Source organism: Janthinobacterium sp. OK676, assembly GCF_900103595.1.
Taxonomy (GTDB): Bacteria; Pseudomonadota; Gammaproteobacteria; order Burkholderiales; family Burkholderiaceae_D; genus Janthinobacterium.
Window position 1 is genome coordinate 54,868 of the sequence record NZ_FNHA01000005.1, and the last position, 55,873, is coordinate 110,740.

The following is a 55,873-nucleotide window of genomic DNA, read 5'->3' on the forward strand; positions in this document are numbered from 1 at the left end:
GGCTGCGCCAGCCAGGAAGGTTTGGGCAAGCTGCCGGCAGTGGAAGTAGGCAATAATTTTTTCATGATGAATGCTTTCGTTTATTTTTTAATCAGCGCGCGTAGTTCGCAGACCATTGTTCAAGAATATTCTTGTAGGGCTTGATGAAGTGCTCTTCCGTATATTTGCCCTGCTTGACCGCCAGCTGGCTGCGCTCTTCCCGGTCATAGACAATTTGCGTCAACGAGTAATCCTGATTCTTCAGGCTGGGCTGATACAACTTCCCTGCCGCGGAATTGGCGTTGTAAATTTCGGGCCGGTATATCTTTTGGAACGTTTCCATCGTGCTGATGGTGCCGATCAGCTCAAGATTGCTGTAGTCGGCCAGCAGGTCGCCGATAAAGTAGAAAGCCAGCGGCGCGGAGCTGTTCGGCGGCATGAAATAGCGCACCTGCATCCCCATTTTTTCGAAATATTCATCCGTCGACGAGAACTCATTTTGCTGGTACTCGACACCCAGGATGGGATGCTGGTTTTCCGTGCGTTGATAGGTCTTGCTGCTTGAGGCGCTGATGCAGATCACCGGCGGCTTGCAGAAGTGCGCTTTATAGGTGTCTGACCTGACAAAGTGCTTGAACAGCTTGCCATGGAAATCGCCGAAATTGTCCGGCGTGCCAAACGTGGATTTATTATTGTTGTGCTCTGGCAGCAGCACGCTGAAGTCGTAATCGCGCACGTAGGATGAGAAGTTATTCCCGGCGATGCCATCGATGCGCGCATTGGTTTTTTTATCCAGGATATTCGGCTTCAATATCTCGATCAACGGAATATTGTCGCCTTCGGCATCGATATTCAACGCGACGGAAATGATTTCAAGCTCGACGGAATAGCGGTCTGCCTTCGGGTTGTCCCAATGCGCCAGGCTGTTGAAGCGGCTGTCGATCATCTTCAAGGTATTGCGCAAATTCTCCTGGCGACGCTCTCCCCGGGCCAGATTGGCAAAGTTGGTCGTCAAGCGCGTGTTGTCCGATGGGTGATAGTTTTCATCGAAGATAATGCTCTTGATGCTGAATACAAAATCTTTGCTCATGGTGATCTGTCCTGGTTTCTGCGAAAAGATGAATGTGTTGATTGCGTGGCTTAGGTGACCGTCGTGATATCAGGCCGCGACCAGCTCTTCAGCGACGGCGGATCGCGCATGGCGCGTCAAGCCGATCAAGGGCAAGGCCCGCTGGACCGCCAAGGTGGCGCGCTGGAGCAGGGCCTCATCCTGCAGGCGGTAGTCGGTAAAGTCCTTGTCGGTCGCGTAGACGCCCAGCGGCAATGTGCGTGCCTGGAAAAAGCTGAAGAGCGGGCGCAACTGGTGGTCGATCATCAGGGCATGGCGCTCGCTGCCGCCGGTGGCCGCCAGCAAGACGGGCTTGTCGATCAAGGCGTCCTGGTCAATGAAGTCGAAGAAGTGCTTGAACAGGCCCGTGTACGAGCCGCGAAAAACCGGCGTTGTCACCACCAGGATGTCCGCTTGCTCGACCGCCGCCAGTTCCCGCTCCACCGTCTCGGGCAGGTGGGAGCGCCAGGTCGCGCCGGCCAGCTGCGGGGCGACCTGGCCCAGTTCGACCAGCCGTTGTTCGCACAGCACTTCCTCGGCGATCAGGTCCATCAGGTGCTCGGCCAGGGCTGCTGCCTTGGAAGGGCGTTGCAGCCCGCCGGAAACGGCGACTAAGCGAAGTGGACGTGTCATGTTTGCTTTCATAGGGAGTGATGCGCGAGGGCGAAGAATGCCAACAGCAAGAGGATGGATGATAGCGGGGGGAATCGATGAAGTATAATGGTCTTATTTCATACATCCATGAATATGGCTCATTTCAATGCTTGAACGCATTCACCTCAGCATCGTCCAGCAAGTCGAGAAACAAGGGTCATTGACGGCCGCCGCAGGCGTGCTGAACCTGACCCAGTCGGCCTTGAGCCACAGCATGAAGAAGCTGGAGCAGCAGCTGGGCACCGACGTCTGGCTGCGCGAAGGGCGCAACCTGCGCCTGACGCAGGCCGGCCAGTATCTGCTGGCGGTGGCGAACCGGGTGCTGCCGCAACTGGACTTGGCCGAAGAGCGCCTGGGCCAGTTCGCTCAGGGCGAGCGCGGCGCGTTGCGCATCGGCATGGAATGCCACCCTTGCTACCAGTGGCTGCTCAAGGTGGTATCGCCCTATCTGGCCGCATGGCCCGACGTGGATGTGGACGTCAAGCAGAAGTTCCAGTTCGGCGGCATCGGCGCGCTCTTCGGCTACGAGATCGACCTGCTGGTCACGCCCGACCCGCTGTACAAGCCGGGGCTGGCATTCGAACCCGTGTTCGACTACGAGCAGGTGCTGGTCGTGGCCAAGGGCCATGCCCTGGCGTCGGCTGCCTATGTGAAGCCGCAGCAACTGACGCAGGAAGTGCTGATCAGCTACCCCGTGGACATCGAGCGCCTGGACATCTACAACCAGTTCCTGTTGCCGGCCGGTGTCACGCCCAAGCGCCACAAAGCCATCGAAACGACCGACATCATGCTGCAGATGGTGGCCAGCGGCCGCGGCGTGGCCGCCCTGCCGCGCTGGCTGGTCGAGGAATACGCGGCCAAGATGGACGTGGTGCCCGTACGGCTGGGTCAGCGCGGCATCGCCAAGCAGATCTTCCTGGGGGCACGCGAGACGGACACCGCCATCGACTACGTGCGCGCCTTCATCGCACTGGCGCGCCAGCCTGCCATCGCTCATGCGCAGTGAAGCTATGGTCAATCCCGCTCAGCCCTGGCCCGCCAGCGACATCACGCGCGGCTATTCCCTGGAAGCCAGTACGAAGGACATTGCTGCTTTGGGCGCAGCGGCGCCGCGGATATTACCCGGGTCCACCATTTCCATTCCCTACCTGGCACGCGAGGACGACGACGCGCGGCTGGCCGCGGCGCGGGCCGTGCGCAGGCTGGGCTTTGAACCCATGCCGCACTTGTCCGCACGCCGTATCGCTTCGCTCGCCGGATTCGAGTCCTTCGTGCAGCGCGCGGCCGCTGAAGCGGGCGTCGAACGCTGCTTCGTCATCGCCGGAGATCCATCGACCCCGGTGGGGCCATTTTCCGACAGTGCCGCGCTGATCGACACCGGCGTTTTCGAGCGCGCGGGCATGAAAGTAATCGGCGTGGGTGGCCACCCGGAAGGCCATCCGGTGATGAGCAAGGCTGAACAGTGGGAGGTGCTTGAACGCAAGTGTCACAGCATCGAGAAGCGCGGCATGACGCCCTTGATCGTCACACAATTCGCCTTTGATGCCGACATCGTGTTGACGTGGCTGCAAGCGCTACGCGCGCGCGGCATCCACCATCGCGTGCGCGTGGGCGTACCAGGCCCCGCGAGCATCGCCGTGCTGACGCGCTATGCCGCAGTATGCGGCGTGGGCGCCTGCGCATCGATGTGGTCCAAGTATGGCGTCTCGATCGGCAAGCTGTTCGGCACGGCGGGACCGGATCTGTTTGTAGATCGCCTGGCCACAGGACTGACAGCAGCGCATGGCAAGGTCAGCCTGCATTTCTTTCCATTTGGCGGCATCGCGCAGTCGGTGAAGTGGGTGGAGCAGTACCGTACACGCACCGACCCGGGCCCTTGAGCATCCTGTGCGACGACCGCCTCTCTGGTGACATTGCGCCACCAGAGAAAAGCACAATCCGCCCTGCTTATTCCACCGTCACCGACTTGGCCAGATTGCGTGGCTTGTCCACATCCGTGCCGCGAGCCAGCGCCGTGTGATACGCCAGCAATTGCAGCGCGACCACGTGCAGGATCGGTGACAAATCGCCATAGTGCTCGGGCAGGCGGATGACGTGCAGGCCTTCGCCGGAGTTGATGCGCGAATCGACGTCGGCGAAAACGTACAGCTGGCCGCCGCGGGCGCGCACTTCCTGCATGTTCGATTTGAGCTTTTCGATCAGGGCGTCGTTTGGCGCGATGGTGACGACCGGCATTTCATTCGTCACCAGGGCCAGCGGGCCGTGCTTCAGCTCGCCGGCTGGATACGCTTCCGCGTGGATGTACGAGATTTCCTTCAGCTTCAACGCGCCTTCCAGGGCGATCGGATAGTGCATGCCGCGGCCGAGGAAGAGGGCGTTTTCCTTGCGCGCGAATTCTTCGGACCAGGCGATGATTTGCGGTTCCAGCGCCAGCACGGAAGCAATCGCGACAGGCAGGTGGCGCATGGCTTTCAGGTGCGCCGCTTCCTGCTCTTCGGACAGGTGGCCATTGACTTGCGCCAGGCACAAGGTCAGCAGGAACAGACCGGCCAGCTGCGTCGTGAACGCTTTGGTGGATGCCACGCCCACTTCCACGCCGGCGCGCGTGATGTAGGCCAGCGCGCATTCGCGCACCATGGCGCTGGTGGCCACGTTGCAGATAGTCAAGGTGTGCTGCATGCCCAGGCTGCGCGCATGTTTCAGGGCGGCCAGGGTGTCGGCCGTTTCGCCGCTTTGCGAAATGGTCACCACCAGCGTGTTCGGGTGCGGCACGCTGTCGCGGTAGCGGTATTCGCTGGCCACTTCCACGCTGACGGGTACCTTGGCGATCGACTCGATCCAGTACTTGGCCGTCATGCCCGCGTACGAGCTGGTGCCGCAGGCCAGGATCAGCACGCGGTCGATCTGCTTGAAGATTTTATAGGCGTCGTCGCCGAACAATTCCGGCATGATGCCCGTCACGCCTTCCAAGGTGTCGCCGATGGCGCGCGGCTGTTCGAAGATTTCCTTCTGCATGTAGTGGCGGTACGGGCCCAGCTCGGCCGCGCCCGTGTGCGCATGCACGGTTTTCACTTCGCGTTCGACGGGCTTGCCATCGACGTCGACGATCCAGCAGCGCGACAGTTGCAGGTCGACCACGTCGCCTTCTTCCAGGTAGATGATCTGGTCCGTCGTGCCGGCCAGCGCCATGGCGTCGGATGCGACAAAGTTTTCACCATTGCCCAGGCCGACGATCAGGGGCGAACCCTGGCGCGCGGCGACCACGCGATGCGGCTCGTCGCGGCAGAACACGGCGATCGCATACGCGCCGTCCAGGCGTTTGACGGCTTGCTGCACGGTCTCGAACAGGTCGCCGTTATACATGTGCTCGACCAGATGGGCGATAACTTCCGTGTCCGTCTGGCTCTGGAAGACGTAACCCAAGGCCGTCAGTTCGGCGCGCAGTTCGTCATGGTTTTCGATGATGCCGTTATGCACCAGCGCCACGCGGGCGTTCTCTTCCGTTGGAGAAAAGTGCGGGTGGGCATTGAAGGAAACAGGGGCGCCATGCGTGGCCCAGCGCGTGTGGGCGATGCCCGTAAAACCGCTCAAGCCTTCTTCGCCGATCTGCTTTTCCAACTCGGCCACACGCGAGGTGGAGCGCGAACGCTGCAAGCGCCCGTCCGCATGCAGGGCGATGCCGCAGGAATCGTAGCCGCGGTATTCCAGGCGCTTCAAACCTTCGACCAGGATGGGAGTGATATTACGTTGCGCTACTGCGCCGACGATGCCGCACATGGAAACCTCTGTCTAAAATTTAATCAATGCACGCATGCTAATGCAGAGTGCGTGAAATATGCTTTCTAAATCCGTGTATATTTGACTGAATATTTCACCTCTATTTTATGATGAAATATTATTTCATTTAAACTCAATATATTCTCCAATTCATCAATACCATGAGCGAAGACAACATTACCCTCGACGAAATCGATCGTCGCATCCTGAACGCCTTGCAAATTGATGCATCGCAAACCAACAGTGAACTGGCGCAAGCGGTGCACGTCTCGGCGCCCACCTGTTTGCGGCGGGTCAAGCATTTGCGGGAAAGCGGCGTCATCGAACGCCAAGTGGCCATCGTCGCGCCGCAGCTGGTGGGCGCGCGCCTGACTGCCATCGTGGAAATCACGCTCGACGTACAGGCGACGGAGCGCATGGCGGAGTTCGAACAACTCGTGGCGGACGAACCCGCCGTGCTGCAATGCTACCGCGTCTCGCCCGGACCCGATTTCGTGCTGATGGTGCAGGTGGCCGACATGCCCGCCTACCATGCACTGGCGCATCGCCTGTTCGCCGCGCACGCGAATGTGCGCAACGTGAAAAGCTATTTTTCCACGTTCCGCAGCAAATTCGAGACGCGCATCGCGGTGTGAAGCAAGCGGACAGAACAGTTATCCCTGCTTATCCTCACTTTTCTGCATGCTTATACACAAGTTTATCCACAGTATAAAAATCACGGATTTTCACGGCTGCCACATCTGGTCTCGCAGGAGGCCTCTGAATAAATGCACATCGGCTGCCGGGCAAAACTTATCCCGGCTTATCCATCGCTTGCCCACGCTTTAATCACAGGCTTTTGCACAGCTTTACCCACAGCCAGCATTGAAGAATAACTCTTGAATATCCTTACAATACAATGACTTATAAGTTATTCATCACTTATCCGCAGATTGCACACAAGCTTATCCACAGTCCAGGCAAGCAAAAAACCAGCGATACTTTTTCAGCCTGCCCAGACTGGCTTGTACGCTGGAGCGGCAAGCTGGACCAGAAACTTATCCCGTCTTTTCCACAGGTTCTTTACCGTTTATACGCAGCTTATACCGGCCTTATCCATCACTTGTCCGCATGCTTGTTCACATGTTTATCCACACACGACAATACGGAGAAAATACGGGATGGAAAAAATGGTCGGACTTATCCCGGGTTGCCAGCCAATGCTCCACAGGATTATTCACAGGCGTAAAAAAACGCCGCCAGCCCGGACAGGCTGACGGCGTCATACGTACCGAGGGCGGTGCGCTTACTTCTTGATTTTCACGGGACGCGTCCAGCCGTCAATCGTCACTTGCCGCGCGCGGGAGACGGTCAGCTTGCCCGCCGGCGCATCTTTCGACAAGGTCGTGCCGGCGCCCAAGGTGGCGCCCTTGCCGACGGTGACGGGCGCGATCAGCTGGCTGTCGCTGCCAATGAAAGCATCGTCCTCAATCACCGTGCGGAACTTGTTCACGCCATCGTAGTTGCAGGTAATCGTGCCGGCGCCGATGTTGACCTTGGAGCCGATGGTGGCATCGCCGATGTAGGCCAGGTGATTGGCCTTGCTGTGCGCGGCGATCTGGCTGTTTTTCACTTCGACGAAGTTACCGATGTGCACGTCTTCCGCCAAGACCGTGCCCGGGCGCAGGCGCGCATACGGGCCGATGATGGAGGCGGCGCCGACGATGGCGTCCTCGATATGGCAGAAGGGCTTGATGTGCGCGCCGGCCGCCACCGTGGCGTTGATGAAGACGTTGTTGGCGCCCACGCGCACGCCGTCGCCCAGTTCGACTCTGCCTTCGAACACGCAGCCGACGTCGATGGTGACATCGCGGCCGCAAATGAGTTCGCCGCGCACGTCGATGCGGGCCGGGTCAAACAGGGTCACGCCCCGCTCGAGCAGCGCTTGCGCGATATTGTTCTGGTGAATGCGTTCCAGCTGGGCCAGCTGCACCTTGCTGTTGACGCCCGCCACTTCCCACACGGCGCTTGGATGCGCCGAGGTGACGGCCACGCCATCGGTGACGGCCTGGGCGACGATATCGGTCAGATAGTATTCCCCTTGCGCATTGTCATTCGACAAGGCCGACAGCCACTGCTTCAGGGCCACAGTGGGCGCGACCATGATGCCGCTGTTGATTTCCTTGATGGCGCGCTCTGCTGGCGTGGCATCCTTTTCCTCGACGATGCGCACGATGGCGCCGTGCTCGCGCACGATGCGGCCCAGGCCGAAGGGATCGTCCTGTTCCACGGTCAGGATGGCCAGTTTATCGTTGCCGGCCGCCTGCACCAGCTGCTGCAGGGAAGCGGCGCTGGTCAGCGGCACGTCGCCATACAGGATCAGGGTCGGCACATTGTCGTCCAGCAAAGGCAGCGCTTGTTGCACGGCGTGGCCAGTGCCCAGCTGCCGCGCCTGCTCAGCGGCGTCGATCTGCACGGCATGGTTCACTTTATAGCCGTCGAGCAACTTCAGCACCGCTGCGCCCCCATGCCCGTAAATCACGCATAATCGGGACGGCGCCAGGCTACGCGCCGTGTCGATGACGTGCGACAACAGCGGCTTGCCCGCCAACGGGTGCAATACCTTGGGCAGTGCCGACTGCATGCGTTTGCCCATACCGGCAGCGAGAATGACAACGTTCATAGACTGTAGTTTTTATAAGTTAAGAATATGAAAAATTTTAACACGCAGGCCCCGTTCTCCAGTCGCTTTCGTTACGCCGTGCTGGCCATGCTTTTCATTATCGTGGCCGGCTGCAGCGGCTTGCGCCTGGCCTACAACAATGGCGATACCGTGCTGTACTGGTGGCTGAACGCGTATGTCGACCTGGACCGCGACCAGAAGGGCTGGGTGCGCGAAGATATCGACAAGCTGTTCGACTGGCACCGCAAGACGCAATTGAAGGATTACGTGGAAATCCTGCGCACGGGCCAGAAGCAGTTGCAAGGCAATATCACGCAGGCGGACCTGATGATGGATTACGCCGAGATCAAGCAGCGCACCCAGGCGCTGCTGCTGAAGGCGGCGCCCGAGCTGGCCGATCTGGCGCGCTCGCTCAAGCCCGAGCAGATCGCGCAGATGGAAAAGAAGTTCAAGTCGAACAATGATGATTACCGCAAGAAATACCTGAGCGGCGATCAGGAGAAGCGCCAGAAACTGCGCTACAAGAAAGCCATGGAACAATTCGAATTGTGGTTCGGCAGCTTCAGCAGCGAGCAGGAAGCCATCATCCGCAAGGCGTCGGACGCGCGTCCGCTGAACAATGAGATCTGGCTCGATGAGCGCATGCGGCGCCAGCAGAATGTGTTGAACCTGGTCAAGAAGGTCCACCAGGAAAAACTCGGCAAGGACGCCACCATAAGCTTGATCACGACCCTGATCAAGGACAGTTTCGAGCGCCTCGAACATTCGGAGCGCAAGGCTTTCTTCGATGCCTACGAAAGCAGCACGGCACAGATGGTCTTGACGGTGATCAAGATCGCCACGCCGGCGCAAAAGGCCCACGCCGTCAAGCGCATGCAGGGCTGGATCGACGATTTCAATTCCCTGGCCACGCAAGCCAAATAGCGGGGCAGCGCCAGCAGGGGGGAGGGGGCCATATGCTATAGTGGCCGCCACCGAATTGAAGAAATCCCCATGCAAAAGAAGATTAAAAAACCCGCCAAAGTCCCCGTCCACCACGCGCCGCCACCGAACCAGGTGCGCATCATCGGCGGCCAGTGGAAGCGCTCCGTGCTGCCTGTTTTGCAGGCACTGGGCTTGCGCCCGACACCGGACCGCGTGCGCGAAACCGTATTTAACTGGATCAATCACTTGCGCGACGGCGACTGGGCCAACGCCCAGGTGCTGGACCTGTTCGCCGGCAGCGGCGCACTGGGTTTTGAAGCGGCCAGCCGCGGCGCCGCGTCCGTCACCATGGTCGACACGCACACGCCCGTGATCCGCCAGCTGGAAGAGAACAAGACGAAATTGCGTGCTGATAACGTGCAACTGCTGCGCGGCGACGCCCTGCTGACGGCGCAAGGCCTGGCGGCGCGCGGCCAGCGTTTCGACCTGATCTTCCTCGATCCACCCTACCAGCAGGATTTCCTGGCGAAAGTGTTGCCGCTGTGCGCCAACCTGCTCAAGGAAGGCGGCATCGTGTACGCGGAATCAGGCTTGCCGCTGGTCTTCGATGACACGAGCGCACCGGAAAAGCCGGAATGGATGGCGCCGTGGGAAGTCATCCGCGCCGACAAGGCGGGCACCGTTTATTATCATTTGCTAACTTACAACAAAGTGCCGGCAACTGCCTGAATCTGCCTATAAATGAGGCAAAAACGCTCCCTGGCCCGAGGCGCAGCACCAATTTCAGGCATAATGCGCGTCTATATTGGTGCATCGTCAGGGAGCCGCAATGGTTGTAGCCGTTTATCCAGGAACATTCGATCCGCTCACGCGTGGTCATGAAGATTTGGTGCGCCGCGCATCGGGTCTGTTTGACAAGCTGATCGTCGGTGTGGCCGACAGCAAGAACAAGCAACCGTTTTTCTCGCTCGACGAACGCCTGGAAATCGCCAACGAAGTGCTTGGCCACTACCCGAACGTGCAAGTGGAAAGCTTTTCCGGCTTGCTCAAGGATTTCGTGCGCAAGCATGAAGCGCGGGTCATCGTGCGCGGCTTGCGCGCCGTCTCCGACTTCGAATACGAATTCCAGATGGCGGGCATGAACCGCTACCTGCTGCCCGATGTCGAAACCATGTTCCTGACGCCGTCCGACCAGTACCAGTTCATTTCGGGCACCATCGTGCGCGAAATCGCGGCGCTGGGCGGCGACGTCTCCAAGTTTGTCTTCCCCTCGGTGAACCGCTGGCTGCAAAACAAGATTGCCGCCAACGCTGCCTCATCGCAATAAGTAAGAGTGAAATCATGGCATTACTGATCACCGACGAATGCATCAATTGCGACATTTGCGAGCCCGAGTGCCCGAATGACGCGATCTACATGGGCGCGGAAATCTACGAAATCGATCCCAACAAGTGCACCGAATGCGTGGGTCACTTTGACGAGCCGCAATGCCAGCAAGTGTGCCCCGTCAGCTGCATCCCCTTCAATCCCGCCTGGCGCGAAAGCCCGGAGCAATTGATGGCCAAGTACGAACGCCTGCAGGCTGAACTGCCCGCCAAGCCTTAAGCTTTTCTCCCGCACCACTTCTGCGTGGCGCCAGCTTCTGCCAACTGTTCTACACTGTGTGCTGACTTATCCACAGCCCATGGTTTCCACGGAGGTAGAAGATGCAAATACGCACATCCCGTTTCGGCCGTTCCCTCGCAGGCGCCTGCCTGTGCGCCTGCCTGGCACAAGCAGCGCTGGCCGTCGAGGTGGGCGGCGTCAAGCTGGACGACACGGTGCAGCTGGCCAGCCGCGAGCTGAAACTCAACGGCGCCGGTGTACGCTACAAGGTCATCTTCAAGGTCTACACGATCGCGCTGTACCTGCCGGAAAAGAAAACCCAGCTGGCCGACATCCTGCCCCTGCCAGGACCGCGCCGCCTGGAAATCGTCATGCTGCGCGACATCACTTCCGACGAATTGGGACAAGCCTTCATGCAAGGCTTGAAGCGCAGCTCCGACCAGGCCGACCGCACGCGCCTGCTGAGCCAGACGATGCAGTTCGGCGCCATGTTCGAAATGGTGCCCGGCCTGAAAAAGGGCGACATTCTCACCGTGGACTGGCTGCCGGAAGAGGGCACGTTGTGCAAGCTGAACGGCAAGCAGGTGGGCGACATGGTGCCGGACCTGGCCTTTTACAATGCGCTGCTGAAAATCTGGATCGGCGCCCATCCGGCCGACACCCTGTTGCGCGCGCATTTGCTGGGTGACATGGCCTGAAGCACAACGCGGGCGTAAAAAAAGCCGGCGCATGCCGGCTTGTCTTTCTGCAACAGCGAGCTTATGCGCGTGTCGACAGGGCGCGCAATTCGGCGGCGTTGCTTGGCGACACGCCATCCATCTTGCCCAAGGTGCGTTTCAAGGCTTGCGCTTCACGCATCTGCTGGCGCGCCAAACGCTCTTCACGGCTCAGCTTGGGACGCACCACCAGCATCATGGCGCGCGCGATGCCCACCAGCAAAGGCTTGAACAGCAGGGCAAACGCGCCCACGGCGACGATCACCAGCACGAGTTGCAGGGCGTTCAGCAGGGAAATCTCCAGCACGGGTGCGGATACTGCGTACAGGGCGGAGGCGAAGGTAGACATAGTGTTCCAGTGCATTATAGAATTTGCCAGTACTATAGTGCAGTGCAACATATAAATCTAATTCCATTTCTTGATACCAATTATATGAATCGTGAATGGAAAACTGTAATATTTTTTAACGAGTGAAAATATTCGTGCCCGGCGCGGTTTACACTCCTAAGTAATCAATTTTAAGTAATCAATTCAACTTTTATCTTGGGCTTTCCATGAGTTTTCTGACGCTGGATCTGAACTTGCTGCGTGTTTTCGACGCCGTCATGACGGAACAAAACCTGACGCGCGCAGCCGGCCACCTGGCGATGACGCAGCCGGCGGTATCAAACGCCATCAAACGCCTGCGCGAGAGCCTCGGTGACGAATTGCTGATCCGCACGGCGTACGGCGTGAAACCCACGCCCCGCGCCGAAGCACTATGGCCATCCGTGCGCTCGGCCCTGGCCAGCCTGGAAGCGGCCGTCACGCCGGAAACCTTCGACGTGTCGAAAACGCACGCCACCTTCCGCATGGCGATGGCCGATGCGACGGCCGCCTTCTGGCTGCCCTCGCTGATGCGTTCGATCGAACGGGAAGCGCCCGGCGTCAACGTGCGCATGATGCCGCTGACCACGCGCGAACCGCGGCCCATGCTGCTGCGCGGCGACATCGACCTGGCCGTGGGCTTCTTTCCCGGCGTGGCGGCGCAATTGTCCAGCGAAACGGGTTCGCCCATCCGCCACGAGCGCCTGTATTCCGGCAAGTATGTGTGCGTGATGCGGCGCGGCCATCCGCTGGCCGACAAGGAATTGACCCTGGATAACTACTGCGCTGCGAACCATTTATTGGTGAGCTTTTCCGGCCGTGCGCATGGCTTGATCGACGAAGCGCTGTCGCAGATCCACCGTGAACGGCGCATCTTGCTGACGGTCAACCAGTTCTTCACGGCAGGCCGAGTGGTCGCCAATTCCGACCTGATCACGGTCTTGCCGCGCCATTTGATCGCCTCGACGGGCATGACGGAGTCCCTGCTGTACAAGGATTTGCCGCTGACCTTGCCGGCCGTCCACCTGGACATGCTGTGGCACGAGCGCGACGCCCGCAGCCCCGCCCACAAATGGCTGCGTAATCATCTGGAAAGCATGAACACGCCCACTTTACGGACGGCCACAGCGGCCGGCGGCGGCGTGGCGCCCAAGCCCCATATCGAATAAGCGTCGCCTGCAGAAGAAAAAACGCCTGATGATCTCTCATCAGGCGTTTTGCTATGCGTGACTGCTGGAGCGGTAACCGATGCGAAAGCCGCCCCAGTGCTTGCCCTCGACGTGGATGGGCACGGACAAATCGTGCATGACCTCGCCCGTGTCGCGTTTATACGTCTGCAACAGGAAGGCCTTGGTGTTGCTGCCGCAGCGCTTGCCCGTGCGGTCGCTGAAGATGCGCTTGGTGCGGTTATTGACCATATCGGTGGCGTAGTCGCCCGTCAGCGGCTGGGAAAACTTCTTGTTATGCGTTGGGAAATAGCCATTGTTGTCGACGGCGCCCGCATACGCCAAATGGGGCAGGGCGGCCAGCACGCCTTCCTGCAGGTCGGGCAGCACCTTGTCCGTAAACGCGTCGAACTTCGTGTTGTGCTTGGGCGGATTCGTGTTCGGAATGGGCCGGTAATGGCGGTCGAACAGGGCTTCGCGCGTGATGCGGCCCGACGCGATCGCTTGTTCGAACAGTTTGCCCACCTCGCGCGCGGCGCGCTGGGCCGCCTCGCGGATCTCGTCGTGCGGCGTCGCCACGCTCGATTCGCCGAGGGCGCCGGCGATCACTTCGGCCCGCTCGGCCAGGGCCATGGCCGACTGCGTGGCGCGCGGCAATTCGGCATTGGTCGACAGCATGCTGTCGCGGATTTGCAGGATGGCGTCGGCGATCACCTGGGTCGTATCGACGTGTTCGCGCGAGGCCTGGGCGATTTGCCCGATCTCGTCTTCCGATTCGCCCGACGATTGCTCGATATGGCTCAGTGAGGCATGTACGCTTTCCACATTGCGCGCCGCTTCCGTCACGCCGGCCGCCAGCGAACTCATGCCCCGCGCGGCCTTTTCCGACTGTTCATTGATTTCGCGCACCATCACGCTGATTTCATCAGAAGCCTCCTTGGTGCGCTGCGCCAATTGCCGCACTTCACCGGCCACGACGGCAAAACCGCGGCCGTGTTCGCCGGCACGGGCCGCTTCAATGGCGGCGTTCAGCGCCAGCAAGTTGGTACGCGCGGAAATATCGGAAATGGCTTCCGTAAAGCCCGTGATGCGTTTGGATTTTTCCTGCAGGCTCAGCATGGTGCTGGACGCGCCTTGCGCCTCCTCGCGGGCATGATTGATGCGGCGCAAGCCCTGGTCCACTTCGGCGCGCGCCGCCACGCTTTCCACGCGCACGCCGGCGGCCACCTTGGCGGCCCGCTCCGCATTGGCGGCGATCTTTTCCGTCATTGCGGCATTTTGTACGGAACTGTCGGCAATGTCGCTGGCCGTGCGCACGTCAAGTTCCACCTTCTGTTTGACGGAATCGACAAAATACGAGGTTTCCGCCGCGCCAATCATGATGGCATCGATGGCATTACCCACCGTGTCGGCGAACTGGTGCAAGCCCGGCTCGCCGCGCGGACGACCGGCAAACGCCAGCAGCGCGGCGCCGATGGCGGCGGCCACGCAGGCAATCAAATAAGGATGGTCGCCGCCCGACAGCAGCAACAGATAAGCCAGGCAACAGGCCACGGCCATCGCCAGGATCGTGAATACAAAGAAACGCACCAGCTGATGCTGCAACTGCTTCATTTGTCCCCCGCTGCGCGAACCCGTCACGTCCCGCTGAGGGGACGTGCTGTGGCCGTATGCGGATGGGCACGATTGCCCACCTTGCACCCTGAACACAACGTCTGCGCGTGTTTTCAGGCCGGCTACCGGATAGCAGAATTGAAGTTCTACCCTACAACATTTGTTCCGATAGCTCAATCAGAAAAACGGGGCCGCTACACCAGGGTCACTTAATTGGCAATTTGGTGGTGTTTTTGACCTCTTCCATGACAGCATAAGTGTGGGTTTCCCGCACACCTTTCTGCAGCAAGGTCTTGCCCAGGAATTCGCGGTAGGCGGCCATGTCCTTGACGCGCGCCTTGACCAGGTAATCGAAACCGCCGGCGACCATGTGACATTCCAGTACCTCTGGAATGATTTGTACGCTATGCTTGAAGGCGTCGAACACTTCCGGTGTCGTGCGATCGAGCACCACTTCGATGAACACCAGCAACGATACGTCGAGCAGCTGCGGGTTCAACTGGGCCGTATAGCCCATGATGTAACCGGATTCGTGCAACTTGCGCACGCGCTCCAGACAGGCCGCCGGCGACAGGTTCACGCGCGCGGCCAGCTCCACATTGCTGATGCGTCCATCGCTCTGCAATTCCATCAAGATTTTCTTACTGATCTTGTCCAGCATTACCATCACCCCCAAATTAATATTATTTGGTTAAATTGTCGCATCAAAAACTATCTATTGCTAGCCCCCTGTATTACCAGAATTAATCCATAAGAATCCCCTTTACAATCGAATCATCTTAACGTCCGACTTTCTGTATTTTTTTGCACCAAAAAAGAGCAAGAATTACGGCAGTTTTCGTCCCCATTTTCCTTGTAAAGAGCACTTATGCACCCTGCAGGCCCCTCGGCTTTTACCCCGATTCCTTTTGCTGCGTTCCAGGCAGAAATCCTGCCCGAAGCGACTCCACAACGCGCCGCCATCACCGCCGCCTATAGGCGCGACGAGGTTTCCGCGGTGCAGTGGCTGTTGCAACAAGTGCGCCCCAGCAGCACCGAAACGACGGCCGAAGGACAAGCGCTGGCGCACCGCCTGGTCTCGAACGTGCGCCAAAAACGCACACGCGCGTCCGGCGTCGATGCACTGATGCACGAGTTCTCACTATCGTCGGAAGAGGGTGTTGCATTAATGTGTCTGGCTGAAGCGCTGTTGCGTATACCCGACAGTCAGACGGCCGACCGTTTGATCGCCGACAAAATCAGCAAGGGCGACTGGAAGAAACACCTGGGCGAATCGCCATCGCTGTTCGTCAACGCGGCCACCTGGGGCTTGCTGATTACGGGCAAACTGGTCAGTACCAGCAGCGAGTCGGGCCTCGGTTCGGCCATGACCAAGCTCATCGCCAAAGGCGGCGAACCGCTGATACGCAAGGGCGTCGACCTGGCCATGCGCATGCTGGGCAACCAGTTTGTTACAGGTCAAACCATCGAAGAAGCATTGAAGAACAGCCGCGAGAATGAAACGCGCGGCTACCGTTACTCGTACGACATGCTGGGCGAGGCGGCCCTGACGCAGCAGGACGCGGCCAACTACTACGCCTCGTACGAAACGGCGATCCACGCCATCGGCAAGGCGTCGAACGGCCGCGGCATCCGCAACGGCCCCGGCATTTCCGTAAAACTGTCGGCCCTGCATGCGCGCTACAGCCGCGCCCAACGCGCCCGTGTCATGGAAGAATTGCTGCCGAAAGTCAAAGCGCTGCTGTTGCTGGCCAAACAGTACAACATCGGCTTCAACATCGATGCGGAAGAAACGGACCGCCTGGAACTGTCGCTCGACCTGATGGAAGCACTGGCCTTCGATGCGGACCTGGCAGGCTTCGACGGCATCGGCTACGTGGTGCAGGCGTATCAAAAACGCTGCCCGTTCGCCATCGATTTCCTGATCGATCTGGCGCACCGCAGCGGCCGCAAGTTCATGGTACGCCTGGTCAAGGGTGCGTATTGGGATGCGGAAATCAAACGCGCCCAAGTCGATGGCCAGGAAGGCTATCCCGTCTACACGCGCAAGGTTTACACAGACGTCTCTTACCTCGTATGCGCGCAAAAACTGCTGGCCGCCAGCAGCCTGATCTATCCACAATTTGCCACGCACAACGCGCAAACCCTGTCGACCATTTATACCTGGGCGCAACGCGACGGCATCACCGACTACGAATTCCAGTGCCTGCACGGCATGGGCGAGACCCTGTACGACCAGGTCGTCGGCCCCGAGAATCTCGACAAGCCATGCCGCATCTACGCCCCCGTCGGCTCGCATGAAACCCTGCTGGCCTACCTGGTGCGCCGCCTGCTGGAAAACGGCGCCAATTCGTCGTTCGTCAACCAGATCGTCGACGAAAGCGTGGCCATCGATAGCCTGATCCGCGATCCGCTCGAGCAGGCGCGCCTGCAGGGCGGCTTGCCGCACCCGTCGATTCCGCTGCCGCTGGACATGTTTGGCAGCGAACGCAAGAACTCGGCCGGCCTGGACCTGTCGAATGAAGACACCTTGCGCACCTTGGCCACGGGCCTGGCGCAGCAGCAGACCTGGCAGGCGGCGCCGCTGATCGATGGCGCCGTCAGCCTGAATACGCCCATGCAAATCATCCACAATCCGGCCCAGCACGACGATGTCGTGGGCAAGGTCATGGAAGCGGGCCCGGCCGACGTGGAAACGGCGCTGGCCAGCGCCAGCGCATATGCCATGGATTGGCAAACCACGGAACCGTCAGTCCGCGCGCAAGCCTTGCAGCGCGCCGCCGACCTGTTCGAGGAACACCACATCGAGCTGATGGCCCTGGCCGTGCGCGAAGCGGGCAAGTCCCTGCCGAACGCGATCGCGGAAATCCGCGAAGCCGTCGACTTCCTGCGCTACTACGCGGCGCAGGTGGAACACGCGCCAAATACCCTGGCGCTCGGTCCCGTCACCTGCATCAGCCCGTGGAACTTCCCGCTGGCCATCTTTACGGGCCAGCTGGCCGCCGCCCTGGCAGCAGGCAACGTGGTACTGGCCAAGCCTGCCGAGCAGACGCCGCTGATCGCCCACCGCGCCGTGCAATTGCTGCACATGGCGGGCGTGCCGCGCGGCGCGCTGCAATTCTTGCCCGGCAGCGGAGAAGTCGTTGGCGCCGGCCTGTGCAATGACGCGCGCGTCAGAGGCGTGATTTTCACGGGCTCGACGGAAGTGGCGCAATTGATCAACCGCAACTTGGCCGCGCGCGCCGTGGCTGAGGGCATCGATATTCCCCTGATCGCCGAAACGGGTGGCCAGAATGCCCTGATCGTCGATTCGTCCGCCTTGCCGGAGCAAGTGGTGCAGGACGTGATGTCGTCCGCTTTCGACAGCGCCGGCCAGCGCTGCTCTGCCTTGCGCGTGCTGTTCCTGCAAGCGGAAATCGCCGACAAGACCATCCACATGCTCAAGGGCGCCATGCAGGAATTGCGCGTGGGTAATCCTGACCGCCTGGCCACCGATATCGGTCCCGTCATCGATGCGGAAGCGCAAGGTAACTTGCTAGCCCACATCAACAAGATGAAGACCGTGGCCCTCGACCATTATTCGCTCGATTTGCCGACCGTCAAAGGCACGTTTGTCGCCCCGACCGTGCTGGAAATCAAGTCGCTGGAACAATTGACGCAGGAAGTCTTCGGCCCCGTGCTGCACGTGATCCGCTACAAGCGCTCCGAACTGCCGCAACTGGTGCAATCGATCAACGACAGCGGTTACGGTCTGACTCTGGGCATCCATACGCGCATCGATGAAACCATAGCTTTCATCACCAAGCGCGCGCATGTGGGCAATATTTATGTGAACCGCAACATCGTTGGCGCCGTCGTCGGCGTGCAGCCGTTCGGCGGCGAAGGCAAATCCGGAACCGGCCCCAAGGCGGGCGGCCCCCTGTACCTGAAGCGCCTGCAGCGCAATGCGCCGGCCGGCGCGCAGCACCAGCGCCAGGCGCCGCCAGCGCTCGACGCGCTGACCGTGTGGGCAAAGATGCATGGCCACGACAAGGTCGAGCAACTGGCGCAGGAATACGCGCGCACGACCTTGCTGGGCAGCACCACCGTCTTGCCAGGCCCGACCGGCGAACGCAATACCCTGAGCTTTGCCTCGCGCGGCACGATTTTGTGCGCAGCGGCGACCTCTGGAACGCTGATGAACCAGCTGGCGGCCGTCCTGGCCACCGGTAACCAGGCCCTCGTGCTGGCGCAAGCACCGGAGCTGATCCCGGGCGACTTGCCGGCCGCGCTGAAGGACCGCATCCAGATCGTCAGCAGCCTGGAGTCGGTCAAGCATGATTTCCAGATCGCCATGATCGAACCTGGCCTCGATGCGCAGCTCAAACCGCTGCTGGCGGCACGGGACGGGGCCCTGGTGGCCACGATTGCGACCACGCAGGACGAGGCCATCCCCCTGTGGCGTCTGGTTGCTGAGCGGGCGCTGTGCGTGAATACGACGGCGGCAGGCGGTAACGCGAGTTTAATGATGCTCAGTGTCTAACATTTAAGCAGGCAGTCAACGTAAAAGGGCAGAACCAGTGGTTCTGCCCTTTTTTATACACACTGGCTGAAAAATCAGCCAGCCAGGCGCTGGCACAATTGCTGGATCACCGTCAACGCGTACGGCGAGGCGACGGTTTGCACGAAGCGCATGAAGTCGACGGCCGCCTCTTCGTTGGCATTGTCGGAAATGGTGCGCATGACCGTAAACGGCACGCCCAGTTCAAAACATACTTGCGCCACGGCGGCGCCTTCCATTTCGACGGCCAGCAGGTCGGGGATATCAACTTTCAGCTGGTGCAGATGCACGGCGCTGCTGATGAACTGGTCGCCGCTGGCGATCAGGCCGCGGTGCACTCGCGCATGCTGTAAGCCAAATGCCGCGATATCTGCCGCCTTGAGCACGCTGGACACATCGTCACGCAGGAAATCTTCCGCGGCGGCAGCCAGCTGCGTGCTCAGTTCCAGGTCCGTGGCAAAACGCTGCAGTCCCGTCAATGGCACTTCGAAGCGGGGAAACAGAGGGCGCGCGTCCATATCGTGCTGCAACAGCGCTTCGGCCACGACGATATCGCCCACTTTCACGCGCTTATCCCCACTGCCGGCTACGCCGGTGAAGACGATGTGGGTAACTCCGTACTTTTCCACAAGGATAGAAGCTGTCATGGCAGCGGCAACCTTGCCCAGACGCGACAGGACGCACACAGCGTCGATATTCCACAGGGTTCCCAGGGTGTAGTCGCGCATGCCGTGCGAACGCCTCTGGGGGCCTTGCATGGCTTCTACCAGCCCCTGCTGTTCTTCGTGCAAGGCACTGATGATGCCTAAACGCATTTTTTTGTGTGAATTCATGCTGTTTTTACAGGTTTTTTGAATTGCAAAACGGTTTACACGGTGAAAACAGCCGTTTCGACGACTTTTCCACCGTTCGCGTTTGTCTCTGTGTTTTAAATAAAGATGTATACATAAAAATAGTAGTGATAGTAAACGGCCATTTTTTTGTGGATAAGTCGGTATACCATCGAAAAATCATCGACTTAGCCCACAAAAAAGTAGGCGCACAAGCATTGTATCTACGGAGGACTTGTTTGGGATAAAAATTGGGCTGTGGACAAAGATCGACTTTTCCCACATCTCATCCTGTGGATATACAGGAACTTATCCACACCGCGAAGCAAAAATCATGGCTTTTCTTGCTGTAGTGGCATGTTTGACGTGTTTCGTCAGCATGGGATCTTGTCTGGCAATGAACGTTGAGCGACCACGAGCGCTGTTTTTTCACGGAGGCTGGCATCGAGGTGATTCCTGGAAGACGGTTTGGCAGTCGGTCGTGATGTTGCCGTCGGCTTTTTTTTTGATGGTTTGGCGTGCCTTTTGGAAATATCCCCGGACTTCCGCTTTTTTTGTCGGTTTACAATAGATCTATATATAAAAATAGTAGTAATAGTAAACGCGTTTTTTTCTGTGGATAAGTCGCTTTTTTTCAACAGGATCAACCGTTTACACGTAAAATAAAGGGTGCATAATCGCTGTATCACGCGAGGAGCAAAATTGTATAAAATGCGGACCTGTGCAAAAGTTCGTGTTTACGCACAAGTCATCCTGTGGATATCAAGTGACTTATCCACAATCGTTTCAAATTCCCCTTTTTTCGACATCGAACCACCTGCCGGCACTGTGCCTGCTCAGGTCTGTTGACGTTTCCATTTTGCAAAACGGTTTGGCAGTGCTGTGTGCGTGATGCCGGCCGTGCCGGTTTTCGTCGCGTAGTTGTTGGCGCGATTTTTTTTTTGTCGGCAAAAGCAGCTTCCCGGCTTTTTTTGAAGACAGGCTTGCGAACGTTCTTCAAGGCGTATGGCAGGCATAGCGCGCGTTGTCGGGTTTACCTTAACAAGTTCGTATACAAGAATAGTAATAGTAGTTAACGGACACATCTTCTGTGGATAAGTGCCGATTTATCCTTGTAAACAATCGCTTGGCGTACGGATAAGCGCTGAGTAAGCGTTGTATCTGCCTGGGATGGTTTCTGGACAAAAAAAAGCCGCCGAAAAAAATTTTCGTTTACGCACATATCGTACCTGTGGATATCCATATGGTTATCCACAGTCCGCAAGCCCCTGGCTTGATGCTTTTTTTACCTTGCCGTGACGCTTGTTCGTATCCCAGGCAACGATTAATGTCGCCCTGGCACGGCACTGGTGGTAATCTCAAGGCGGCTCAGCAGCCATGCATGCATGAAAAAAGACAGACTCTGGTAGCGGAGCGCGGTGGGGAGACACGCCGCGCGACAGCTTGATGGCATACCGAAAGGAGCTTCATTGGAATCGGCAGGCGAATACGACTACATCATCGTGGGCGGCGGCACGGCAGGTTGCGTGCTGGCCAACCGGCTCACACGCGACAAGGATGCCAACGTTTTGCTCGTGGAAGCGGGCGGCAAGGACGACTACGTGTGGATCCACATCCCCGTCGGCTACTTGCATTGCATCGGCAACCCCCGCACGGACTGGCTGTATTCCACGCAGGCGGACGCGGGACTGGGCGGGCGCAGCCTGATCTATCCGCGCGGCAAAGTGCTCGGCGGCAGCTCTTCCATCAACGGCATGATCTATATGCGGGGCCAGGCCGGCGATTACGACCACTGGGCCGACTTGACGGACGACGCTTCCTGGCGCTGGGACAAGGTCTTGCCGCTGTTTAAGCAAAGCGAGGATTATTACGGCGGCGCGTCGGAAAACCATGGCGTGGGCGGCGAGTGGCGCGTGGAAAAACAGCGGCTGTCGTGGGATATCCTGAACGCGTTTCGCGATGCGGCGCAGCAAGTCGGCATCCCGAAAACCAGCGATTTCAACGGTGGCGACAATAGCGGCAGCGCGTATTTCGACGTCAACCAGCGCCGCGGCATCCGCTGGAATACCTCGAAGGCGTTCTTGAAACCGGCGTCGCGCCGCCCGAACCTGACCATCATGACGGGCTGCCACGTGGAACGTCTGTTGATTGAGACTTCGGAGTCGGGGCCCCGTTGCACGGGCATCGTGTTTACGGGCGGCGGCACGCAGTGGCAGGCGACGGCGCGGCGGGAAACCTTGCTGACGGCGGGCGCCATCGGTTCGCCCCAATTGCTGCAATTGTCCGGCATCGGCCCGGCCGCCTTGCTGCAGCAGCATGGCATCGTGCCCGTGTTGGACTCCGCTGGCGTGGGCGGCAATTTGCAGGATCATTTGCAGCTGCGCATGGTCTTTAAAGTGCAGGGCGTGAAAACCTTGAACATCATGGCGGGCAATATGCTGGGCAAGATGCAGATCGGCTTGCAATATGCGCTGTTCCAGAGCGGACCCATGTCGATGGCGCCGTCGCAGCTGGGGGCGTTCGCCAAGTCCGATCCACTGCAAGCCACGCCGAACCTGCAATACCACGTGCAACCCTTGTCCTTGGACAAATTCGGCGAACCCTTGCATGCGTTTCCCGCGTTTACGGCCAGCGTGTGCAATCTGCGTCCCACCTCGCGCGGCCATGTGCACATCGCATCGGCCGACAGCTATGCGGCGCCGCACATCGTGCCCAATTACCTGAGTACGGAGCAGGACCGCAGCGTGGCGGCCGACGCCTTGCGCCTGACGCGGGCCATTGCCGCCGCGCCGGCCCTGAAAAAATTCGCGCCGCAGGAATACAAACCCGGCGTGCAATTCCAGAGCCAGGAAGAACTGGCGCAGGCGGCCAGCCAGATCGGCACCACCATTTTTCATCCCGTGGGCACTTGCCGCATGGGCCTGGCCAGCGATGTCTCCAGCGTGGTCGACAGCACCTTGCGCGTGATCGGCGTGGCAGGCTTGCGCGTCGTTGACGCGTCGATCATGCCGTACATTACTTCTGGTAACACGAACTCGCCCACCGTGATGATCGCGGAAAAAGCGGCGCAAATGATACACGCGGCCTGGAAATAGCGGGGCAAGCATGGGAGTTTGCGCCATTCGGGCTGGCGAAAAATCCCCGTAGTTATACTGTATTGTGCGTTAAATTTAAGTTGTGTATTATAAAAATGACTAAGTAGTACAAAAAGTACAACTAGGAGACACGATGTCAAACGTAATCTTGGAAACAAGAAATTTGACCAAGGAATTCAAGGGTTTCACCGCTGTGAGCGAGGTGAACCTGAAGGTAGAGCGCGGCCATATCCACGCCTTGATCGGTCCTAACGGCGCCGGCAAGACCACGTGTTTTAACTTGCTCACCAAATTCCTGGTCCCCACTTCCGGACAGATCCTGTTCAATGGGAAAGATATCACGGCCGCCAAACCGGCCCAGATCGCGCGCATGGGCGTGATCCGTTCCTTCCAGATTTCCGCCGTCTTCCCCCATTTATCCGTGCTGCAAAATGTGCGCATCGGCTTGCAGCGCCAGCTCGGTACCTCGTTCCACTTCTGGCAAAGCGAACGGGCATTGAACCAGCTCAACGACCGCGCCATGGCCTTGCTGGCCGAAGTCGACCTGACGGAGTTTGCCGACACCATCACGGTCGATATGCCCTACGGGCGCAAGCGGGCGCTGGAAATTGCCACCACCCTGGCGATGGAACCGGAAATGATGCTGCTCGACGAACCGACGCAGGGCATGGGCCACGAAGACGTGCACCGCGTGACGGAACTGATCAAAAAAGTGTCGGCCGGCCGCACCATTTTGATGGTGGAACACAATATGAGCGTGGTCTCTGGCATCTGCGACAAAATTTCCGTTCTGCAGCGTGGCGCCATGCTGGCCGAAGGCAGTTATGCGGAAGTGTCGCGCAATCCGCAAGTGATGGAAGCGTACATGGGCACCACCCACGCGGAACTGGAAGGGGCGCATTGATGGCGACACAAGTGAATGGCGGCGCACCCGCGCTGGAAATTACACAGCTGCACACCTGGTATGGCGAATCGCACATCCTGCACGACGTGAACCTGAAAGTGCAGCAGGGCGAAGTGGTGACTTTGCTGGGCCGCAACGGCGCCGGCCGCACCACCACCCTGCGCGCCATCATGGGGCTGACGGGCGCGCGCACGGGTTCCATCAAAGTCAACGGCGCCGAAGCGATAGGTTTGGCCACGCACAAAATCGCCCACCTGGGCATCGGGTATTGTCCCGAAGAGCGCGGCATTTTTTCCTCGCTGTCGACGGAGGAAAACCTGCTGCTGCCGCCGACCCTGGCCAGCGGCGAGAAGGGCATGTCGGTGGAGGAAATCTACGCCATGTTCCCGAACTTGCAGGAACGCCGGCACAGCCAGGGCACGCGCCTGTCGGGCGGGGAACAGCAGATGCTGGCCGTGGCGCGCATTCTGCGCACGGGCGCGCGCCTGCTGCTGCTCGATGAAATATCCGAAGGCCTGGCGCCCGTCATCGTGCAAGGGCTGGCGCGCATGATCACCACCCTGAAAGCGAAGGGCTACACCATTGTCATGGTGGAACAGAATTTCCGGTTTGCCGCGCCGCTGGCGGACCGGTTTTATGTGATGGAGCACGGTCAGATCGTCGAGACTTTTGCTGCATCCGAACTGGAGGCCAAGATGCCGGTATTGACCGAGCTGCTTGGCGTGTAGTCCCCTTGTAGTACGCGTATATCTTGTAAGCGTCCATCGTCAGCAATCGACTGAATAGCAAACAATAATCCCAACGGAGACACTATGAAACGTAACGCTATCGCCATTGCCACCGCCACTCTTTGCGCATTGGGCTTGTCCGCTGCCGCGCACGCCCAGGTATCGGGCGACACCATCAAGATCGGTTTTATTTCCGACATGTCGGGCGTGTATTCCGACGTCGACGGCCTCGGCGGCGCGGAAGCCATCAAGATGGCGATCGCCGATGCCGGCGTGGTACTGGCCGGCAAAAAGGTGGAATTCATTTCCGCCGACCATCAAAACAAGGCTGACATCGCCGCTTCGAAGGCGCGCGAATGGTTCGACCAGCAGGGCGTCGACATGCTGATCGGCGGCACCAATTCCGGCGCCAGCCTGGCCATGGCCAAGGTCGCGGCGGAAAAGAAAAAAATCTTCATCGCCATCGGCGCCGGCTCCTCGCGCCTGACGAATGAAGAGTGCACGCCGTACACCGTGCATTACGCCTACGACACGGTGGCATTGGCGCGCGGCACGGGCGGCACCATCGTCAAGCAGGGCGGCAAGAACTGGTATTTCATGACGGCCGACTACGCGTTTGGTCATTCGCTGGAAAAAGACACGGCCGAGGTCGTCAAGGCGGCCGGCGGCAAGGTACTGGGCAGCGTCAAGCATCCGCTGGGCGCCTCGGATTTCTCGTCCTTCCTGCTGCAGGCGCAAGCTGCCAAGCCGCAAATCCTGGGCCTGGCCAATGCCGGCGGCGACGCCATCAACAGCATCAAGGCGGCCAACGAGTTCGGCTTGACGAAATCGATGAAACTGGCCGGTTTGCTGATCTTCATCAACGACATCCATTCGCTGGGCCTGAACCTGACGCAAGGCATGTACCTGACGGATGGCTGGTACTGGGACTTGAATCCTGAAACGCGCGCCTGGTCGAAACGCTATTTCGCCAAGATGAAGAAGGAACCGTCGATGCTGCAGGCGGCTGACTATTCGGCCGCGGCGAACTACCTGAAAGCCGTCAAGGCGATCGGTACGGATGACACCGAGAAGGTCATGGCCTACCTGAAAAAGACCAAGATCAACGACATGTTTACCCAAAATGGCGAAGTGCGTCCCGATGGCCGCATGGTGCACGATATGTACCTGATGGAAGTGAAGAAACCGTCCGAGTCGAAGTACCCATGGGATTACTACAAGGTGGTCGCCACCGTGCCCGGTGCGCAAGCGTATGTGACCAAGGCCGAATCGAAGTGTTCGCTGTGGAAGTAACGCTGTAGCAATCCCTGCGGATCGCCCGCCTGCGCGCGGGTGGTCTGTCCTGCGCGCCATCAGCCCGGCGCGCAGGGTGCGCCTTGCGCCGCCGCCTCCGTTGGCGGTGGCGCGTTTCCCTTGATACCACACCGCTACCCGGCGGTGCTTTTTATACTGTGATGCCATGGAAATTTTCGGCGTTCCATTACCAGCAATGATGAGCCAGCTGCTGCTGGGTCTCGTCAACGGCTCGTTCTATGCCATGTTGTCCCTCGGTCTGGCCGTCATCTTCGGCTTGCTCAACGTTATTAATTTCTCGCACGGCGCCATGTACATGATGGGCGCCTTCCTGGCCTGGATGGGCCTCAGCTATTTCGACATCAGTTACTGGGCCATGCTGGTCATCGCCCCGATTCTCGTCGGCCTGGTCGGCATCCTGATCGAAAAGACCATGCTGCGCTGGCTGTATAAACTCGACCACCTGTACGGCTTGCTGCTGACCTTCGGCATCACCCTGATCATGGAAGGCGTGTTCCGCTCCTTCTATGGCGTCTCGGGACAGCCGTATGCCGTGCCCGAAGCGCTGGCCGGCGCGACGGACCTCGGTTTCATGATCCTGCCGAACTACCGCGCCTGGGTCGTGATCGTGTCGCTCACCGTCTGCCTGGCCACCTGGTTCGTCATCGAAAAAACCAAGTTGGGCGCCTACCTGCGGGCCGGCACGGAAAACCCGAAACTGGTGGAAGCGTTCGGCATCAACGTGCCGCTGATGGTCACCCTGACGTTCGGCTTCGGCGTGGCCCTGGCCGGTTTCGCTGGCGTGCTGGCCGCGCCCATCATCCAGGTCTCGCCGCTGATGGGCTCGAACCTGATCATCGTCGTGTTTGCCGTGGTGGTGATCGGCGGCATGGGTTCCATCATGGGCTCCATCCTGACGGGCCTGGGCCTGGGCGTGATCGAGGGCCTGACCCGCGTGTTTTACCCGGAAGGCTCGGCCACCGTGGTGTTCGTGGTGATGGTCATCGTGCTGCTGCTGCGTCCCGCCGGCCTGTTCGGCAAAGAAAAGTAATCCTCATCAGTCATGTATTGGAGCTACCACGATGAATAAGAATGTAGGCTACGCCATTGCCTTGCTGCTGGCGTTGGCGGCCCCGTTTTACGGCTATCCCGTCTTCCTGATGAAGTTGCTGTGCTTTGCCCTGTTTGCCTGCGCCTTCAACTTGCTGATCGGCTATACGGGCTTGCTGTCGTTCGGCCATGCGGCCTTCTTTGGCGGCGCCGGCTATGTCACCGGCTATGCGCTGCGCACCTGGGGCTGGCCGACGGAACTGGGCTTGCTGGCCGGCGTCGTCACGGGCGCCTTGCTGGGCCTCGTGATCGGCGGGCTGGCGATCCGCCGCCAGGGCATCTACTTTACGATGATCACCCTGGCGCTGGCGCAGATGGTGTACTTCCTGGCCTTGCGCCTGCCCTTTACGGGCGGCGAGGATGGCTTGCAGGGTGTTCCACGTGGAACCTTGCTGGGTACGATAGACCTGGGCAATGACACCGTCCTGTACTACGTCGTGCTGGCCATCTTCATCGCCGGCTTCGCCCTGATCGTGCGCACCATCCACTCGCCGTTCGGCCAAGTGCTCAAGGCGATCAAGGAAAACGAACCGCGCGCCATCTCGCTCGGCTACGACGTCAACAAGTACAAGCTGATGGCCATCGTGCTGTCCGCTTCGCTCGCTGCGCTGGCTGGCGCCACCAAGACGCTGGTGCTGGGCTTTGAGACTTTGACCGATGTGTATTGGGGCATGTCGGGCCTGGTCGTGCTGATGACATTGGTCGGCGGCATGGGGACCTTGGCCGGTCCCATCCTCGGCGCCGTGCTCATCATCGCGCTGGAAAACAAGCTGGGCGACGTCGGCACCTATCTGGCCACGCACACGGGCATCGAGTGGTTCGGCACCCTGGGCGAGTCGGTGGGCATGGTCACGGGCGTGATCTTCGTCATCTGCGTGCTGCTGTTCCGGCGCGGCATCGTCGGCGAAGCCATCGCGCGCTTCGGCGGCAGGGCCGCCAAAGCCGCTGTCTGATTTTCAAGCAACGCCGGACGATTCGTCCGGCGTTTTTCATTGTGCGTCCACTGTTACTTCAACGGAGAGTACCACCATGCAAATGACGATCACGCGCGCGGGCATTGCTGGCATGAGCCTGTGCACCTTGCTGGCGTTGGCAGCCTGCGGCAGCAACCATGCGCCGGAAGAACTGAACCAGATGCCCGGCTACCTGGGTACCATCACGCGGGCCGACTACGACGGCAAGACGAACGATCTGCTGACGGCCGGCCTGGGCAAGACGGGGCTGGCCGGCGCCGCGCCCGCGTATGCGAACGCGGAGCAGCCGACGCCGCTCGAACTGCGCCGCAACGCCATCTATGCCAATTACCGTGCCGTGCTCGACATTGCCGCCAACAGCGGCTACGGCACCTTGTACGGACCGAACGTGGATGCGTCCGGGAACGTGGGCACGGGCGAGGGCCTCGTCGCGGGCAGCGAATACATCGCCTATGCCGACGATGGCACGGGCAAGAAGAACGTCACCTTGATGGTGCAGGTGCCGGCCAGCTTCGACCCCGACCGCGCATGCATCGTCACGGGCACGTCGAGTGGCTCGCGCGGCATCTACGGCGCCATCGGCAGCTCGGGCGAATGGGGCCTCAAAAAAGGCTGCGCCGTGGCGTATGCGGACAAGGGTTCCGGCACGGGCCTGTACGTGTTCGAGGACGACAGCGTCAACCTGCAAAATGGCGTGCGTGCGGGCAGGGTAGCCGCCGGTAAAAACGCCATCTTCGCGCCGGACCTGAGCGACGCCGAGCGGCTGGCCTGGGCGGGCAGCAATCCGAACCGCATCGCTTTCAAGCATGCGCACTCGCAGCAAAATCCCGAGAAGGACTGGGGCAAGGTCACCTTGCAGGCCGTCGAGATGGCGTATTACGTGTTGAACGAGCGCTACGGCGTACTGGCCCGCGACGGCAGTTCGCGCGTCGTGCGGCTGACGCCGAAGAACACCATCACGATCGCTTCGAGCATTTCCAATGGCGCCGGCTCGGCCTTGCTGGCGGCGGAACAGGATAGCAAGGGCTTGATCAGCGGCGTGGCGGCCAGCGAGCCGCAAATCCAGCCGGCGGCGTCGGGCGCCTACACCGTGCGCCAGGGCGGGGCGGTGGTGGCCAATCCCGGCCGTGCGCTGTTCGACTACGCCACCTATGCGGCCCTGTATCAGCCGTGCATCGCTTCCGTGGCAGGCAATGCGGGACGCTGCACGGCGCTCGTCGCCAAGGGCTTGTTGAACGGCGCCGACCTGGCCGCGCAGCAGGCGGACGCGAAGCAGCGCTTGCGCGCGTATGGCTGGTTGCCCGACTCCGATCCCTTGCAGGCGGCGCACGCGGGCACGAACATCCTCGTGGCCGTCACCTATGCGTATGCCTACGGAAAATTTTCCGTGACCGATAAAGTGTGCGGTTTCACGTTTGCGCAGACGGATGCCGGCGGCAATCCGATCGCGTTTACCTCGACGCAGAAGGCGGCCAGCTTTGCCGCGCAGAACGGTATCCTCGGCAATGTCGTGTACGAGAACAGCGTGGGTGGCGCCAAGGTCTACACGGCCGGCGTGTCGCCGTCGAGCAGCCTGGCGGACCAGTCGCTCGACGGCTTCCTGTGTTTGCGCAGCCTGGCGACGGGACGCGACACCGTCAGCGGCGCCAACTTGCAGGGGACATTGGCGACGCAAAGCGTGCGCGTGCGGGCGGGCGTGGCCGAGGTCGCGGCCAGCGGTAAATTGAACGGCAAGCCGGCCATCATCGTGCACGGGCGCAGCGACACCCTGATTCCCGTCAATCAGGCCTCGCGCGCCTATCTGGGCCTGAACGCCGCCGTGGAAGGGAACAGCCAGTTGCGCTATATCGAGGTGACGAACGCCAACCACTTCGATTCCTTCAGCAACGCCTTGCCGACCTTGATCGTGCCGCTGCATGTGTACCTGAACCGGGCGCTGGACGCCATGTATGCGCACTTGAATGCCAAGCAAGCCTTGCCGCCATCGCAAGTGGTGCGCACGGTGACGCGCGCCGATGCTTCGACCCTGATCACGAACGTCAATGTGCCGGCGATCGCCACGGCGCCCGCGCCCGGCAATGTCATCAGCGTGACGGGCACTGTCGTCGATATTCCCAACTAGGCTGTCTTGCCTGTGGATGCTGCGGCCACGTTTTACGTGGCCGTTTTTATTCCCAGGCCGACTCGGCGATGCAGCCCAGTCCCTGGAACACGGGCCTGGAAAACCAGTAGCCTTGCATCAGCGAGATGCCGCAGCTGGCAAGAAAGTCGCGCTCGGCGCGTGTCTCGATGCCTTCGGCCAGCACGCGGATACCGAGTTCATGGCACAGGCTGGCGATGGCCCGCACGATGGCCTGGCGCGGCGTGTGCGTATCGATGCCGCGCACCAGGTCCATGTCGATCTTGATGATGTCGGGCTGGTATTCGGCCAGCAAGTTCAAACCCGCATAGCCGGCGCCGAAATCATCGATGGCCGTCTGGAAACCGAAGCGCCGGTAGGCGCGGAAAATCTCGACCAGATGGGGACGGTCCTGCACCCGTTCGCCTTCCGTCACTTCAAAGATGATTTTGTCGGTAGGGAAGCGATGCAGCCTGGCCGCTTCCAGGGTGCTGCGGATGCACACTTCGGGACGGTAGACGGCGTTGGGCAGGAAGTTGATCGATAGAAAGCCCTGCATGCCCAGCCTGGCAGCGCCGGCCACGGCCTTGACGCGGCAAGCCTGGTCGAAGCGGTAGCGGTTGTCGTCGTTGACTTGCGCCAGCACGCTGGCCGCGCTTTCGCCGTTGGGGCCGCGCACCAGCGCCTCGTGCGCATAGATGCTGCGGGTGGCCAGGTCGACAATGGGCTGATAGGCATACTCGAAGGCAAACGGCAACGGCGCGCTGTCGTGGCAGCCGGCGCAGGCACCGTGCGGAAAGTGGGTGCTGTCAGGATGGATGGGGATGTCGGGAGGCGTCATGGCGGCAGTGTAGCAGGGTGGGGTGGCGGACTCCGTCTGCTGGCTCACAGTGCGGCCGCATAGATGGCGCGCGCGTCGCTGCGGGTGACGGGACGGGGATTGTTTCCCAGCAAGCGCGTCTGCAGCATGGCTTCGTCGGCCAGCCGGTCCAGGTCGCTGGCCACGATACCCACTTCGCGCAAGGTGCGCGCGATGCCGGTGGCCACGGCAATTTCCTGCATGGCCTCGATCAGGGCCATGGCCCGCGCTTCCTCGCTGCCCGCGATGCCGGGCTGCAGGATGGTCGCCAGTTGCGCATACAGGGGCGCCGCATGGGACAGATTAAAACGCAGCACGTGCGGCAGCACCAGCGCATTCGACAAGCCGTGTGGCACGTGGAACAGTCCACCGATGGGATAGGCGAGCGCGTGCACGGCGGCCACGGGCGCGTTGGCAAAGGCCTGGCCGGCCAGCATGGCGCCCAGCAGCATGGCTTGGCGCGCCGGCACGTTGGCGCCATCGCGGCAGGCCGTGACCAGGTTGCTCGACAGTAGTGACAACGCCTGCGTGGCCAGCATGTCGGACAATGGATTTTTCAGCAGGCGGCTGGTGTACGCTTCGATCGCATGCACCATGGCGTCGATGCCCGTGGCGGCCGTCACGGCGGGCGGCAAGCCCAGGGTCAGGCTGGCGTCGAGGATGGCCAGGTCCGCATACAGTTGCGGCGCGACCACGCCCATCTTGCTGGTGGCGCCCGTGGTGACGATGGCGATGTGCGTCACCTCCGAGCCCGTGCCGGCCGTGGTCGGCAATTGCACGAGGGGCAGGCGCTTGCCGTGGACATTGCCGATGCCATACAGTTGCGCCAGTTCCTGGTGGCCTGGCGCCAGCACGGCGATCAGTTTGGCTACGTCCAGCGAGCTGCCACCACCGAGGCCGATCACCAGTTCCACGTGAAACATCTGCGCCTGGGCCACGCCGGCCAGTACGATGGCTTCGGGCGGATCGGCTTGCACGTCGGAAAAGACGTGGACCTCGATGCCGGCAGCCTGCAAGCTGTGCAAGGGAGCATCGGCCAGGCCCGTGCGTAAAAAACCCGCGTCGGTGACGAGCAGGGCGCGGCGCACGGTGGGGAAGTGGTGGGCGATGTGCGTGCCCAGTTGGGCGGCGGCGCCCGGTTCGACGATCAGATGCGGCACGGTGCGGAACTGGAAGGCGGACATGCGTACTCCTGACGAGAAGGACAGAAGCCAAGCTTACTCCGCTTTCCAGCCCCGCGCCTGTTTCACGTGAAACCAGATGCGTCGCTTACTCCCAGTCCAGCGCGCCTTTTTTCCACTCATAGACCAGTCCGATTGTCAGCACGGCGAGAAAACCCATGACGGCCCAGAAACCGGGCAAGCCCAGTGCATGGACATTGGCCGCCCACGGCATCAGAAAGATGACTTCAATATCGAACAGGATGAACAGGATGGCGACCAGGTAGAAGCGGACGTCGAACTTCATGCGCGCGTCACCAAATGCTTCGAAGCCGCATTCGTACGGCGACAGTTTTTGTGGGTCCGGTTTGTGCGGCCCGAGCGCGCGGCCCAGCAGCATGGGCACGATGCCGACGAGAATGCCGATCAGAATGAACAGGAGAACGGGAAAATAGTTTTCGAGGAGCATGGGGATTCCTCTCAGTGGCTGGACGACAGTTTCATCAGCACGATGCCGCACACGATGAGGACGGCGGCGCACACGCGCAGGGTGTTGACTTGCTCGCCCAGAAAAACGATGCCGACGATAAAGGCGCCGACGGCGCCGATGCCAGTCCAGATCGTGTAGGCCGTGCCCAAGGGCAGGGTGCGCATGGCCAGTGACAGCAAGCCGAAGCTGGCGATCATCGTCACCACAGTGACAAGGGAGGGAGTGAGTCTGGTGAAACCTTCGGAGAGTTTCATCGAGTATGCCCACACGACTTCAAGCATGCCGGCAATGAGTAATAGTATCCAGGCCATGGCGGCTCCTTATACAGAGCGGGCCGTCCCGGTGTGTTCCCATGATGGGGGAGGCCGTCCTCCTGGATGATCGTCACGATGGCCACAGGCGTGGCCACGGATGCGGACGATGCGGCAATTGTAGCAAACATTGCAGGACGCCGCAGCCCCGTCGCGGGCGCTTTGCTGGCACTGCTGCGTGTTCCACGTGAAACAAAAATCGTCGTTGACTGGCCCATGCTGAGTAAAAATTAAGCAAAAATTGGCCCGTGGAAGGTTGCGCTTGCAAAAAGACTCTATAATCGGAGCTCTCTTCCCGCATTTTTACTTGCACTGTTACCTATTTATCATGTTATTTCCTACAGAATTCGACGTCATCGTTGTCGGCGGTGGTCACGCCGGCACCGAGGCGGCCCTCGCTTCCGCCCGCATGGGGCAGAAGACGCTATTGCTCACGCATAATATTGAGACGCTGGGCCAGATGTCGTGCAACCCCTCCATCGGTGGCATCGGCAAGGGCCACCTGGTCAAGGAAGTCGATGCCATGGGCGGCGCGATGGCGATTGCCACCGACGAGTCCGGCATCCAGTTTCGCATCCTGAACTCCTCGAAAGGCCCGGCAGTCCGCGCCACGCGCGCCCAGGCCGACCGTATTTTGTACAAGGCCGCCATCCGCACGCGCCTGGAAAACCAGCCGAATCTGTGGCTGTTCCAGCAAGCCGTCGATGACCTGATCGTCGAAGGCGACCGCGTGGTTGGCGCCGTGACGCAGATCGGCTTGAAGTTTCTTGCGCGCGCCGTCGTGCTGACGGCCGGTACCTTCCTCGACGGCAAGATCCATGTCGGCCTGAACAATTACTCGGCCGGCCGTGCCGGCGACCCGCCCGCCATCTCGCTGTCGGCCCGATTGAAAGAGCTGAAGCTGCCGCAAGGCCGCTTGAAAACGGGCACGCCGCCGCGCATCGATGGCCGCACGATCGACTTTTCCGTCATGCAGGAACAACCGGGCGACCTCGATCCCGTGCCCGTGTTCTCCGTGATGGGCAACACGGCCATGCACCCGCGCCAGGTGCCGTGCTGGGTCACGCACACGAATAGCCAGACGCATGACATCATCCGTGCCGGCCTGGACCGCAGCCCCATGTACACGGGCGTCATCGAAGGCGTGGGCCCCCGTTATTGCCCGTCGATCGAAGACAAGATCCACCGTTTCTCGGGCAAGGAATCGCACCAGATCTTCCTCGAGCCGGAAGGCTTGACGACGCACGAGTTCTATCCGAACGGCATCTCCACGAGCTTGCCGTTCGACGTGCAGATCGCGCTGGTGCAGTCGATGAAGGGCATGGAAAACGCCCACATCCTGCGCCCTGGCTACGCCATCGAATACGATTATTTCGACCCGCGCGGCTTGAAAGCCTCGCTGGAAACGAAGGCCGTCACCGGCCTGTTCTTCGCCGGCCAGATCAACGGCACCACGGGCTACGAGGAAGCGGCCGCGCAAGGCATGCTGGCGGGCCTGAATGCGGCCTTGCTGACGCAGGACAAGGAAGCCTGGGTACCGGGCCGCTCCGAGGCCTATCTGGGCGTGCTGGTCGACGATCTGATCACCCAGGGCGTGCAGGAACCGTACCGCATGTTCACCAGCCGCGCCGAATACCGTTTGAGCCTGCGCGAAGACAATGCCGACATGCGCCTGACGGAAATCGGCCGCGCTCTGGGCTGCGTGGGCGACGCCCAGTGGCAAGCGTTCGAGACCAAGCGTGAAGCGGTGGCGCTGGAACTCGAGCGCCTGCGTTCCACGTGGGTCAACCCGCGCATCCTGGCGGCCGCCGAATCGGAGCGCATCGTTGGCCAGGCCATCGAGCGCGAATACTCGCTGGCGGACTTGCTGCGCCGCCCGAACGTCGCCTACGACACCCTGATGAGCATGACGGGCATCGAAGGCCAGCCCCTGGCCGGTCCCGGCGTGGAGGATGCGGCCGTGCGCGAACAGGTGGAAATCCAGCTCAAATACGCGGGCTACATCGAGCGCCAGAGCAAGGAAATCGAGCGTCACGAACACTATGAAAACCTGGCTTTGCCCGAAGGTTTCAACTACCTGGACATCAGTGCGCTGTCGGTCGAAGTGCGGCAGAAACTCGACAAGCAGCGCCCGGAAACCCTGGGCCAGGCATCGCGCATTTCCGGCGTGACACCGGCGGCCATTTCGCTGCTGCTGGTGCACCTGAAAAAGCGCGGCTTTGGCGCCGCGCACACCACCACTTTAAAGGACGAGGTTGTTGAATGAAGCAGTTTGACCGGGCCGCACTGGCCCCCATTTTGAATGAAGGCATCGCCGCGCTGGGGCTCGATCTGAGCGCGGATCAGACGGAAAAACTGCTCGATTACCTGGCCTTGCTGGCCAAATGGAATAGCGTGTACAACCTGACGTCGGTGCGCGATCCGATGCAGATGCTGACCCTGCATGTGCTCGATTCGCTCGCCGCCGTGCCGGCGTTCGCGCAGGCGAAAAACGTGCTCGACGTGGGCGCCGGCGGCGGCTTGCCGGGCATGGTCCTGGCCATCGCGCGGCCCGATATCAAGGTGTCGATGATCGACACCGTGCATAAAAAGACGGCTTTTTTGACGCAAGTGAAGGCTGAACTGGGCTTGAGCAACGTCACCGTGTACACGAAACGGGTGGAACAGCTGGAAGTGCAGCAGAAATTCGACGTGATCACCTCGCGCGCCTTTGCCGACCTGTCCGACTTTGTCAACTGGTCGAACCATGTGCTGGCCGAGGGCGGGCAATACATCGCCTTGAAAGGGGTGGCGCCGCCAGACGAGAGAGAGCGACTGCCGGCAGACTGGAAAGTGACGGAATTACGAGCAATCCGGGTGCCAGGGCTAAATGCAGAGCGTCATCTGGTCTTTATAGCAAGAATTTAAAAGCCGAAAAATTAAACGGTATAAATCATATAAACAGTTCATACGGTATAAATTATATAAACCGTATAAACGATTTATATCGTATAAATGAAATAAACAGTATAAATCGTTTCGGCAGGATGCCGGGGCGCATGATGAAGTTTGCATCTCTTTACAACTAGAAGATACATGGCCAAAATTTTTTGTGTAGCAAATCAAAAGGGTGGTGTTGGTAAAACCACAACAAGCGTCAACCTCTCCGCCGGTCTGGCCAAGTTGAACCAGCGCGTTCTGCTGGTCGACCTCGACCCGCAGGGCAATGCGACCATGGGCGCCGGCATCAACAAGGCCGGCCTGAAGGCGTCGACCTATGAAGTGATGCTGGGCGAGTCCGATGTCAAAACGGCACGCCAGCGTTCGGAAGCCGGGCGCTTCGATGTCCTGCCGTCGAACCGCGAGCTGGCCGGCGCCGAAGTGGAGATGGTCGAGCTGGACAACCGCGAACGCCGCCTCAAGGATGCGCTGGCCGAAGTGGACGGCGAATACGACTTCATCCTGGTAGATTGCCCACCGGCATTATCGATGCTGACCCTGAACGGCCTGTGCGCCGCGCATGGCGTGATCATCCCGATGCAGTGCGAGTACTACGCGCTGGAAGGCTTGTCCGACCTGGTCAACACCATCAAGAAGGTGCATGCCAATCTGAACCCGGACTTGAAGATCATCGGCTTGCTGCGCGTGATGTTCGATCCGCGCATGACATTATCGCAACAAGTGTCGGCGCAGCTGGAACAGCACTTCGGCGACAAGGTGTTCAATACCATCATCCCGCGCAATGTGCGCCTGGCCGAAGCGCCGTCGTACGGCTTGCCCGGCGTAACCTTCGACCCGAGCTCGAAAGGCGCCCAGGCGTATATCGCTTTCGGCGCCGAGATGGTCGAACGCATCAAACATATGTAAACAGCAGTATCGGGGTCGGACCCTTTGGGTCTGACCCCGGCTTTAGCGGTTGGGCTGAAAAACTGCCAACCCCAAGAAAAATACTGGGGTCGGACCCGGAGGGTCTGACCCCTTAGTTAATTAGGACAGCATGGCTACGAAAAAATTAAAAGGACTGGGTCGCGGACTCGACGCCCTGTTGGGCGGCGGCGGTGGCGACTTCGCCAGTCCGGACACGAATCAACCGTCGAACTTGCCCGTGTCGCAAATGCAAGCGGGCAAATACCAGCCGCGCACGCGCATGGACGAGGGGGCCTTGAATGAACTGGCCGCCTCGATCAAGGCGCAAGGGCTGATGCAGCCGATCCTGGTGCGCCCGATCGGGCAAGACACCTTGAGCGGACTTGTCAAATATGAAATCATCGCCGGCGAACGCCGTTTCCGCGCTTCGCAATTGGCCGGCCTGACGGAAGTGCCGGTGCTGGTGCGCGATGTGGACGACTTGGCCGCCGCGGCCATGGCGCTGATCGAGAATATCCAGCGCGAAGACCTCAATCCGTTGGAAGAAGCGCAGGGCATTCACCGCCTGATCGCCGACTTCAGTTTTACGCATGAGCAAGCGGCCACTGCGCTGGGACGCTCGCGCAGCGCCGTGTCGAACCTGTTGCGTTTGATGAACCTGGCAGCTCCCGTGCAAACCATGCTGATGGCCGGCGATATCGACATGGGCCACGCGCGCGCGCTGCTGGCCGTCGATGCGGCCAGCCAGATTACCCTGGCGAACCAGGTCGTGGCCAAGCGCCTGTCCGTGCGCGAAACGGAAAAGCTCGTCACCCGCACGCTCGAGGAAGCGGCCAACCCGGTCGAACCGCGGCAAAAGGAAAAGTCCGGCGACATCGCGCGCCTGGAAGAAGAGCTGTCCGATGCGCTGGCCACGCCCGTGGTGTTCAAGATGGGCAACAAGGGCCGTGGTCAATTGGTGATCGATTTTGCCGATCTTGACGTATTGGATGGTTTGTTGACCCGCTTGCGTGGTTAAATAGCAAGCTGCAAAGGCAGGGGCCATGCGGGTGTGGACAACCGGGTCATGCTTTCCGGATGCACCACGTGATTCCTTGATAACACGGCTGGGAGCGGCCAGACAAGCGGCTTTGCCATATAGTGGTGCAAATGGCGGCGAATAGTCGGTAAAGCGTCAGTTTCACGCAGCAATTGCCCTGCTGCGGTGCAGCAACGTTTGACTCTATAGATCAAAGCCAACTATAATCCCGTGTCTTTGCGTGTGTAGATTTTTCTGGGAACTTGGCAATTGAGTGATTCACAACAAAGTATTGCCAAGCCAGTCTACAAAGTAGTTGCCTTGCAGCTAGCAATCGCTATCAGTTTTGCCACGGTCACCCTGTTTTTCGGTGGCAGTGTGAAAGGCTGGTCCGCCGCATACGGCGGCGCTATCGCAGTCATCGGTAGCCTGGTGTATGCCCTGTTGGTAGTTCGCGGTTCTAGCGACGCCAATAAGGCATTCCGGGCGCATTTGCGCGCAGAAGTGGTGAAAATATTTATCACAGCGGTGCTGTTTATATTGGCACTGGTGTTGTTTCAGTCGGCCGCCTGGTTATGGCTGATCTTGGGTTTCGCGGTGGCAACCTTAGCATACTGGTTTTCATTGCTCGCTGTTTAATCATTGGTTTTGGGGCCTGTTGAGCTCTGAAACGACAAATCTAAATTCATTATGACCACAGAACACGCTATCGAAGCGGGCCATGCTGCCCCGGCCAACGCCACAGAATACATCAGTCACCATCTGGCCCACCTGAGAAGTGCCGACGGCATGATCAATCTGGATACGTTCTGGATTTCGGCCATTCTGGGCTTTGTTTTCCTGGCTGTTTTCTATATGGCGTCGCGCCGCGCGACGGCTGGTGTCCCTGGCAAGTTGCAAAACTTCGTCGAAATGGTCATGGAAATCGTCAATGACACTATTAATGGGGCCTTCCACGCGAAAAGCAAGGTCATCGCGCCGCTGGCCATCACTATTTTTGTGTGGGTCTGGTTGCTGAACGCGATGGACTTCCTGCCGGTTGACCTGTTGCCGAAGATTCTGAGCTGGTTTGGCGTGCATAAACTGCGCGCCGTGCCGACCGCCGACGTCAACCATACCTTCGCCATGTCGCTGTCGGTCGTGCTGTGCGTGATCGCCTTCTCGATCAAGGCCAAGGGCCTGGGCGGCTGGATCAAGGAACTGTTCACGGCACCGTTCCATGCGAGCGGCCTGATCGGCACGATCGCCCTGGCACCTGTCAATTTCCTGCTGCAAATGGTTGAGCTGGTTGCAAAACTGATCTCCCTGTCGCTGCGACTGTTCGGCAATATGTATGCCGGCGAACTGATTTTCATCTTGATCGCGTTGTTGCCTTGGTGGGCACAGTGGGCGTTGGGTGGTCCATGGGCAATTTTCCATATCTTGATTGTAACTTTGCAAGCTTTTGTGTTTATGGCGTTGACGGTTGTGTATCTGAGCCTCGCGGTTGAGAAACATTAATCATTAACTTTATATTTTGTTTTTTTAGTATCTTTCGTTTTTAAATTTAGGAGAATTTTATGCAAGCTCTGATCGCACAAGTACAAAGCATGACCGTTCTGGCAGCAGCAATCATCATCGGCCTGGCCGCAATCGGCACCGCTCTGGGCTTCGCTATCTTGGGTGGCAAATTCCTGGAAGCTTCGGCACGTCAACCAGAACTGATGCCACAACTGCAAACCAAACTGTTCGTTATCGCTGGTCTGCTGGATGCTATCTCGATGATCGGCGTTGGTGTTGCTCTGCTGTACACGTTCGCTAACCCGTTCCTGTCCGCTCTGACGGCTGTTGCTCAGTAATTCGCTCCAACCCTAGGAGAAACTTTTAGTTAGGAGCAAAGGTATGGACATCAATATGTCGCTCATCGGCCAGATGATCACCTTCGCGGTGTTGGTCTGGTTCTCGATGAAGTTCGTATTTCCAGCGCTGAACAACGCGCTGGATGAGCGTGCCAAACGAATCGCGGATGGATTGGCTGCGGCCGATCAAGGTCAGGCTTCGATGGCAGTCGCTGAAAAGCGTGCGCAAGAGGCATTGAACAGTGCACGTGAAGAAGCGTCGCAACGCGTTGCTGACGCTGAAAAGCGCGCGCAGCTGGTTGCTGAAGAGATCAAGCAAAATGCACAAGCTGAAGCTGCGCGTATCATTGCGCAAGCCCAGTCGGACGCCGAACAGCAACTGTCGAAAGCACGCGAACAATTGCGCGCTCAGGTGGCTGACCTGGCTGTCAAGGGTGCCGAGCAGATCTTGAAGCGTGAAGTAAACCCAACGGCTCACGCCGAAATGTTGCAGCGTCTTGCTGTCGAGCTGTAATCATGGCAGAACTCGCAACCGTCGCCCGTCCCTACGCGGAAGCTTTGTTCCGCGTAGCCCAAGCTGGTAAGGAGTCAAGCAACCTCGCGGCGTGGTCCGAGCTGGTGTCCGAACTGGCACAGATCGGTAGCCACCCCGAGGTACAGGCGTACGCGCGCAATCCGAAAGTTTCGGAAAGCGACGTCGCCGCCACCATCCTGTCGTTGTTGAAATCGCCGCTCAATGAGGAAGTGAAAAACTTCGTCACGATGTTGATCGAAAATGGCCGCATCAGCCTGCTGCCGGAAATCGGCGCGCAATTCCATGCCTTGAAAAATGGCCTGGAAGGTGCGGCTGACGCCGAGATCACGAGCGCTTTCGATCTGAGCGAAGGCCAAACGGCCGAGCTGGTCGCAACGCTGGAAAAGAAATTCAGTCGTAAGCTCAACCCTGCCGTCACAGTGGATCCATCGCTGCTCGGCGGCGTGCGCGTGGTCGTTGGCGACCAGGTGCTCGATACCTCGGTGCGCGCCAAGTTGCAGCAACTGCACGCTGCACTGGTGTCGTAAGACACGCGCTTCGGCAGGCCAGCTTAGACAGACCCTTACCCCTCGCGCAAGCTGAGAGAAACACTTTTAGGAGTTAGTATGCAACTCAACCCATCTGAAATCAGCGAGTTGATCAAGAGCCGGATCCAAGGTCTTGACGGCGGCGCTGAAGTGCGTAATCAAGGCACGGTTATTTCCGTCGCCGACGGTATCTGCCGCATCCACGGTTTGTCGGACGTGATGCAAGGCGAGATGCTGGAATTCCCAGGCAACACGTTTGGCCTGGCAATGAATCTGGAACGCGACTCCGTCGGTTCCGTGATTCTGGGTGCCTACGAGCACATCTCCGAAGGCGACACGGTGAAATGCACCGGCCGCATTCTGGAAGTGCCAGTCGGTCCTGAGCTGCTTGGCCGCGTTGTCAACGCGCTGGGCCAGCCGATCGACGGCAAAGGCGCCATCGAAACCAAACTGACGGCCGCGATTGAAAAAATCGCCCCGGGCGTGATCGCCCGTGAATCCGTTTCGCAACCGATGCAAACCGGCCTGAAGTCGATCGATGCGATGGTTCCAGTTGGCCGCGGCCAGCGCGAACTGATCATCGGCGACCGTCAAACCGGCAAGTCGGCTGTGGCGATTGATGCGATCATCAATCAAAAAGGCCAGGGCATGAAATGTATCTACGTCGCGATTGGCCAAAAAGCCTCGTCGATCAAGAACATCGTGCGCTCGCTGGAACAGCACGGCGCGATGGAATACACCATCGTTGTCGCCGCTTCCGCTTCGGAATCGGCCGCCATGCAATACATCTCGCCGTACTCCGGTTGCGCCATGGGCGAATACTTCCGTGACCGCGGTGAAGATGCACTGATCGTCTACGATGATCTGTCCAAACAAGCTGTTGCATACCGTCAAATCTCGCTGCTGCTGCGCCGTCCACCAGGTCGCGAAGCGTACCCAGGCGACGTGTTCTACCTGCACAGCCGCCTGCTGGAACGCGCAGCACGCGTGAACGCCGACTACGTCGAGAAGTTCACCGACGGCGCCGTCAAAGGCAAGACCGGTTCCTTGACGGCGTTGCCGATCATTGAAACGCAAGCTGGCGACGTGTCCGCATTCGTTCCAACCAACGTGATTTCGATTACCGACGGTCAGATCTTCCTGGAAACCTCGCTGTTCAACGCCGGTATCCGTCCTGCAATTAACGCCGGTATTTCCGTATCGCGCGTCGGTGGCGCCGCCCAGACCAAGGTCATCAAAAACCTGTCCGGCGGTATCCGTACCGACTTGGCGCAGTACCGTGAACTGGCCGCGTTTGCGCAGTTCGCTTCGGACCTCGATGAATCGACCCGCAAGCAGCTGGACCGTGGTGCCCGCGTAACGGAATTGCTCAAGCAAGCCCAATACTCGCCACTGTCGATCTCGCTGATGGCCGTATCGCTGTTCTCGGTGAACAAAGGCTTCATGGACGACGTGCCAGTCAAGCAAGTGCTGTCGTTCGAAGCTGGTGTCCACGCTTACATGAAGACCAAGCAAGCTGCTCTGCTGGCCAAGATCGAAGAAACCAAGCAACTCGACAAAGACAGCGAAGCAACTCTGTCGGCGGCCATTGCTGATTTCAAGAAATCCGGCGCATATTAAGCGGCCAGGCGGCGCCCACCTCGAGTGAGGCGCCGCCCTACGCGCAGAAGGAGTAAGGACTCATGGCATCAAGCAAAGAGATACGAGGCAAGATCAAGAGCGTAGAGAATACGAAGAAGATCACCAAGGCGATGGAAATGGTCGCCGCGTCCAAAATGCGCAAGGCGCAAGACCGGATGCGGGCCGCCCGTCCCTACAGTGACAAGATTCGGAATATCGCCGCCAATCTGGCGACCGCCAATCCGGAATACACGCACCCGTTCCTGGCAGCTGCCCAGGGTACGCAAGCGAAGGCAGTGGGTTTCATCGTTGTCACGACCGACAAGGGTCTGTGCGGCGGCATGAACACCAACATCCTGCGCCAGGTGACGTCGAAGTCGCGCGAGCTGGAAGCAGCTGGCAACCGGATTGAAGCAGTTGCCATCGGTAACAAGGGTTTGGGTTTTTTGAATCGCATCGGCGTCAAGATCGTCGCCTCTGCCATTCAAACTGGTGATACGCCCCACCTGGACAAATTGATCGGACCTGTCAAGGTCATGCTCGAAGAGTTCCAGGCTGGCAAGCTCGACGCAGTGTACCTGTGCTACACCAAATTCATCAACACGATGAAGCAGGAACCAGTGGTCGAACAGTTGCTGCCATTGACGGCCGACAAGATGGTCGTCGACAAGAGCGCTCACTCGTGGGATTACATCTACGAGCCGGATGCACAAAGCATCATCGACGAATTGCTGGAGCGCTATGTAGAAGCGCTGGTGTACCAGGCAGTCGCGGAGAATCTGGCGTCCGAGCAATCGGCACGGATGGTCGCGATGAAAGCTGCAAGCGACAACGCGGGTAGTGTGATCGGCGAATTGAAGCTGATCTACAACAAGACCCGCCAAGCTGCGATTACCAAAGAACTCTCCGAAATCGTCGCCGGTGCGGCTGCGGTTTAAACGAATTTAACTATATTGAAGGAACGAACATGGCTGATGGCAAAATCGTTCAGTGTATCGGCGCTGTGGTGGACGTTGAGTTTCCCCGCAACGCGATGCCTAAGGTATTTGATGCCTTGAAGATGGCAGGCTCGGAACTGACCCTGGAAGTACAACAGCAGTTGGGCGACGGCATTGTCCGTACCATTGCACTCGGCTCGTCCGATGGCCTGCGTCGCGGCATGATGATCCAAAATACCGGCAAACCTATCATGGTGCCAGTCGGTAAAGCAACCCTGGGTCGCATCATGGACGTGCTGGGCAATCCGATCGACGAATGCGGCCCCGTGTCGCACGAGCAGATCGCGTCGATCCACCGCACCGCTCCCGCATACGACGAACTGTCGCCATCGCAAGAACTGCTGGAAACCGGCATCAAGGTGATCGATCTGGTTTGCCCGTTTGCAAAAGGCGGTAAAGTGGGTCTGTTCGGCGGCGCTGGCGTAGGCAAGACCGTGAACATGATGGAACTGATTAACAACATCGCCAAAGCGCACAGCGGCGTGTCCGTGTTCGCCGGTGTCGGTGAGCGTACTCGTGAAGGTAATGACTTCTACCACGAGATGGCTGACGCGAAAGTGGTCGATCTGGAAAACCCGGAGAACTCCAAAGTCGCGATGGTCTACGGTCAGATGAATGAACCGCCAGGTAACCGTCTGCGCGTTGCGCTGACCGGCCTGACGATCGCTGAATCGTTCCGTGATGAAGGCAAGGACGTTCTGTTCTTCGTCGACAACATCTACCGCTTTACGCTGGCTGGTACCGAAGTCTCGGCACTGCTGGGCCGTATGCCGTCGGCTGTGGGTTACCAACCGACCCTGGCTGAAGAAATGGGCCGTCTGCAAGAGCGTATTACGTCGACCAAGACCGGTTCGATCACCTCGATCCAGGCCGTCTACGTTCCAGCCGATGATTACACCGATCCGTCGCCTGCTACCACGTTTGCTCACTTGGATTCGACCGTTGCGCTGTCGCGTGACATCGCTTCCCTGGGTATCTACCCAGCCGTGGACCCACTGGATTCGACCTCGCGTCAGCTCGATCCGTTGATCGTTGGTCAAGAGCACTATGACACCGCGCGTGCCGTGCAAACGACCCTGCAACGCTACAAGGAATTGCGCGACATTATCGCGATTCTGGGTATGGACGAGCTGGCACCGGAAGACAAACTGCTGGTCGCCCGCGCACGTAAGATGCAGCGTTTCCTGTCGCAGCCTTTCCACGTCGCTGAAGTCTTTACCGGCGCGCCTGGTAAATACGTTTCGCTCAAAGACACGATCAAGGGCTTCAAAATGATCGCTTCGGGCGAACTCGATCACCTGCCGGAACAAGCGTTCTACATGGTCGGCACGATCGAAGAAGCAATCGAAAAAGCCAAGAAACTTAACTAAGTTAAGTCTGGGCCTAACCCCGCCCCTCAGAAGGCGGGGTTCTTCAACCCGATAGGACACACATGGCACACACAATTCACGTTGACGTGGTTTCCGCTGAAGAACTGATTTTTTCAGGTGAAGCAGAATTCGTCGCGTTGCCGGGTGAACAGGGCGAGCTGGGTATCTACCCACGCCACACGCCTTTGATTACCCGCATCCGTCCGGGCGCGGTCCGCATCAAGGTAGTCGGCCAGGCAGAAGAAGAGTTCGTCTTCGTCGCCGGCGGCCTGCTGGAAGTGCAACCGGATACCGTGACTGTCCTGGCCGATACCGCGATCCGCGGTCACGACCTCGACGAAGCGAAAGCGCTGGAAGCGAAGAAGTTGGCGGAAGAAAATATCCACAACAAGGATTCGGGCATCGACTACGCGCAAGCGCAAGCCGAGCTGGCCAGCGCGATTGCGCAACTGGCAGCGATCCAGAAGCTGCGCAAGATGTAATCAATTTGCGCCGCGCAAGAAAGGCAGCCTGCGGGCTGCCTTTTTTTTCAGCAAAACGTATTTCAGTAAAAATTAGCGGCGCTTGTCCTTGCCCCTTTCCAGTCCCGCCTTCAATATCGTCTTCCACTTGGCGCGCGCGGCGATGCGCTCGAGCGGCGTTTCCTCGCCGCGCCGCGCATCGCGCAGCAGCTTGTGATAATTGCGCAGGCGGTTCCCATCGACGGCGCCACGCACGGCGCAACCGGGTTCGCTCGCATGCCGGCAATCGCGGAACTGGCACGCCGCCGCCAGCGCCGCGATATCGTCAAAGGTAGCGGCCAAGGTTTGCGCATCGGCATCGGCCTGCCAGCTGCGCAGCCCCGGCGTGTCGATGATGCAGGCGCCGCTGGTGCACAGGTGCAGCGAGCGGGCCGTCGTCGTGTGGCGGCCGCGTCCGTCGCCATGGCGCACGCCCTTGGTTGCCTGCTCCGTCGCGCATAAAGTATTGGTCAGGCTGGACTTGCCGGCGCCCGATGAGCCGAGCAGCACCAGGGTCTGGCCGGCGTCCAGCCACGGTTCCAGGATGGCCACGTCATACGCATGGCGCGTATCGATGGCAAACAGCGGCACGTGGGGCGGCAGGCGCTGTCTGAGCTGCGCCAGCTTGCCCGGCACGTCGTCGGCCACGTCGGCCTTGCTCAGCACGACCACAGGCGCCACTTGCGCCGCCAGCACGATGGCCAGATAGCGTTCCAGCCGGCGCGGATTAAAATCGTCGTCCAGTCCCATCACCAGCAGGGCCGTATCGACATTGCTGGCAAGCAGTTGGCGCCGGCCGTCATTGCCGCGCCGCGCGATCTGCGTGACTGGGGATAAGTGCGCCGTTATCCACAGCATGGCGTGACCGTCGGCTTCGGCGGCGGCCCAGTCGCCCACCGTGAGGATGGTGTCGCGTTCCTGCAGCTCGTGCAGCAGGCGCGGCAGGATCTGCGCTGGCTGTTCCAGGAGGCCATCGTGCACGATGATGCTGTCGCGGTGCACGGCGCAAACGCGCATCAGCTGCGCGGTTGGGGAAGAGATATCGAGCTGGGTGGCTGCGCTGGCGATGGCCTGCTGCAGCCCGATAAGGCGTAGTTGCGCAAAATCGAATGCGATCATGGTAGCGTGATTCCGTATTCTGTCGTCCGCGTGCGGACGTGTCGCCTGCGCGTGCAGGCACCGCCAGTCCTTATGACTGGCACGAAAGAGGCGGGAAGTCGGCTACGCGATCAGCGTATGGGAACTGCGGGCTAAAAACCTTAGCGGGGAAAAACGGTGATCAGGCAGCCGACAGCACGGCAGTATCCGAATGGCGCATGTTGTCTACTCCTGTTGTGTGATGGAAAACACCAGTGTGCCAGCGGCCTGCGCCGCCGTCAACGGGATGTGTGGCTCAGCTGCACATGCCGTAAGCCTGGCGCTCGGGGAAATAGCGGTAGGTAAACGTGCGCACCGGATAGCGCTTGCCGCCGACGAGCATGTCGGGCATCGACAGATCGAAGCGCTGCGGCAGCTGGCGCGGCAGTTGCAAACGCAGGCGCCATTGCGTTTCCTTGCTGTTGCCGACGGCGGAAAACATGATGGGCAGCTGCTCGATGACGTCGACGATCTCCGCCTTCTGGTTCATGCCGCGCTGGTAAATGGTCAGCACCTTGGCCTCGGCGAAGGGCGGCTTTTTCGGTTCTTCCAGCAGGAAGGACAGGCGCGTAAAACTGGCTTGCGTACCGACGGGCAAGGTAAAGATCAGCGCCAGTTCCGTGCCGCCTTCTTTTAAGGTGACGGGCGGCGTGGCGTAGATGCTGATACCGCGCGGCAGCTCGAAGCGCGAGCCCTCCGTCCACGTCTTGCACTCGGGCGTGGTGGCCTGGTACAGGCTGGGCGCCGTGTAGTCATCGCAGGCGGAAACCAGCAGCAGCAGGGGCAGGGCAAGTAGGGCGGAACGGCGCATGGGAGTCACGGTTGGGGAATGAGCCGACAGTGTAAGCGATCCCCACGCGATCCACCAGCGGCGCTAGGAATGCCCGGGCGGCGCGCGCCGCACGGACTGCAGCTGGCAATGCGCGGCCTGCAGCGCATCCTTGAGGATGTCGAGCGCCAGCTGCGGCCGCGCCGCGCCGCACATGAAGATGTCGACGGCGGCAAAGCCGCATTCCGGCCACGTGTGGATGGAAATGTGCGATTCGGCCAGCAGCAGCACGCCCGTGATGCCCTGGCCCGGGCCAAAGCTGTGGAAATGGCCGTGCAGCACTTGCGCGCCGGCCGCGATGGCGGCGTCGCGCAGCAGGCGCTCGAGCGCGGCGCCGTCGCGCAGGCGTTCCGGCGCGATGCCCGACAAATCGGCCAGCAGATGGATGCCCAGGGGCAGATGCGGTGTGGACGCCATGCCTATTTGTGGCTGCCGCCGCTGGAGCCGCCGCCATAGCTGCCGCCGCCGCTGCCCGTGCGCGAACTCCAGCTGCTGCCGCCGCTGCTGCCGCTGCCGGCCACCTTGAACATGCGCACCCAGTTGGCGGCCGTGACGGAAAACGTCACCATCAGGGCATAGATCACGTATTTACTCATCGGGGATTCTTTGCATTCTTGTCGAGAAAAGCGGCGGGCAGGAACAGCGCCAGGCAGCCCAGCACACTCCACATCAAGGTGCTGGAGAACGAGACGAACATGGGGATCGCATTGAGGACCAGCACGATGACCATGAAGACCTTGGCGATGCCGCGGTGACTGAGCTCGATATTGTGCACCTGGTCGCCGCCGTGAAAGGCGGCGCCGAACCAGGCGCTCATCTGGTCATAGGCGACGGGCACGGAGCGCGACCAGGTCATTTCCTCACCCGTGATCTCGGCTGCCAGCTTGGTCTGTCCCTGCTCGAATTCATGCACGTGCGTGCTGTCGCCGACGGCCACCTTCCAGTTGAAGGCGCCCGCCGCATACACGACTTGCGAGCCGTAGTCATACAGCTTGCGGTAGGTGGCGCCATCGAGCGTGCAGGTATCGGCGTCCAGCGACGCCCAGCTGGGCCAGTTCGGCAGCACGTTCGAGCGCGACCAGCCATCGTCCGTCTCCACCAGCCAGAAGAAGCCGGCGCGCGCGCCGTACAGCAGGTATTCGTTCCACTCGCTGCCTTCGTCGTCGGCGCGGCGCATCATGCCGATCACCGTGAAGTTCACATTGCTGATCTTTGCGCTGGCGCCCAGCTCCAGGGAGATGTCGGCGTTCTCGTGCACTTGCTTGCCGATGGCCAGCACCTGCGCTTCCGGGCCGCTGGCGTCGAGCTGCGCGTGGCAGGCGGGGCACACGAGCTGCGCCGCCACGCCAGGCACGTACTTGATGCCGCTGCCGCAGGAGGGGCAGTCGAGCGCATCGAGCTTGCCGCGGTACTTGCCGGCGCTCCTGGCGATGGCATCGTCGTCGCGCAGCAGCTGGCACTTCAAACTGTCCAGGGTGACGGCCACGCCCTGGTAGACGACCGGTTGCGGGCCATCCGTGTAATCGAGCGTGACAAAGCTGGCGTAGTTGCGCAAGTCCGCCACCTGGATGCGCCAGCCGGCGCCCACCTTGAACGGCAGTTCTCCCTGCCCGGCGATGCATTCGGCGCTGCGGATCTCGGCCGCCGTGTACGGCTCGCCGCAAATCGTGTAGCGCCTGCCCGGCACCAGCTCGCCAAAGGCGGGCAGGGCGTCCTGCGTCTTGCGTTCGCGCGTCAGGGTGTACAGGCCGGACGAGTCGCCCAGCCAGGCGGTGCTCGTGTCGTCGAACAGCAGATACCACTCGTTCCACGTGCCGGCGCTGTAGCGCTGCTGGATGCGCCCGACGACGGTGAAGTGCACGCCATCGTGCACGCCGGCCGTGCCGATCTGGATCGGCGTATAGTCTTCCAGGACGGCCGACATCTTGCCCAGGTCCCTGACGGAATCGGCGTCCTTGAGGATGGTGCTGTGGCAGTACTCGCACACGGCGAGCACGGAAGCGTGCGAGCGGAAACGGACTTCCGCGCCGCAGCTGGGACAGGAAACAGTTTGCATGCAGTCGCGCTTAGCCGATCAGTTTTTTCAACAGTTCAGCCTTGGCGCCGTCGTAGTCGGCCGGCGAGATGAGACCCTTGTCCAGCAGGCCCTTGAGCTTTTCCAGGCGCGCCTCGATCGGTTCTTCCGCCGGCGCCGGCGGCGCCGCCGGTGCCGGCTGCTGCAGCGCGCCGCCCATGCTTTGCGCCATCACCTGGCCGATCGACAGCCCGGCGCCGAGACCGGCGCCGATGCCGGCCATGCCGCCTTCGTTCTGCGCCGCCAGCGGGATCGCATTGGCCACCTGGAATTTCGTGTAGCCGCTCATCTTGTCGGCACCCAGGCCACCCTTCATGCCGGCCGAGATGCGTTCGTCGAGCGCCGCCTGCAATTCCTCTGGCAGGCTGATGCTGGCCACGTTGAATTCATCGAGGCCCACGCCGTAGCGGGAAAACGCCTGCGCCAGGCCATCCTTGACTTGCTGCGCCATCAGCGCCTGGTTGGCCGCCATGTCGAGGAAGGGGACGTTCGCGCCGCCCAGCGAGCTGGCCATGCTCGACATCAGAATGCCGCGCAACTGGTCTTCCACCTCGTCGCGCGTATAGATTTCGCGCGTGCCGCTGATCTCGGTGAAGAAGGTGCGGGCGTCGGCGATGCGGTACGAGTACATGCCGAAGGCGCGCACGCGGATCATGTCGAAATCCTTGTCGCGGATGGTGATCGGCTGCGGCGTGCCCCACTTGCGGCCAGTCTGCACGCGGGTGCTGAAGTAATACACGTCCGACTTGAAGGGCGAGTCGAACAGCTTGTCCCAGTTTTTCAGGTTGGTCAGCAGCGGCAGGGTTTGCGTCGTCAGCTTGTGCGTGCCGGGACCGAAGACGTCGGCGATCTTGCCTTCATTGACGAAGACGGCGACCTGCGATTCGCGCACGTTGAGGATGGCGCCGTTCTGGATCTCGAAATCCTGCATGGGAAAACGCCAGGCCAGCACGCCTTCCGTCTCTTCGTTCCACTGCAGTACGTCGATAAACTGCTTCTTGATAAAGCTGCCGAGGCTCATGATGGATGTCCTTGAAAAAGATAAAGCGGTGTCAGGAAATGCAGGCGGCGTTGATGGCGCCGATCGACAGCGAGATGGTGCCCAGCAGGCCGCCGAAAGCGCTGTTGTTCGATTCGATCTGGTCCTTCGACATGCGCAGCAAGCGCGTGGTCACCACATAGACGAGCAGCTGCACCACCATGGCGCCGAAGGCCCAGGCGAAGAATTGCTGGTAGCCGGCCGTGTGCATCAGGGACGAGGCGATGGTGGCGGAAAAGCCCAGCAGCGCGCCGCTCAGCGACAGGGCCGCCGCGTGGTTGCCCTGGCGGATGAGCAGCACTTCGTTATATGGCGTGACGCGCGTGTAGATGATAAAAAAGGCAATCAGCAGCGCGGCGGCCAGTATAAGATGGATCAGATAGTTTAGGATGTCGGGCACGGCATTCCTCGCAATGAGCATTTGATAACGTCACCGCATATTAGAACAAAAAAAGTCCAATGAACAAAAAGATTCTGATTTTGTCCGTCTTCGTGGTCGCCTCCTGCGGCCTCGCGTATGAACTGATCGCCGGCGCCATGTCCAGCTATCTGCTCGGCGACTCCATCCTGCAGTTTTCCACCATCATCGGCTGCTACCTGTTTGCCATGGGTGTGGGCGCTCACTTTTCAAAGTATGTAAAGGACGAGGACGTGCTCTCGCGCTTCGTCGACATCGAGCTGGCCGTGGGCCTGATCGGCGGCCTGTCGGCCGCCATCCTGTTCATGACGTTTTCGTGGATGGCCGCGCCATTTCGCACCTTATTGTATGTGATGGTGTTCCTGATCGGCGCACTGGTCGGCATGGAAGTGCCGCTGGTGATGCGCGCCCTGAACTCGCGCCAGACGGAATTTTCCGAGCTGGTCAGCCGCGTGCTGACCTTCGATTACCTGGGCGCGCTGGCCGTCTCCCTGCTGTTCCCGCTGGTGCTGTCGCCGTACCTGGGCCTGGTGCGCACGGGCTTTCTGTTCGGCATGCTCAACGTGGGCGTGGGCCTGTGGACGATCTGGGTATTCCGCGCGGAGCTGAAGAACCTCACGGGGCGTTTGCTGCGCGCCTGCGCCGTGATGCTGCTGCTGATCGCCGGCTTTGCCATGTCGGACCGCATGGTGGCCTGGGGAGAACACGGCCTGTTCGGCGACGAGATCGTGTATTCCACCACCACGCCCTACCAGCGCCTGGTGATCACGCGCTGGAAGGACGATACGCGGCTGTACATCAACGGCAATTTGCAGTTTTCCTCGCGCGACGAGTACCGCTATCACGAAGCGCTCGTGCACCCCGTGCTCGAGGCCTTGCCGTGGGCGCGCCGCGTGCTGGTGCTGGGCGGCGGCGATGGCCTGGCGCTGCGCGAAATCCTCCGTTATCCACAGATCGAACACGTCACCGTGGTCGACCTCGACCCGGCCATGACGGCCGCGTTCACCACGCGCCCGGAACTGGCAAAGCTGAATAAGGGCTCGTTCTCGGACAAGCGCGTCACCGTCGTCAATGCCGATGCGGCCGTCTGGCTGCGCAACAACGGCGACATGTTCGACGCGGCCATCGTCGACTTCCCCGATCCGTCCAGCTTCGCGCTTGGCAAACTGTACTCGGTGCCGTTCTACGACCTGGTGAAAAAGCACCTGGCCGCCAAGGGCCTGATGGTGGTGCAATCGACGTCGCCGTTCTTTGCCCCGCACGCCTACTGGACCATCAATTCGACCCTGCGCGAAGTGGGCATGCGCACCTGGCCCTACCACGCCTACGTACCCTCGTTCGGCGAATGGGGTTTTATTCTCGCTTCGCCCCAGCTCGACTACACACCGCCGACGAAATACCGCCTGCCGATGCGCTACCTGAATGCGGACACCACGCGCGAGATGTTCATCTTCCCGCCCGACATGCAGCCGCTGCCGATGGCGCCGAATCGCCTCAACACCCAGTCGCTCGTGCATGAATTCGAGCAGGACTGGCGCCAGGTGATCCGCTGATGCAGCGCCGCTCTTTCATGCTGTGGGCCGCCGGCGGCACTGCGGCGGCGGCCGTGGGCATCGGCAGCATCGCCGCGTATCTGCGCTGGCAGGAAATCACGCCGAAGGTGCTGTACCCGGGCCGCAGCGAGGGGCATTTTTTGCGCAAGCTGCTGCGCGAGCGCACGGCGCTGCCGGCGCCTTCGGCAACCGTCACGACGGACGTGGCCATCCTCGGCTCGGGTATCGCCGGCCTGACGGCCGCCTGGCGCCTGAACAAGCTGGGGCACAAGGATTTCCTCATGATCGATGGCCCGCAGCCGTATGGCAACGCGGCCGGCGGGCAGTTCGGCGACCTGGCTTATCCGACCGGAGGCCATTATTTGCCACTGCCGTCGCCCGAATCGACCCATGTGCGCGAAATCCTGTTCGACCTGGGGATCATCGAGCGCGATCCGCAGGCGGAAAAACCATACTACGACGAGCGCTACATCCTGCACGCGCCGGAAGAGCGCCTGCTGTTCAACGGCCACTGGCAGGATGGCTTCATTCCCACCGAAGGCGTGCCGCCTGCGGAACTGGCGCAGCACGAGCGCTTCTTTGCCGAGGTGCGGCGTTTGCGCCAGGCGCATGGCAACGACGGCAAGCGTGTCTTCGTTTTTCCCACCGCGGAATCGTCGCAAGACCCGGCCTGGCAGGCGCTCGACACCATCACGTTAAAACAGTGGATGGAGCGTGAAGGCTATACCTCGCCCACCCTGCACTGGTATCTGAATTACTGCTGCCGCGACGACTACGGCACGCGCTACGACCAGGTCTCGGCCTGGGCCGGCCTGCATTACTATTGCAGCCGCTGGGGCCAGGCGGCGAACGCGGGCAACGGCGCCTGGCTGACCTGGCCGGGCGGCATGCAGCCGGTGGCCACGGCGATGGAGCAGGCGTCGGGCGTGCGGCGCAAGAGCGGCACGGTGGTCTCCGTGCGGACGACGGAGCAGGGCGTCGAAGCGCTGTGCCTGGAACTGGTCGATGGCCAGCCGCGCACCTACCTGGTCAAGGCGCGCAAGGCCATCTGCGCCATGCCGCTGTATGTCGCGGCGCGCGTGGTGGAGAATATCGCCAGCTATGGCTTTGATGCGAAGCGCGATACGCCCGCGTATGCGCCGTGGATGGTGGCCAATTTTTTACTGAAACGCTTTCCTGATGAACTACCGCACGCGCCCCTGTGCTGGGACAACGTCGTGTACCAGGAACCGGGCCTGGGCTATGTCGTCTCGACCCACCAGGACATCCGCGTGCGCCCGCCCGAGAAAACCGTCTTCAGCGCCTACGTGGCCCTGTCCGACCGCACGCCGCAGCAAGCGCGCAAATGGCTCGATACGGCCACGCCCGAAGAATTGCTGGCGCTGGCCAGCGTCGATTTGAAGACGGCGTACGGGCGCGATTTCGCCCGCTGCGTCGAGCGCGTCGACATCACCGTGCGCGGCCACGCCATGGCCGCACCGTTGCCGGGATTTCGCAGCAACGCGGGGCTCAAAGCCTTGCGCGAGCACGACGGCGCCATTCTGTTCGCGCATGCCGATCTGTCGGGCTTTTCCGTATTTGAAGAGGCCGCGTGGTGGGGCGACAGGGCGGCGCGCCTGGCGATCACATAAATGAAAAAGGCCGGCGCAAGCGCCGGCCAGAGCCCCCTAAGGCTCGAACCTGTACTTCCTTGTTCTTCTCATTTATTTTTATTAATGACGTCGATGAACACGGCCGCCAGCAGTACCAGGCCCTTGATCACCTGCTGGTAATCGATGCCGATGCCCATGATGGACATGCCGTTGTTCATTACGCCCATGATGAAGGCGCCGATGACGGCTCCCATCACCTTGCCCACGCCGCCCGAGGCCGAGGCGCCTCCGATGAAGCAGGCGGCGATTACGTCCAGCTCGAAACCCGTACCCGCCTTCGGTGTGGCCGTGTTCAAGCGCGCCGCGAAGATCAGACCGGCCAGCGCGGCCAGCATGCCCATGTTGACAAAGGTGTAGAAGCTGACCCGTTCCGTCTTGATGCCGGACAGGCGCGCCGCCTTCTCGTTGCCGCCCACGGCATATACGCGGCGGCCCAGCACGGTGCGGTTGGTAATGAAGGTGTAGGCGACGATGAGCAGCGACATCACGGCCAGCACGTTGGGGAAGCCGCGGTACGACGCCAGCAGATAGCTGAAATACACCATCACGGCGGCGAAGACCGCGTTTTTCAGCAGGAAGAAGGCGCGCGGCTCGTTTTCCATGCCGTGCTTCAGTTGCTTGGCGCGGCTGCGCAGCGAGGTGAAGATCAGCGCCGCGGCGGCGATCACGCCCAGCAGCAGCGAAAAGCCGCGCAGGTTGTCGCCGCCGAACGGGTCGGGCAGGAAGCCCGAGCTGAGCATCTGGAAGCCTTCAGGGAAGGGGCCGACCGACTGGCCTGCCAGCAGCGCCAGGGTCAGGCCCTTGAAGACCAGCATGCCGGCCAGGGTGACGATGAAGGACGGGATTTTGAAGAAGGCGACGAAATAGCCTTGCGCGCCGCCGATGACGGCGCCGGCCAGCAGGCAGAGGATGCTGGCGGCGACAAAATTCATGTTGTAGTTGACGATCAGGACGGCCGCCAGCGCGCCGACGAAGCCGACCACCGAGCCGACGGACAAATCGATATGGCCGGCCACGATCACCATCAGCATGCCCAGCGCCATGATGACGATGTAGCTGTTTTGCAGCACCAGGTTGGTCAGGTTCAGCGGCTGCATCAGGGTGCCGTCGGTCATGTACTGGAAAAAGCCCATGATGACGATCAGCGAGAGCAGCATGCCGTAGTCGCGCATATTGTTCTTCAAAAAGCCGGCATAGCTTTTCGCTTGCGGCGCGGCCGCTGGCGCTGCTGCTGCCGGCGCGCCTGCTGTCAGTTTATTGTCCATTGTTTTCTCCGTGTGTAACGATCGCGCGCATGATTCGCTCCTGCGATGCTTCTGCCGCGCTCAGTTCTGCCGCGAAGCGGCCTTCGTTCATGACATAGATCCGGTCGCACATGCCCAGCAATTCCGGCATTTCCGACGAGATCATGATGATGCATTTGCCTTCGGCGGCCAGGTCGCTGATGATGCTGTAGATCTCGTATTTGGCGCCCACGTCGATGCCGCGGCTCGGTTCATCGAGGATCAGCACGTCGGGGCGCGAAAACAGCCACTTCGCCAGCACCACTTTCTGCTGGTTGCCGCCCGACAGATTGACCACCTTCTGCGCCACGCTCGAGCAGCGGGTCTTGAGCTTGCGGCGGAAATCCTCGGCCACGCTGAATTCACGCTGCTCGTCGATTACCATGTGCCTGGAAATCGCATCGAGGTTGGCCAGGCTGGTGTTCTTCTGGATGTCTTCCTCGAGGATCAGGCCCAGGCCCTTGCGGTCTTCCGTCACGTACGCGAGGCCATGGGCGATCGCCTTGCCGATGGTGCTGACGTCGATCTCCTGGCCATTCTTGAGTACCGTGCCGCTGATGCGCTGGCCGTAGGCGCGGCCGAAAATGCTCATCGCCAGTTCCGTGCGTCCGGAGCCCATCAAACCGGCGATGCCGATGATCTCTCCCTTTT

Annotated in this window: 55 protein-coding genes (2 of these 55 running past the window's edge); 33 read left to right on the forward strand and 22 right to left on the reverse strand. The window is 60.2% G+C overall.

Features of this window, described 5'->3' with window-relative positions; all coding sequences use genetic code 11:
• The 3 genes from BLU39_RS11690 to msuE form a co-directional block, all read right to left on the reverse strand.
• On the reverse strand, positions 1-65 hold the 5' portion of the coding sequence (locus BLU39_RS11690; protein ID WP_092713141.1) for a methionine synthase. It extends 961 nt beyond the left edge of the window; the window shows 65 of its 1,026 coding nt (coding positions 1-65); the start codon lies at positions 63-65; its stop codon lies off the left edge, out of view.
• 26 nt (positions 66-91) lie between these two features.
• Positions 92-1,069: a DUF1852 domain-containing protein gene (locus BLU39_RS11695; RefSeq protein WP_092713143.1), complete on the reverse strand. Its 978-nt coding sequence runs from the start codon at positions 1,067-1,069 to the stop codon at positions 92-94.
• A 69-nt stretch (positions 1,070-1,138) separates the two neighbouring features.
• Entirely contained in the window at positions 1,139-1,720 is a 582-nt protein-coding gene (msuE, locus tag BLU39_RS11700; protein WP_092713145.1) for an FMN reductase, read from the reverse strand.
• 127 nt (positions 1,721-1,847) lie between these two features.
• Between msuE and BLU39_RS11705 the strand changes: the two genes are divergently transcribed.
• Entirely contained in the window at positions 1,848-2,747 is a 900-nt protein-coding gene (locus tag BLU39_RS11705; protein ID WP_092713147.1) for a LysR family transcriptional regulator, read from the forward strand.
• Positions 2,748-2,751: 4 nt separating this feature from the next.
• The gene (locus BLU39_RS11710) at positions 2,752-3,621 is read left to right on the forward strand and encodes a methylenetetrahydrofolate reductase (protein ID WP_092713149.1); all 870 of its coding nucleotides are present in this window, start codon (positions 2,752-2,754) and stop codon (positions 3,619-3,621) included.
• A 67-nt stretch (positions 3,622-3,688) separates the two neighbouring features.
• On the opposite strand, the gene glmS is transcribed toward BLU39_RS11710, so the two are convergent.
• Positions 3,689-5,518, reverse strand: coding sequence for a glutamine--fructose-6-phosphate transaminase (isomerizing) (gene glmS / locus BLU39_RS11715; RefSeq protein WP_092713151.1), 1,830 nt, complete (start codon positions 5,516-5,518; stop codon positions 3,689-3,691).
• Between the two features lie 161 nt (positions 5,519-5,679).
• Here glmS and BLU39_RS11720 point away from each other — a divergent pair, with 161 nt between their 5' ends.
• Positions 5,680-6,153, forward strand: a complete 474-nt coding sequence (locus tag BLU39_RS11720; RefSeq protein ID WP_092713153.1) for an Lrp/AsnC family transcriptional regulator — start codon at positions 5,680-5,682, stop codon at positions 6,151-6,153.
• 650 nt (positions 6,154-6,803) lie between these two features.
• Here BLU39_RS11720 and glmU read toward each other — a convergent pair.
• Positions 6,804-8,180: a bifunctional UDP-N-acetylglucosamine diphosphorylase/glucosamine-1-phosphate N-acetyltransferase GlmU gene (gene glmU / locus BLU39_RS11725; protein WP_092713155.1), complete on the reverse strand. Its 1,377-nt coding sequence runs from the start codon at positions 8,178-8,180 to the stop codon at positions 6,804-6,806.
• A gap of 27 nt (positions 8,181-8,207) precedes the next feature.
• Between glmU and BLU39_RS11730 the strand changes: the two genes are divergently transcribed.
• From BLU39_RS11730 to BLU39_RS11750, 5 genes are all read left to right on the forward strand, one after another.
• Positions 8,208-9,104 (forward strand): DUF6279 family lipoprotein, encoded by an 897-nt coding sequence (locus BLU39_RS11730; RefSeq protein ID WP_232731258.1) that lies wholly within the window; start codon positions 8,208-8,210, stop codon positions 9,102-9,104.
• A gap of 69 nt (positions 9,105-9,173) precedes the next feature.
• On the forward strand, positions 9,174-9,833 hold the full coding sequence (rsmD, locus tag BLU39_RS11735) for a 16S rRNA (guanine(966)-N(2))-methyltransferase RsmD (protein WP_092713157.1): 660 nt from the start codon (positions 9,174-9,176) through the stop codon (positions 9,831-9,833).
• Between the two features lie 100 nt (positions 9,834-9,933).
• On the forward strand, positions 9,934-10,431 hold the full coding sequence (gene coaD / locus BLU39_RS11740) for a pantetheine-phosphate adenylyltransferase (RefSeq protein WP_034752633.1): 498 nt from the start codon (positions 9,934-9,936) through the stop codon (positions 10,429-10,431).
• Positions 10,432-10,445: 14 nt separating this feature from the next.
• Positions 10,446-10,709, forward strand: a complete 264-nt coding sequence (locus BLU39_RS11745) for a YfhL family 4Fe-4S dicluster ferredoxin (protein ID WP_070303217.1) — start codon at positions 10,446-10,448, stop codon at positions 10,707-10,709.
• A gap of 101 nt (positions 10,710-10,810) precedes the next feature.
• Positions 10,811-11,407 carry a chalcone isomerase family protein gene (locus BLU39_RS11750; RefSeq protein ID WP_092713159.1) on the forward strand — a complete coding sequence of 199 codons (597 nt, stop codon included), beginning with the start codon at positions 10,811-10,813 and terminating at the stop codon, positions 11,405-11,407.
• A gap of 61 nt (positions 11,408-11,468) precedes the next feature.
• Here the strand turns inward: BLU39_RS11750 and BLU39_RS11755 are convergent, their stop codons facing one another.
• The gene (locus BLU39_RS11755; protein WP_034752641.1) at positions 11,469-11,774 is read right to left on the reverse strand and encodes a hypothetical protein; all 306 of its coding nucleotides are present in this window, start codon (positions 11,772-11,774) and stop codon (positions 11,469-11,471) included.
• Positions 11,775-11,980: 206 nt separating this feature from the next.
• Between BLU39_RS11755 and BLU39_RS11760 the strand changes: the two genes are divergently transcribed.
• Positions 11,981-12,961 carry a LysR family transcriptional regulator gene (locus BLU39_RS11760; protein WP_034752642.1) on the forward strand — a complete coding sequence of 327 codons (981 nt, stop codon included), beginning with the start codon at positions 11,981-11,983 and terminating at the stop codon, positions 12,959-12,961.
• 51 nt (positions 12,962-13,012) lie between these two features.
• Here BLU39_RS11760 and BLU39_RS11765 read toward each other — a convergent pair whose 3' ends face one another.
• Together BLU39_RS11765 and BLU39_RS11770 are read right to left on the reverse strand one after the other, a co-directional pair.
• Complete coding sequence (locus BLU39_RS11765; protein WP_092713161.1) at positions 13,013-14,572, reverse strand: methyl-accepting chemotaxis protein; 1,560 nt, start codon at positions 14,570-14,572, stop codon at positions 13,013-13,015.
• A gap of 205 nt (positions 14,573-14,777) precedes the next feature.
• Positions 14,778-15,233, reverse strand: coding sequence for an Lrp/AsnC ligand binding domain-containing protein (locus BLU39_RS11770; protein ID WP_010393827.1), 456 nt, complete (start codon positions 15,231-15,233; stop codon positions 14,778-14,780).
• 207 nt (positions 15,234-15,440) lie between these two features.
• Between BLU39_RS11770 and putA the strand changes: the two genes are divergently transcribed.
• A complete protein-coding gene (gene putA / locus BLU39_RS11775) occupies positions 15,441-19,094 on the forward strand; it encodes a trifunctional transcriptional regulator/proline dehydrogenase/L-glutamate gamma-semialdehyde dehydrogenase (protein WP_092713163.1) in 3,654 nt (1,217 codons plus the stop codon).
• A gap of 74 nt (positions 19,095-19,168) precedes the next feature.
• On the opposite strand, the gene BLU39_RS11780 is transcribed toward putA, so the two are convergent.
• Entirely contained in the window at positions 19,169-19,945 is a 777-nt protein-coding gene (locus BLU39_RS11780) for a 5'-methylthioadenosine/adenosylhomocysteine nucleosidase (protein WP_092713165.1), read from the reverse strand.
• Between the two features lie 1,466 nt (positions 19,946-21,411).
• Here BLU39_RS11780 and BLU39_RS11785 point away from each other — a divergent pair.
• The 7 genes from BLU39_RS11785 (at position 21,412) to BLU39_RS11815 (ending at position 30,168) form a co-directional block, all read left to right on the forward strand.
• Complete coding sequence (locus BLU39_RS11785) at positions 21,412-23,037, forward strand: GMC family oxidoreductase (protein WP_092713167.1); 1,626 nt, start codon at positions 21,412-21,414, stop codon at positions 23,035-23,037.
• 133 nt (positions 23,038-23,170) lie between these two features.
• Entirely contained in the window at positions 23,171-23,941 is a 771-nt protein-coding gene (locus tag BLU39_RS11790; RefSeq protein ID WP_035823437.1) for an ABC transporter ATP-binding protein, read from the forward strand.
• Positions 23,941-24,669, forward strand: a complete 729-nt coding sequence (locus BLU39_RS11795; RefSeq protein WP_092713169.1) for an ABC transporter ATP-binding protein — start codon at positions 23,941-23,943, stop codon at positions 24,667-24,669. The genes BLU39_RS11790 and BLU39_RS11795 overlap by 1 nt, the downstream gene beginning before the upstream one ends.
• Positions 24,670-24,753: 84 nt before the next feature.
• Complete coding sequence (locus BLU39_RS11800; RefSeq protein WP_092713171.1) at positions 24,754-25,962, forward strand: ABC transporter substrate-binding protein; 1,209 nt, start codon at positions 24,754-24,756, stop codon at positions 25,960-25,962.
• Between the two features lie 166 nt (positions 25,963-26,128).
• The gene (locus tag BLU39_RS11805) at positions 26,129-27,013 is read left to right on the forward strand and encodes a branched-chain amino acid ABC transporter permease (protein WP_092713173.1); all 885 of its coding nucleotides are present in this window, start codon (positions 26,129-26,131) and stop codon (positions 27,011-27,013) included.
• Between the two features lie 31 nt (positions 27,014-27,044).
• A complete protein-coding gene (locus BLU39_RS11810; RefSeq protein WP_092713175.1) occupies positions 27,045-28,025 on the forward strand; it encodes a branched-chain amino acid ABC transporter permease in 981 nt (326 codons plus the stop codon).
• 76 nt (positions 28,026-28,101) lie between these two features.
• Complete coding sequence (locus BLU39_RS11815) at positions 28,102-30,168, forward strand: 3-hydroxybutyrate oligomer hydrolase family protein (RefSeq protein ID WP_092713177.1); 2,067 nt, start codon at positions 28,102-28,104, stop codon at positions 30,166-30,168.
• Positions 30,169-30,214: 46 nt separating this feature from the next.
• On the opposite strand, the gene BLU39_RS11820 is transcribed toward BLU39_RS11815, so the two are convergent.
• From BLU39_RS11820 to sugE, 4 genes are all read right to left on the reverse strand, one after another.
• Positions 30,215-31,006 carry an EAL domain-containing protein gene (locus BLU39_RS11820; protein ID WP_092713179.1) on the reverse strand — a complete coding sequence of 264 codons (792 nt, stop codon included), beginning with the start codon at positions 31,004-31,006 and terminating at the stop codon, positions 30,215-30,217.
• Between the two features lie 44 nt (positions 31,007-31,050).
• A complete protein-coding gene (locus BLU39_RS11825; protein WP_092713181.1) occupies positions 31,051-32,208 on the reverse strand; it encodes an iron-containing alcohol dehydrogenase in 1,158 nt (385 codons plus the stop codon).
• A gap of 85 nt (positions 32,209-32,293) precedes the next feature.
• Positions 32,294-32,653 carry an NADH-quinone oxidoreductase subunit A gene (locus tag BLU39_RS11830; RefSeq protein WP_092713183.1) on the reverse strand — a complete coding sequence of 120 codons (360 nt, stop codon included), beginning with the start codon at positions 32,651-32,653 and terminating at the stop codon, positions 32,294-32,296.
• 11 nt (positions 32,654-32,664) lie between these two features.
• Positions 32,665-32,985, reverse strand: a complete 321-nt coding sequence (sugE, locus tag BLU39_RS11835) for a quaternary ammonium compound efflux SMR transporter SugE (protein ID WP_092713185.1) — start codon at positions 32,983-32,985, stop codon at positions 32,665-32,667.
• Positions 32,986-33,051: 66 nt separating this feature from the next.
• On the opposite strand from sugE, the gene BLU39_RS28595 reads away from it, so the two are divergent.
• The 14 genes from BLU39_RS28595 (at position 33,052) to BLU39_RS11900 (ending at position 45,219) form a co-directional block, all read left to right on the forward strand.
• On the forward strand, positions 33,052-33,219 hold the full coding sequence (locus tag BLU39_RS28595) for a hypothetical protein (protein ID WP_157808858.1): 168 nt from the start codon (positions 33,052-33,054) through the stop codon (positions 33,217-33,219).
• Positions 33,220-33,313: 94 nt separating this feature from the next.
• Positions 33,314-35,251, forward strand: a complete 1,938-nt coding sequence (gene mnmG, locus BLU39_RS11840) for a tRNA uridine-5-carboxymethylaminomethyl(34) synthesis enzyme MnmG (protein ID WP_092713187.1) — start codon at positions 33,314-33,316, stop codon at positions 35,249-35,251.
• Positions 35,248-35,892: a 16S rRNA (guanine(527)-N(7))-methyltransferase RsmG gene (rsmG, locus tag BLU39_RS11845; RefSeq protein WP_092713189.1), complete on the forward strand. Its 645-nt coding sequence runs from the start codon at positions 35,248-35,250 to the stop codon at positions 35,890-35,892. Before mnmG ends, rsmG begins: the two co-directional genes overlap by 4 nt.
• 168 nt (positions 35,893-36,060) lie before the next feature.
• Positions 36,061-36,831, forward strand: a complete 771-nt coding sequence (locus BLU39_RS11850) for a ParA family protein (RefSeq protein ID WP_034752687.1) — start codon at positions 36,061-36,063, stop codon at positions 36,829-36,831.
• 130 nt (positions 36,832-36,961) lie between these two features.
• On the forward strand, positions 36,962-37,849 hold the full coding sequence (locus BLU39_RS11855) for a ParB/RepB/Spo0J family partition protein (protein WP_092713191.1): 888 nt from the start codon (positions 36,962-36,964) through the stop codon (positions 37,847-37,849).
• 270 nt (positions 37,850-38,119) lie between these two features.
• The gene (locus BLU39_RS11860; RefSeq protein ID WP_092713193.1) at positions 38,120-38,488 is read left to right on the forward strand and encodes an ATP synthase subunit I; all 369 of its coding nucleotides are present in this window, start codon (positions 38,120-38,122) and stop codon (positions 38,486-38,488) included.
• 51 nt (positions 38,489-38,539) lie between these two features.
• Positions 38,540-39,349 (forward strand): F0F1 ATP synthase subunit A, encoded by an 810-nt coding sequence (gene atpB, locus BLU39_RS11865; protein WP_046681851.1) that lies wholly within the window; start codon positions 38,540-38,542, stop codon positions 39,347-39,349.
• A 59-nt stretch (positions 39,350-39,408) separates the two neighbouring features.
• Positions 39,409-39,687, forward strand: a complete 279-nt coding sequence (gene atpE, locus BLU39_RS11870) for a F0F1 ATP synthase subunit C (protein ID WP_034752695.1) — start codon at positions 39,409-39,411, stop codon at positions 39,685-39,687.
• Between the two features lie 43 nt (positions 39,688-39,730).
• Positions 39,731-40,201 carry a F0F1 ATP synthase subunit B gene (locus BLU39_RS11875; RefSeq protein ID WP_071325906.1) on the forward strand — a complete coding sequence of 157 codons (471 nt, stop codon included), beginning with the start codon at positions 39,731-39,733 and terminating at the stop codon, positions 40,199-40,201.
• A gap of 2 nt (positions 40,202-40,203) precedes the next feature.
• Complete coding sequence (locus BLU39_RS11880) at positions 40,204-40,749, forward strand: F0F1 ATP synthase subunit delta (RefSeq protein WP_034752699.1); 546 nt, start codon at positions 40,204-40,206, stop codon at positions 40,747-40,749.
• 78 nt (positions 40,750-40,827) lie between these two features.
• Entirely contained in the window at positions 40,828-42,369 is a 1,542-nt protein-coding gene (atpA, locus tag BLU39_RS11885) for a F0F1 ATP synthase subunit alpha (RefSeq protein WP_034752701.1), read from the forward strand.
• A 62-nt stretch (positions 42,370-42,431) separates the two neighbouring features.
• A complete protein-coding gene (gene atpG, locus BLU39_RS11890; protein WP_092713195.1) occupies positions 42,432-43,307 on the forward strand; it encodes a F0F1 ATP synthase subunit gamma in 876 nt (291 codons plus the stop codon).
• A gap of 29 nt (positions 43,308-43,336) precedes the next feature.
• Complete coding sequence (gene atpD / locus BLU39_RS11895; RefSeq protein WP_034752705.1) at positions 43,337-44,737, forward strand: F0F1 ATP synthase subunit beta; 1,401 nt, start codon at positions 43,337-43,339, stop codon at positions 44,735-44,737.
• A gap of 62 nt (positions 44,738-44,799) precedes the next feature.
• On the forward strand, positions 44,800-45,219 hold the full coding sequence (locus BLU39_RS11900; RefSeq protein ID WP_034752707.1) for a F0F1 ATP synthase subunit epsilon: 420 nt from the start codon (positions 44,800-44,802) through the stop codon (positions 45,217-45,219).
• A 72-nt stretch (positions 45,220-45,291) separates the two neighbouring features.
• On the opposite strand, the gene rsgA is transcribed toward BLU39_RS11900, so the two are convergent.
• The 7 genes from rsgA to BLU39_RS11930 form a co-directional block, all read right to left on the reverse strand.
• Positions 45,292-46,356, reverse strand: a complete 1,065-nt coding sequence (gene rsgA / locus BLU39_RS11905) for a ribosome small subunit-dependent GTPase A (RefSeq protein WP_092713197.1) — start codon at positions 46,354-46,356, stop codon at positions 45,292-45,294.
• Between the two features lie 274 nt (positions 46,357-46,630).
• Positions 46,631-47,185 carry a hypothetical protein gene (locus BLU39_RS11910; RefSeq protein WP_092713199.1) on the reverse strand — a complete coding sequence of 185 codons (555 nt, stop codon included), beginning with the start codon at positions 47,183-47,185 and terminating at the stop codon, positions 46,631-46,633.
• 63 nt (positions 47,186-47,248) lie between these two features.
• Entirely contained in the window at positions 47,249-47,620 is a 372-nt protein-coding gene (speD, locus tag BLU39_RS11915; RefSeq protein WP_092713202.1) for an adenosylmethionine decarboxylase, read from the reverse strand.
• Positions 47,621-47,622: 2 nt separating this feature from the next.
• Positions 47,623-47,799 (reverse strand): hypothetical protein, encoded by a 177-nt coding sequence (locus BLU39_RS28600; RefSeq protein ID WP_175539277.1) that lies wholly within the window; start codon positions 47,797-47,799, stop codon positions 47,623-47,625.
• Positions 47,796-49,259, reverse strand: a complete 1,464-nt coding sequence (locus BLU39_RS11920) for a DUF4178 domain-containing protein (RefSeq protein WP_092713204.1) — start codon at positions 49,257-49,259, stop codon at positions 47,796-47,798. Before BLU39_RS11920 ends, BLU39_RS28600 begins: the two co-directional genes overlap by 4 nt.
• Before the next feature lie 10 nt (positions 49,260-49,269).
• Entirely contained in the window at positions 49,270-50,298 is a 1,029-nt protein-coding gene (locus tag BLU39_RS11925; RefSeq protein WP_092713206.1) for an SPFH domain-containing protein, read from the reverse strand.
• 31 nt (positions 50,299-50,329) lie between these two features.
• Positions 50,330-50,716 (reverse strand): DUF350 domain-containing protein, encoded by a 387-nt coding sequence (locus tag BLU39_RS11930; RefSeq protein WP_092713630.1) that lies wholly within the window; start codon positions 50,714-50,716, stop codon positions 50,330-50,332.
• 59 nt (positions 50,717-50,775) lie between these two features.
• Here BLU39_RS11930 and BLU39_RS11935 point away from each other — a divergent pair, with 59 nt between their 5' ends.
• Both BLU39_RS11935 and BLU39_RS11940 read left to right on the forward strand, forming a co-directional pair.
• A complete protein-coding gene (locus BLU39_RS11935; protein ID WP_092713208.1) occupies positions 50,776-52,287 on the forward strand; it encodes a polyamine aminopropyltransferase in 1,512 nt (503 codons plus the stop codon).
• Entirely contained in the window at positions 52,287-53,918 is a 1,632-nt protein-coding gene (locus tag BLU39_RS11940; protein ID WP_092713210.1) for an NAD(P)-binding protein, read from the forward strand. The genes BLU39_RS11935 and BLU39_RS11940 overlap by 1 nt, the downstream gene beginning before the upstream one ends.
• 68 nt (positions 53,919-53,986) lie before the next feature.
• Here BLU39_RS11940 and mmsB read toward each other — a convergent pair whose 3' ends face one another.
• Both mmsB and mmsA read right to left on the reverse strand, forming a co-directional pair.
• On the reverse strand, positions 53,987-55,204 hold the full coding sequence (gene mmsB / locus BLU39_RS11945; RefSeq protein WP_092713212.1) for a multiple monosaccharide ABC transporter permease: 1,218 nt from the start codon (positions 55,202-55,204) through the stop codon (positions 53,987-53,989).
• Positions 55,194-55,873, reverse strand: the final stretch of a protein-coding gene (mmsA, locus tag BLU39_RS11950; RefSeq protein ID WP_092713214.1) for a multiple monosaccharide ABC transporter ATP-binding protein. 862 nt of this gene lie beyond the right edge of the window; 680 of the gene's 1,542 nt are visible here — the last part of the coding sequence; the start codon falls outside the window, past its right edge; the stop codon is at positions 55,194-55,196. The genes mmsB and mmsA overlap by 11 nt, the downstream gene beginning before the upstream one ends.

What these genes read in the sequence shown, in the direction of transcription:
- BLU39_RS11780 (WP_092713165.1), bottom strand. Translation starts at nt 19,945, where the DNA reads ATGAATTCACACAAAAAAATGCGTTTAGGCATCATCAGTGCCTTGCAC.
- atpB (WP_046681851.1), top strand. Translation starts at nt 38,540, where the DNA reads ATGACCACAGAACACGCTATCGAAGCGGGCCATGCTGCCCCGGCCAAC.
- BLU39_RS11720 (WP_092713153.1), top strand. Translation starts at nt 5,680, where the DNA reads ATGAGCGAAGACAACATTACCCTCGACGAAATCGATCGTCGCATCCTG.
- BLU39_RS11755 (WP_034752641.1), bottom strand. Translation starts at nt 11,774, where the DNA reads ATGTCTACCTTCGCCTCCGCCCTGTACGCAGTATCCGCACCCGTGCTG.
- BLU39_RS11750 (WP_092713159.1), top strand. Translation starts at nt 10,811, where the DNA reads ATGCAAATACGCACATCCCGTTTCGGCCGTTCCCTCGCAGGCGCCTGC.
- BLU39_RS11760 (WP_034752642.1), top strand. Translation starts at nt 11,981, where the DNA reads ATGAGTTTTCTGACGCTGGATCTGAACTTGCTGCGTGTTTTCGACGCC.
- BLU39_RS11920 (WP_092713204.1), bottom strand. Translation starts at nt 49,259, where the DNA reads ATGCAAACTGTTTCCTGTCCCAGCTGCGGCGCGGAAGTCCGTTTCCGC.
- atpD (WP_034752705.1), top strand. Translation starts at nt 43,337, where the DNA reads ATGGCTGATGGCAAAATCGTTCAGTGTATCGGCGCTGTGGTGGACGTT.
- BLU39_RS11910 (WP_092713199.1), bottom strand. Translation starts at nt 47,185, where the DNA reads ATGCGCCGTTCCGCCCTACTTGCCCTGCCCCTGCTGCTGCTGGTTTCC.
- sugE (WP_092713185.1), bottom strand. Translation starts at nt 32,985, where the DNA reads ATGGCCTGGATACTATTACTCATTGCCGGCATGCTTGAAGTCGTGTGG.
- BLU39_RS11790 (WP_035823437.1), top strand. Translation starts at nt 23,171, where the DNA reads ATGTCAAACGTAATCTTGGAAACAAGAAATTTGACCAAGGAATTCAAG.
- BLU39_RS11925 (WP_092713206.1), bottom strand. Translation starts at nt 50,298, where the DNA reads ATGAGCCTCGGCAGCTTTATCAAGAAGCAGTTTATCGACGTACTGCAG.
- putA (WP_092713163.1), top strand. Translation starts at nt 15,441, where the DNA reads ATGCACCCTGCAGGCCCCTCGGCTTTTACCCCGATTCCTTTTGCTGCG.
- BLU39_RS28600 (WP_175539277.1), bottom strand. Translation starts at nt 47,799, where the DNA reads ATGAGTAAATACGTGATCTATGCCCTGATGGTGACGTTTTCCGTCACG.
- BLU39_RS11935 (WP_092713208.1), top strand. Translation starts at nt 50,776, where the DNA reads ATGAACAAAAAGATTCTGATTTTGTCCGTCTTCGTGGTCGCCTCCTGC.
- BLU39_RS11695 (WP_092713143.1), bottom strand. Translation starts at nt 1,069, where the DNA reads ATGAGCAAAGATTTTGTATTCAGCATCAAGAGCATTATCTTCGATGAA.
- BLU39_RS11810 (WP_092713175.1), top strand. Translation starts at nt 27,045, where the DNA reads ATGAATAAGAATGTAGGCTACGCCATTGCCTTGCTGCTGGCGTTGGCG.
- BLU39_RS11855 (WP_092713191.1), top strand. Translation starts at nt 36,962, where the DNA reads ATGGCTACGAAAAAATTAAAAGGACTGGGTCGCGGACTCGACGCCCTG.
- BLU39_RS11805 (WP_092713173.1), top strand. Translation starts at nt 26,129, where the DNA reads ATGGAAATTTTCGGCGTTCCATTACCAGCAATGATGAGCCAGCTGCTG.
- BLU39_RS11825 (WP_092713181.1), bottom strand. Translation starts at nt 32,208, where the DNA reads ATGTCCGCCTTCCAGTTCCGCACCGTGCCGCATCTGATCGTCGAACCG.
- coaD (WP_034752633.1), top strand. Translation starts at nt 9,934, where the DNA reads ATGGTTGTAGCCGTTTATCCAGGAACATTCGATCCGCTCACGCGTGGT.
- glmU (WP_092713155.1), bottom strand. Translation starts at nt 8,180, where the DNA reads ATGAACGTTGTCATTCTCGCTGCCGGTATGGGCAAACGCATGCAGTCG.
- mnmG (WP_092713187.1), top strand. Translation starts at nt 33,314, where the DNA reads ATGTTATTTCCTACAGAATTCGACGTCATCGTTGTCGGCGGTGGTCAC.
- atpE (WP_034752695.1), top strand. Translation starts at nt 39,409, where the DNA reads ATGCAAGCTCTGATCGCACAAGTACAAAGCATGACCGTTCTGGCAGCA.
- BLU39_RS11795 (WP_092713169.1), top strand. Translation starts at nt 23,941, where the DNA reads ATGGCGACACAAGTGAATGGCGGCGCACCCGCGCTGGAAATTACACAG.
- BLU39_RS11770 (WP_010393827.1), bottom strand. Translation starts at nt 15,233, where the DNA reads ATGCTGGACAAGATCAGTAAGAAAATCTTGATGGAATTGCAGAGCGAT.
- BLU39_RS11875 (WP_071325906.1), top strand. Translation starts at nt 39,731, where the DNA reads ATGGACATCAATATGTCGCTCATCGGCCAGATGATCACCTTCGCGGTG.
- BLU39_RS11705 (WP_092713147.1), top strand. Translation starts at nt 1,848, where the DNA reads ATGCTTGAACGCATTCACCTCAGCATCGTCCAGCAAGTCGAGAAACAA.
- atpA (WP_034752701.1), top strand. Translation starts at nt 40,828, where the DNA reads ATGCAACTCAACCCATCTGAAATCAGCGAGTTGATCAAGAGCCGGATC.
- BLU39_RS11730 (WP_232731258.1), top strand. Translation starts at nt 8,208, where the DNA reads ATGAAAAATTTTAACACGCAGGCCCCGTTCTCCAGTCGCTTTCGTTAC.
- BLU39_RS11745 (WP_070303217.1), top strand. Translation starts at nt 10,446, where the DNA reads ATGGCATTACTGATCACCGACGAATGCATCAATTGCGACATTTGCGAG.
- BLU39_RS11710 (WP_092713149.1), top strand. Translation starts at nt 2,752, where the DNA reads ATGGTCAATCCCGCTCAGCCCTGGCCCGCCAGCGACATCACGCGCGGC.
- BLU39_RS28595 (WP_157808858.1), top strand. Translation starts at nt 33,052, where the DNA reads ATGATCGTCACGATGGCCACAGGCGTGGCCACGGATGCGGACGATGCG.
- BLU39_RS11800 (WP_092713171.1), top strand. Translation starts at nt 24,754, where the DNA reads ATGAAACGTAACGCTATCGCCATTGCCACCGCCACTCTTTGCGCATTG.
- rsmG (WP_092713189.1), top strand. Translation starts at nt 35,248, where the DNA reads ATGAAGCAGTTTGACCGGGCCGCACTGGCCCCCATTTTGAATGAAGGC.
- msuE (WP_092713145.1), bottom strand. Translation starts at nt 1,720, where the DNA reads ATGACACGTCCACTTCGCTTAGTCGCCGTTTCCGGCGGGCTGCAACGC.
- BLU39_RS11830 (WP_092713183.1), bottom strand. Translation starts at nt 32,653, where the DNA reads ATGCTCCTCGAAAACTATTTTCCCGTTCTCCTGTTCATTCTGATCGGC.
- glmS (WP_092713151.1), bottom strand. Translation starts at nt 5,518, where the DNA reads ATGTGCGGCATCGTCGGCGCAGTAGCGCAACGTAATATCACTCCCATC.
- BLU39_RS11815 (WP_092713177.1), top strand. Translation starts at nt 28,102, where the DNA reads ATGCAAATGACGATCACGCGCGCGGGCATTGCTGGCATGAGCCTGTGC.
- BLU39_RS11820 (WP_092713179.1), bottom strand. Translation starts at nt 31,006, where the DNA reads ATGACGCCTCCCGACATCCCCATCCATCCTGACAGCACCCACTTTCCG.
- BLU39_RS11940 (WP_092713210.1), top strand. Translation starts at nt 52,287, where the DNA reads ATGCAGCGCCGCTCTTTCATGCTGTGGGCCGCCGGCGGCACTGCGGCG.
- BLU39_RS11765 (WP_092713161.1), bottom strand. Translation starts at nt 14,572, where the DNA reads ATGAAGCAGTTGCAGCATCAGCTGGTGCGTTTCTTTGTATTCACGATC.
- BLU39_RS11880 (WP_034752699.1), top strand. Translation starts at nt 40,204, where the DNA reads ATGGCAGAACTCGCAACCGTCGCCCGTCCCTACGCGGAAGCTTTGTTC.
- speD (WP_092713202.1), bottom strand. Translation starts at nt 47,620, where the DNA reads ATGGCGTCCACACCGCATCTGCCCCTGGGCATCCATCTGCTGGCCGAT.
- BLU39_RS11900 (WP_034752707.1), top strand. Translation starts at nt 44,800, where the DNA reads ATGGCACACACAATTCACGTTGACGTGGTTTCCGCTGAAGAACTGATT.
- atpG (WP_092713195.1), top strand. Translation starts at nt 42,432, where the DNA reads ATGGCATCAAGCAAAGAGATACGAGGCAAGATCAAGAGCGTAGAGAAT.
- rsgA (WP_092713197.1), bottom strand. Translation starts at nt 46,356, where the DNA reads ATGATCGCATTCGATTTTGCGCAACTACGCCTTATCGGGCTGCAGCAG.
- rsmD (WP_092713157.1), top strand. Translation starts at nt 9,174, where the DNA reads ATGCAAAAGAAGATTAAAAAACCCGCCAAAGTCCCCGTCCACCACGCG.
- mmsB (WP_092713212.1), bottom strand. Translation starts at nt 55,204, where the DNA reads ATGGACAATAAACTGACAGCAGGCGCGCCGGCAGCAGCAGCGCCAGCG.
- BLU39_RS11850 (WP_034752687.1), top strand. Translation starts at nt 36,061, where the DNA reads ATGGCCAAAATTTTTTGTGTAGCAAATCAAAAGGGTGGTGTTGGTAAA.